The 57,671-nt window shown below is 41.4% G+C and carries 50 protein-coding genes and 18 tRNA genes (1 of these 68 only partly in view); 36 read left to right on the top strand and 32 right to left on the bottom strand.

Annotated elements, in window-relative coordinates; genetic code table 11:
- Nucleotides 1-57: 57 nt before the first annotated feature.
- On the top strand, nucleotides 58-1,569 hold the full coding sequence (locus L1266_RS12005; protein WP_166341503.1) for a tryptophan halogenase family protein: 1,512 nt from the start codon (nucleotides 58-60) through the stop codon (nucleotides 1,567-1,569).
- A gap of 37 nt (nucleotides 1,570-1,606) precedes the next feature.
- On the opposite strand, the gene L1266_RS12000 is transcribed toward L1266_RS12005, so the two are convergent.
- Nucleotides 1,607-2,317 carry a DUF6445 family protein gene (locus L1266_RS12000; RefSeq protein WP_235377593.1) on the bottom strand — a complete coding sequence of 237 codons (711 nt, stop codon included), beginning with the start codon at nucleotides 2,315-2,317 and terminating at the stop codon, nucleotides 1,607-1,609.
- A gap of 243 nt (nucleotides 2,318-2,560) precedes the next feature.
- Between L1266_RS12000 and L1266_RS11995 the strand changes: the two genes are divergently transcribed.
- Together L1266_RS11995 and L1266_RS11990 are read left to right on the top strand one after the other, a co-directional pair.
- On the top strand, nucleotides 2,561-3,265 hold the full coding sequence (locus L1266_RS11995; protein ID WP_054553727.1) for a SapC family protein: 705 nt from the start codon (nucleotides 2,561-2,563) through the stop codon (nucleotides 3,263-3,265).
- A 130-nt stretch (nucleotides 3,266-3,395) separates the two neighbouring features.
- Nucleotides 3,396-4,430 (top strand): isoaspartyl peptidase/L-asparaginase family protein, encoded by a 1,035-nt coding sequence (locus L1266_RS11990; protein ID WP_235377592.1) that lies wholly within the window; start codon nucleotides 3,396-3,398, stop codon nucleotides 4,428-4,430.
- 68 nt (nucleotides 4,431-4,498) lie between these two features.
- On the opposite strand, the gene queF is transcribed toward L1266_RS11990, so the two are convergent.
- The gene (gene queF, locus L1266_RS11985; protein WP_166341497.1) at nucleotides 4,499-5,344 is read right to left on the bottom strand and encodes an NADPH-dependent 7-cyano-7-deazaguanine reductase QueF; all 846 of its coding nucleotides are present in this window, start codon (nucleotides 5,342-5,344) and stop codon (nucleotides 4,499-4,501) included.
- A gap of 59 nt (nucleotides 5,345-5,403) precedes the next feature.
- On the opposite strand from queF, the gene syd reads away from it, so the two are divergent.
- Nucleotides 5,404-5,943 carry a SecY-interacting protein gene (gene syd, locus L1266_RS11980; RefSeq protein WP_166341495.1) on the top strand — a complete coding sequence of 180 codons (540 nt, stop codon included), beginning with the start codon at nucleotides 5,404-5,406 and terminating at the stop codon, nucleotides 5,941-5,943.
- Between the two features lie 61 nt (nucleotides 5,944-6,004).
- Here the strand turns inward: syd and L1266_RS11975 are convergent, their stop codons facing one another.
- The 3 genes from L1266_RS11975 to L1266_RS11965 all read right to left on the bottom strand — a co-directional run bounded on the left by L1266_RS11975 (nucleotide 6,005) and on the right by L1266_RS11965 (nucleotide 7,430).
- Complete coding sequence (locus L1266_RS11975; RefSeq protein WP_054553724.1) at nucleotides 6,005-6,778, bottom strand: Zn-ribbon-containing protein; 774 nt, start codon at nucleotides 6,776-6,778, stop codon at nucleotides 6,005-6,007.
- Complete coding sequence (locus L1266_RS11970; protein ID WP_055021916.1) at nucleotides 6,778-7,044, bottom strand: hypothetical protein; 267 nt, start codon at nucleotides 7,042-7,044, stop codon at nucleotides 6,778-6,780. Before L1266_RS11970 ends, L1266_RS11975 begins: the two co-directional genes overlap by 1 nt.
- Before the next feature lie 155 nt (nucleotides 7,045-7,199).
- Nucleotides 7,200-7,430, bottom strand: a complete 231-nt coding sequence (locus L1266_RS11965; protein WP_036969581.1) for a DUF2789 domain-containing protein — start codon at nucleotides 7,428-7,430, stop codon at nucleotides 7,200-7,202.
- Between the two features lie 147 nt (nucleotides 7,431-7,577).
- On the opposite strand from L1266_RS11965, the gene L1266_RS11960 reads away from it, so the two are divergent.
- Nucleotides 7,578-8,225, top strand: coding sequence for a GNAT family N-acetyltransferase (locus L1266_RS11960; protein ID WP_209327119.1), 648 nt, complete (start codon nucleotides 7,578-7,580; stop codon nucleotides 8,223-8,225).
- Between the two features lie 676 nt (nucleotides 8,226-8,901).
- Here the strand turns inward: L1266_RS11960 and L1266_RS11955 are convergent.
- Both L1266_RS11955 and L1266_RS11950 read right to left on the bottom strand, forming a co-directional pair.
- Nucleotides 8,902-9,201 carry a DUF3301 domain-containing protein gene (locus L1266_RS11955; protein ID WP_054553721.1) on the bottom strand — a complete coding sequence of 100 codons (300 nt, stop codon included), beginning with the start codon at nucleotides 9,199-9,201 and terminating at the stop codon, nucleotides 8,902-8,904.
- Complete coding sequence (locus L1266_RS11950; RefSeq protein ID WP_138617764.1) at nucleotides 9,202-10,230, bottom strand: DUF3549 family protein; 1,029 nt, start codon at nucleotides 10,228-10,230, stop codon at nucleotides 9,202-9,204.
- 106 nt (nucleotides 10,231-10,336) lie between these two features.
- Here L1266_RS11950 and L1266_RS11945 point away from each other — a divergent pair, with 106 nt between their 5' ends.
- From L1266_RS11945 to msrB, 11 genes are all read left to right on the top strand, one after another.
- On the top strand, nucleotides 10,337-10,651 hold the full coding sequence (locus tag L1266_RS11945; protein WP_235377591.1) for a YqcC family protein: 315 nt from the start codon (nucleotides 10,337-10,339) through the stop codon (nucleotides 10,649-10,651).
- Nucleotide 10,652: 1 nt separating this feature from the next.
- Nucleotides 10,653-11,426, top strand: a complete 774-nt coding sequence (gene truC, locus L1266_RS11940; RefSeq protein ID WP_063527466.1) for a tRNA pseudouridine(65) synthase TruC — start codon at nucleotides 10,653-10,655, stop codon at nucleotides 11,424-11,426.
- Nucleotides 11,413-11,859: a flavodoxin gene (locus L1266_RS11935; protein WP_235377590.1), complete on the top strand. Its 447-nt coding sequence runs from the start codon at nucleotides 11,413-11,415 to the stop codon at nucleotides 11,857-11,859. Before truC ends, L1266_RS11935 begins: the two co-directional genes overlap by 14 nt.
- Before the next feature lie 128 nt (nucleotides 11,860-11,987).
- Complete coding sequence (locus L1266_RS11930; RefSeq protein WP_235377589.1) at nucleotides 11,988-12,719, top strand: TrmH family RNA methyltransferase; 732 nt, start codon at nucleotides 11,988-11,990, stop codon at nucleotides 12,717-12,719.
- Nucleotides 12,720-12,779: 60 nt separating this feature from the next.
- A complete protein-coding gene (locus tag L1266_RS11925; protein WP_235377588.1) occupies nucleotides 12,780-16,178 on the top strand; it encodes a chromosome segregation SMC family protein in 3,399 nt (1,132 codons plus the stop codon).
- Between the two features lie 33 nt (nucleotides 16,179-16,211).
- Nucleotides 16,212-16,946, top strand: a complete 735-nt coding sequence (gene zipA / locus L1266_RS11920; protein WP_235377587.1) for a cell division protein ZipA — start codon at nucleotides 16,212-16,214, stop codon at nucleotides 16,944-16,946.
- Between the two features lie 82 nt (nucleotides 16,947-17,028).
- Nucleotides 17,029-19,050, top strand: coding sequence for an NAD-dependent DNA ligase LigA (ligA, locus tag L1266_RS11915; protein ID WP_235377586.1), 2,022 nt, complete (start codon nucleotides 17,029-17,031; stop codon nucleotides 19,048-19,050).
- Nucleotides 19,043-19,387, top strand: a complete 345-nt coding sequence (locus L1266_RS11910; protein ID WP_138599986.1) for a DUF3392 family protein — start codon at nucleotides 19,043-19,045, stop codon at nucleotides 19,385-19,387. Before ligA ends, L1266_RS11910 begins: the two co-directional genes overlap by 8 nt.
- Nucleotides 19,384-19,872 (top strand): DUF2919 domain-containing protein, encoded by a 489-nt coding sequence (locus tag L1266_RS11905; RefSeq protein WP_054553711.1) that lies wholly within the window; start codon nucleotides 19,384-19,386, stop codon nucleotides 19,870-19,872. Before L1266_RS11910 ends, L1266_RS11905 begins: the two co-directional genes overlap by 4 nt.
- Before the next feature lie 9 nt (nucleotides 19,873-19,881).
- The gene (locus tag L1266_RS11900; protein WP_138617750.1) at nucleotides 19,882-20,334 is read left to right on the top strand and encodes a hypothetical protein; all 453 of its coding nucleotides are present in this window, start codon (nucleotides 19,882-19,884) and stop codon (nucleotides 20,332-20,334) included.
- Between the two features lie 80 nt (nucleotides 20,335-20,414).
- Entirely contained in the window at nucleotides 20,415-20,858 is a 444-nt protein-coding gene (msrB, locus tag L1266_RS11895) for a peptide-methionine (R)-S-oxide reductase MsrB (protein WP_054553709.1), read from the top strand.
- A gap of 18 nt (nucleotides 20,859-20,876) precedes the next feature.
- Here the strand turns inward: msrB and L1266_RS11890 are convergent, their stop codons facing one another.
- From L1266_RS11890 to L1266_RS11845, 10 genes are all read right to left on the bottom strand, one after another.
- Nucleotides 20,877-22,826, bottom strand: a complete 1,950-nt coding sequence (locus tag L1266_RS11890) for an ATP-binding protein (protein ID WP_054553708.1) — start codon at nucleotides 22,824-22,826, stop codon at nucleotides 20,877-20,879.
- Nucleotides 22,823-24,184, bottom strand: coding sequence for an extracellular solute-binding protein (locus L1266_RS11885; RefSeq protein WP_138599981.1), 1,362 nt, complete (start codon nucleotides 24,182-24,184; stop codon nucleotides 22,823-22,825). Before L1266_RS11885 ends, L1266_RS11890 begins: the two co-directional genes overlap by 4 nt.
- A gap of 21 nt (nucleotides 24,185-24,205) precedes the next feature.
- A complete protein-coding gene (locus L1266_RS11880; RefSeq protein ID WP_166341475.1) occupies nucleotides 24,206-25,840 on the bottom strand; it encodes a response regulator in 1,635 nt (544 codons plus the stop codon).
- A gap of 594 nt (nucleotides 25,841-26,434) precedes the next feature.
- Nucleotides 26,435-26,510 (bottom strand) — tRNA-Val (locus L1266_RS11875).
- A 101-nt stretch (nucleotides 26,511-26,611) separates the two neighbouring features.
- Nucleotides 26,612-26,687: transfer RNA gene (locus L1266_RS11870), tRNA-Val, on the bottom strand.
- Between the two features lie 52 nt (nucleotides 26,688-26,739).
- Nucleotides 26,740-26,815, bottom strand: a tRNA-Val gene (locus tag L1266_RS11865).
- A 43-nt stretch (nucleotides 26,816-26,858) separates the two neighbouring features.
- Nucleotides 26,859-26,934, bottom strand: a tRNA-Val gene (locus L1266_RS11860).
- 37 nt (nucleotides 26,935-26,971) lie between these two features.
- Nucleotides 26,972-27,047, bottom strand: a tRNA-Val gene (locus L1266_RS11855).
- 26 nt (nucleotides 27,048-27,073) lie between these two features.
- A tRNA-Val gene (locus L1266_RS11850) sits at nucleotides 27,074-27,149 on the bottom strand.
- Nucleotides 27,150-27,184: 35 nt separating this feature from the next.
- A tRNA-Val gene (locus L1266_RS11845) sits at nucleotides 27,185-27,260 on the bottom strand.
- A gap of 643 nt (nucleotides 27,261-27,903) precedes the next feature.
- On the opposite strand from L1266_RS11845, the gene L1266_RS11840 reads away from it, so the two are divergent.
- The 13 genes from L1266_RS11840 (at nucleotide 27,904) to L1266_RS11780 (ending at nucleotide 36,318) form a co-directional block, all read left to right on the top strand.
- A tRNA-Ala gene (locus tag L1266_RS11840) sits at nucleotides 27,904-27,979 on the top strand.
- Between the two features lie 39 nt (nucleotides 27,980-28,018).
- Nucleotides 28,019-28,094, top strand: a tRNA-Glu gene (locus tag L1266_RS11835).
- Between the two features lie 130 nt (nucleotides 28,095-28,224).
- Nucleotides 28,225-28,300, top strand: a tRNA-Glu gene (locus L1266_RS11830).
- 169 nt (nucleotides 28,301-28,469) lie between these two features.
- Nucleotides 28,470-28,545, top strand: a tRNA-Glu gene (locus L1266_RS11825).
- 78 nt (nucleotides 28,546-28,623) lie between these two features.
- Nucleotides 28,624-28,699, top strand: a tRNA-Glu gene (locus L1266_RS11820).
- Nucleotides 28,700-28,868: 169 nt separating this feature from the next.
- Nucleotides 28,869-28,944, top strand: a tRNA-Glu gene (locus tag L1266_RS11815).
- Between the two features lie 169 nt (nucleotides 28,945-29,113).
- Nucleotides 29,114-29,189 (top strand) — tRNA-Glu (locus L1266_RS11810).
- Nucleotides 29,190-29,447: 258 nt separating this feature from the next.
- Nucleotides 29,448-29,523 (top strand) — tRNA-Glu (locus L1266_RS11805).
- A 307-nt stretch (nucleotides 29,524-29,830) separates the two neighbouring features.
- The gene (locus tag L1266_RS11800) at nucleotides 29,831-30,778 is read left to right on the top strand and encodes an HlyD family secretion protein (protein ID WP_235377585.1); all 948 of its coding nucleotides are present in this window, start codon (nucleotides 29,831-29,833) and stop codon (nucleotides 30,776-30,778) included.
- Nucleotides 30,775-31,701: an ABC transporter ATP-binding protein gene (locus tag L1266_RS11795; protein WP_062567026.1), complete on the top strand. Its 927-nt coding sequence runs from the start codon at nucleotides 30,775-30,777 to the stop codon at nucleotides 31,699-31,701. The genes L1266_RS11800 and L1266_RS11795 overlap by 4 nt, the downstream gene beginning before the upstream one ends.
- A gap of 2 nt (nucleotides 31,702-31,703) precedes the next feature.
- Nucleotides 31,704-32,852, top strand: a complete 1,149-nt coding sequence (locus L1266_RS11790; RefSeq protein ID WP_235377615.1) for an ABC transporter permease — start codon at nucleotides 31,704-31,706, stop codon at nucleotides 32,850-32,852.
- 101 nt (nucleotides 32,853-32,953) lie between these two features.
- On the top strand, nucleotides 32,954-34,084 hold the full coding sequence (locus L1266_RS11785; RefSeq protein ID WP_235377584.1) for a sugar ABC transporter substrate-binding protein: 1,131 nt from the start codon (nucleotides 32,954-32,956) through the stop codon (nucleotides 34,082-34,084).
- Nucleotides 34,081-36,318 (top strand): ATP-binding protein, encoded by a 2,238-nt coding sequence (locus L1266_RS11780; RefSeq protein ID WP_235377583.1) that lies wholly within the window; start codon nucleotides 34,081-34,083, stop codon nucleotides 36,316-36,318. The genes L1266_RS11785 and L1266_RS11780 overlap by 4 nt, the downstream gene beginning before the upstream one ends.
- Nucleotides 36,319-36,328: 10 nt before the next feature.
- On the opposite strand, the gene gloA is transcribed toward L1266_RS11780, so the two are convergent.
- Together gloA and L1266_RS11770 are read right to left on the bottom strand one after the other, a co-directional pair.
- The gene (gene gloA / locus L1266_RS11775) at nucleotides 36,329-36,727 is read right to left on the bottom strand and encodes a lactoylglutathione lyase (RefSeq protein WP_054553771.1); all 399 of its coding nucleotides are present in this window, start codon (nucleotides 36,725-36,727) and stop codon (nucleotides 36,329-36,331) included.
- A 226-nt stretch (nucleotides 36,728-36,953) separates the two neighbouring features.
- Nucleotides 36,954-38,861: an aminotransferase class V-fold PLP-dependent enzyme gene (locus L1266_RS11770; protein WP_235377582.1), complete on the bottom strand. Its 1,908-nt coding sequence runs from the start codon at nucleotides 38,859-38,861 to the stop codon at nucleotides 36,954-36,956.
- A gap of 252 nt (nucleotides 38,862-39,113) precedes the next feature.
- Here L1266_RS11770 and L1266_RS11765 point away from each other — a divergent pair, with 252 nt between their 5' ends.
- From L1266_RS11765 to L1266_RS11755, 3 genes are all read left to right on the top strand, one after another.
- Nucleotides 39,114-40,649 (top strand): S10 family peptidase, encoded by a 1,536-nt coding sequence (locus L1266_RS11765; RefSeq protein ID WP_235377581.1) that lies wholly within the window; start codon nucleotides 39,114-39,116, stop codon nucleotides 40,647-40,649.
- Between the two features lie 187 nt (nucleotides 40,650-40,836).
- Entirely contained in the window at nucleotides 40,837-41,061 is a 225-nt protein-coding gene (locus L1266_RS11760; protein WP_054553697.1) for a type II toxin-antitoxin system ParD family antitoxin, read from the top strand.
- A gap of 5 nt (nucleotides 41,062-41,066) precedes the next feature.
- On the top strand, nucleotides 41,067-41,363 hold the full coding sequence (locus L1266_RS11755) for a type II toxin-antitoxin system RelE/ParE family toxin (RefSeq protein WP_138602595.1): 297 nt from the start codon (nucleotides 41,067-41,069) through the stop codon (nucleotides 41,361-41,363).
- Nucleotides 41,364-41,386: 23 nt separating this feature from the next.
- Here the strand turns inward: L1266_RS11755 and nth are convergent, their stop codons facing one another.
- The 11 genes from nth to L1266_RS11700 form a co-directional block, all read right to left on the bottom strand.
- Nucleotides 41,387-42,019: an endonuclease III gene (nth, locus tag L1266_RS11750; protein ID WP_054553695.1), complete on the bottom strand. Its 633-nt coding sequence runs from the start codon at nucleotides 42,017-42,019 to the stop codon at nucleotides 41,387-41,389.
- 38 nt (nucleotides 42,020-42,057) lie between these two features.
- The gene (locus L1266_RS11745; RefSeq protein ID WP_063707035.1) at nucleotides 42,058-42,756 is read right to left on the bottom strand and encodes an electron transport complex subunit E; all 699 of its coding nucleotides are present in this window, start codon (nucleotides 42,754-42,756) and stop codon (nucleotides 42,058-42,060) included.
- Complete coding sequence (gene rsxG / locus L1266_RS11740) at nucleotides 42,756-43,391, bottom strand: electron transport complex subunit RsxG (RefSeq protein ID WP_235377580.1); 636 nt, start codon at nucleotides 43,389-43,391, stop codon at nucleotides 42,756-42,758. Before rsxG ends, L1266_RS11745 begins: the two co-directional genes overlap by 1 nt.
- Complete coding sequence (rsxD, locus tag L1266_RS11735) at nucleotides 43,391-44,446, bottom strand: electron transport complex subunit RsxD (protein WP_235377579.1); 1,056 nt, start codon at nucleotides 44,444-44,446, stop codon at nucleotides 43,391-43,393. The genes rsxG and rsxD overlap by 1 nt, the downstream gene beginning before the upstream one ends.
- Nucleotides 44,443-47,022, bottom strand: coding sequence for an electron transport complex subunit RsxC (gene rsxC, locus L1266_RS11730; protein ID WP_235377578.1), 2,580 nt, complete (start codon nucleotides 47,020-47,022; stop codon nucleotides 44,443-44,445). Before rsxC ends, rsxD begins: the two co-directional genes overlap by 4 nt.
- Before the next feature lie 8 nt (nucleotides 47,023-47,030).
- Nucleotides 47,031-47,585 (bottom strand): electron transport complex subunit RsxB, encoded by a 555-nt coding sequence (gene rsxB / locus L1266_RS11725; RefSeq protein ID WP_054563643.1) that lies wholly within the window; start codon nucleotides 47,583-47,585, stop codon nucleotides 47,031-47,033.
- 1 nt (nucleotide 47,586) lies between these two features.
- Nucleotides 47,587-48,168, bottom strand: a complete 582-nt coding sequence (gene rsxA, locus L1266_RS11720; protein WP_054553689.1) for an electron transport complex subunit RsxA — start codon at nucleotides 48,166-48,168, stop codon at nucleotides 47,587-47,589.
- Between the two features lie 438 nt (nucleotides 48,169-48,606).
- Nucleotides 48,607-50,550, bottom strand: coding sequence for an EAL domain-containing protein (locus L1266_RS11715; protein ID WP_054553688.1), 1,944 nt, complete (start codon nucleotides 50,548-50,550; stop codon nucleotides 48,607-48,609).
- 185 nt (nucleotides 50,551-50,735) lie between these two features.
- Nucleotides 50,736-50,812 (bottom strand) — tRNA-Asn (locus L1266_RS11710).
- 19 nt (nucleotides 50,813-50,831) lie between these two features.
- Nucleotides 50,832-50,908: transfer RNA gene (locus L1266_RS11705), tRNA-Asn, on the bottom strand.
- A 21-nt stretch (nucleotides 50,909-50,929) separates the two neighbouring features.
- Nucleotides 50,930-51,006 (bottom strand) — tRNA-Asn (locus tag L1266_RS11700).
- 1,064 nt (nucleotides 51,007-52,070) lie between these two features.
- Between L1266_RS11700 and L1266_RS11695 the strand changes: the two genes are divergently transcribed.
- From L1266_RS11695 to L1266_RS11680, 4 genes are read left to right on the top strand one after another with little or no spacing between them, the layout of a single operon-like run.
- Nucleotides 52,071-53,450 (top strand): MATE family efflux transporter, encoded by a 1,380-nt coding sequence (locus L1266_RS11695; RefSeq protein WP_054553687.1) that lies wholly within the window; start codon nucleotides 52,071-52,073, stop codon nucleotides 53,448-53,450.
- On the top strand, nucleotides 53,447-55,441 hold the full coding sequence (uvrB, locus tag L1266_RS11690) for an excinuclease ABC subunit UvrB (protein ID WP_054553686.1): 1,995 nt from the start codon (nucleotides 53,447-53,449) through the stop codon (nucleotides 55,439-55,441). Before L1266_RS11695 ends, uvrB begins: the two co-directional genes overlap by 4 nt.
- A gap of 5 nt (nucleotides 55,442-55,446) precedes the next feature.
- Nucleotides 55,447-56,376, top strand: a complete 930-nt coding sequence (locus L1266_RS11685) for a class I SAM-dependent methyltransferase (protein ID WP_235377614.1) — start codon at nucleotides 55,447-55,449, stop codon at nucleotides 56,374-56,376.
- Nucleotides 56,376-57,032 carry a tRNA (adenine(22)-N(1))-methyltransferase gene (locus L1266_RS11680; protein WP_194442823.1) on the top strand — a complete coding sequence of 219 codons (657 nt, stop codon included), beginning with the start codon at nucleotides 56,376-56,378 and terminating at the stop codon, nucleotides 57,030-57,032. The genes L1266_RS11685 and L1266_RS11680 overlap by 1 nt, the downstream gene beginning before the upstream one ends.
- 15 nt (nucleotides 57,033-57,047) lie before the next feature.
- Here the strand turns inward: L1266_RS11680 and L1266_RS11675 are convergent, their stop codons facing one another.
- Entirely contained in the window at nucleotides 57,048-57,290 is a 243-nt protein-coding gene (locus L1266_RS11675; protein ID WP_054553683.1) for a hypothetical protein, read from the bottom strand.
- A gap of 71 nt (nucleotides 57,291-57,361) precedes the next feature.
- Nucleotides 57,362-57,671 carry the end of a DMT family transporter gene (locus tag L1266_RS11670; protein WP_054553682.1) on the bottom strand. Its footprint extends 578 nt past the window's final position, so 310 of the gene's 888 nt are visible here — the last part of the coding sequence; its start codon lies off the right edge, out of view; it ends in the stop codon at nucleotides 57,362-57,364.

The raw sequence follows: 57,671 nt of genomic DNA, 5'->3' as shown, positions 1-57,671 counted from the left end.
TTAAGAAAGCCCAGCTCGCACTGGGCTTTTTTGTGAGTAAAAAGTGGGCGAGTGAAAATGATAAAAAAAATCGCAATTGTTGGTGGCGGAACAGCTGGTTGGTTAGCTGCAAACCATTTAGGCCATGCGCTTTTGCAAAGCGGTATTGAGATCACATTAATCGAGTCACCTAATATTGCCAGCATAGGTGTCGGTGAAGGTACTGTTCCTTCGATGCGCAACTCTTTGCAAAAGTTTGGTATCAGTGAAAGTGACTTTATCAATGAATGTGATGTTACTTTTAAGCAGTCAATCAAGTTTGTAAATTGGCTAGATAAACACAAACATGGTGCTAACTTTTACCATCATTTATTTGATCACCCACATATATTCGGTGAGGAGTTAACGCAGCAGTGGCTTGCTGAGGGTAACGGTAATGATTACGCAGACTTTGTTTCTAAGCAACATGCGTGTTGTGAAAATAACCTAGCACCGAAAACAATTTCGACACCGCAATATGCAGGTATCAATGGCTATGCCTATCATTTTGATGCTAAAAAGTTTGCTGCTTTCTTAGGAAGCCATGCCACGCAACATTTTGCTGTTAAACACCTGCTTGCAGAAATAAGGGATGTTAGCTTTGATGAGCAAGGTTTTATTACACATCTAATCGACTCAGAAGCTAACGCCTTAGAATTTGACTTTATTATTGATTGCTCCGGTTTTTCGGCTGCCTTTATTGGGCAAAAACTAGGGGTGGGCTTTGTTGATAAGTCAGCTAGTTTATTAACTGATACTGCAATCACATTGCAAGTACCGACACAAAGCGATGATGAAATACCACCTTATACTATTGCTACGGCACACCAAGCTGGTTGGATCTGGGATATTGCGCTCACAGAGCGAAGAGGAGTGGGGTTTGTTTATTCATCTAAGTATATGAGCGATGAGCAAGCAAACGCTAAATTGCATCATTATTTAGGTAATAAATTTGAGCACTTAACGCCACGAAAGATCCCGATGAAAGTAGGGCACAGAGAAAAAATGTGGCACAAAAACTGTGTGGCTATCGGGTTGTCGCAAGGCTTTGTTGAGCCTCTTGAAGCAACTGCCATCTTAATTGCAGACTTTTCTGCGGGGTTATTAGCTAAACGTTTTCCGCGTACCCGAGAGGACATTAACTTAGTTGCTGATGAATACAATCAGCAGGTGAATTATGTATGGCAACAAACGTTTGATTTTATAAAAATGCATTACTGTATTTCGGATAGAACTGATTCGGCTTTTTGGCGTGATAACAAAAAAACCGACCAGTTATCAGAAAAACTAAAAAATAACCTAGCACGCTGGCAGCGCTTTACACCGGTACGCGAAGACTTTGCCAGTAAGTTCGATTTGTTCGACTTAGAAAACTACTTATACGTACTGTTTGGTATGCATTATGTACCTGGCAAACAGCAATCTAAGCAGAGCGACAATCAACAAGTTGCTGAATTTAAACAGCAGCGCGTCAATCAGCTATTAAGCGAGCTACCTAAGCACAGAGAACTGTTAGATAAAATAAAGAAATTTGGCTTACAGAAGTACTAATTTTATTAACTGAGCTGGCTAATACGTATTAGCCAACTCAGTCGATTCTAAAAAATGAGGAGATAGATAAACGACTGTTATTTAAATCATTACAGTACTTTTTGTGATTTAAAAGAGCTGCGCTATGCAATAGGTTGCTCTTATAAATTACGAGCCTATTGATCTTCGCTTCAATATCCACCACTTTTTCAAAAAGCGCTGTTGTTTCATTTAAATAGCCTGGATGAGTTGCGCTGTGTTTTTCTGTATCAGCAATCATGTTATGTACGCTATTTTGGTTATCAGCCGTCACTTTAATAATGTTCTCAGGTAGGTATTTATATATGCCTGTGCCACCCCATTCTTTGTCTGACAAATAATGCACTGCTGCAAATGTTTTATCATCCGTTGAATCAATATGTGGCATACGCTGCAAGGTATTTAATTCATCCGCATTTTGAGTCACTAATGAAAGTTTACAGCGGTGAAGATATAAATTATTTTCGCCGCTAGTAATGATCCCTTGCTCTAAAAGTTCTTTAACTAGCTGCTCAAAAGCTCGGTAGTAGGGCGCAGGCATTTCATCTCGTTTGCCTGGGTAGAGTGTGCCATCGCTGCCAAAAGGCTGGAAGTAGGCTGTCTCTGAGGCAAATTGATAAACTGGCTCAAGGTTGTGCAAAAAGTCATCAACAATAATAACGGTTTCATTAATTTCACCAATAAATACTTGGCTTACTTTATAGTCTTTATTTAATCGATAGCCTTCCATTATTTGCCTCAGTCATTCCGTGTTTGTTGAATATACTAACAAAAATAGTGGCTTATGCGTGATAATATTTACTTGATCGCAGCTTGTTTTTTCATCACTTAAGGTTAATTAGCAACATGGGTAAATTTGTTAATTTATAATGTACAAACTGCCACAAAATTTTCACTTCCTTTTTGTTGCCAAAACCTATAGGCTTTGGGCACTAACAGCAAAAACATATTATAAAATTAACGGAGCAGTATCATGGCGGAGCAACAAGTACAGCCTTTACATAACGAAAAACATGCCAACACTAAAATTCAAAATGGCATCAACATTGAGTTCATGAAAACTCAGCATTTAGTACCTGTGGTTGCACACGAATTTGCACGTATCGCAAATGAATTCCCAATGGCATTTGTTAAAAACAACGAATCAGGTAAATTCCAAGCAGTTGCTTTATTTGGTCTAGAGCCAGGCGAAAACCTTTTCATTCAAGACGGCAAATGGACAGCAGCATTTGCGCCTATGTCTATGACTCGTTACCCACTTGGTCTTGTTAAGCATCCAGAAGCTGACCAATTTGGTATCGTAATCGACGAAGCAAGCCCACTTGTAAGCGAAGAAACAGGTAATGCACTTTTCGAAAACGGTGAAGAAACTGAATACCTTAAGCGTCGTAAAGAAGCACTTGTTTCTTTCATCGAGTTCTCTCAGGTAACTGAAGCATTCACTAAGTACCTTGCAGACAAAGAGCTACTAGTAGCTCAAACGCTAACTGTAGAAATCAAAGGTGAGAAAAAAGACATCAACGGTATCTACCTTGTTGACGAGAAAAAACTTAACTCACTAAGTGATGAAGAGTTCTTAGACCTTCGTAAGCGTGGCTATTTAGCACCAATCTACTCTTTCTTAACGTCTACTCACCAAGTAGCACGTTTAGCACGTTTAAAAGCAGCTCAAGCTTAATTTTAAACTGCTGAAAAAAAGCGCCATTAGGCGCTTTTTTTGTTTCTTTCGTCTGTTAAAGCTTGAAAACCAGCGACGAATTATTCACATTGGGCTTACAAACTAAAATAAAATAAATATAAGTGCCCCTATGTTAAAAACATTACTCACCTCAGCCATTGCCCTTAGCGCATTATCATTTAGTACTTTCAGCCATAGTAGTGATCAACCTTTCGCTATTGCTATTCATGGTGGTGCTGGAACAATTGAAAAAAGCCGCTTCACGCCAGAGCAAGAAAAAGCTTACCGTGCAAAACTAAAAGAAGCCGTTGAAACAGGCTATGCTGTGCTCGAAAAAGGCGGTGAGAGCCTAGATGCCATTACTGCGGCAATTAATGTGCTTGAGAACTCGCCGTATTTCAACGCTGGTCGCGGTGCTGTATATACTTATGACGGTGCACATGAGCTTGACGCATCGATTATGGATGGTCGTACACGCCAAGCAGGAGCTGTTGCTGGGGTTAAACACATTGAAAACCCAATTAACTTGGCGCGCTTAGTGATGGAAAAATCAGTGCATGTTATGCTCAGCGGCCAAGGTGCTGAAGAGTTTGCAAAAACTCAAGGTATGCCGCTGGTTGAAAACAATCTTTTCGATACTGAAAATCGCTACAAAGCGTTATTAGAAGCAAAAGAAAAGCTCGATAAACAAAAAGTAACTAGCAAAGACTACCAAGCTGCACACAAAGCCCTGCCAGTTAATTACAAAATGGGCACTGTCGGTGCAGTTGCACTTGATAAAAACGGTAATATCGCAGCAGGTACCTCTACAGGTGGCATGACAGCAAAACGTTTTGGCCGTGTGGGCGATTCACCAGTGATTGGTGCGGGGACCTTTGCTGAAAACGAATCATGTGCAGTATCTGCGACAGGCCATGGCGAGTACTTTATTCGCTACAATGTGGCAGCTGATATTTGTGCTCGCGTAAAATACCAAGGTAAAACCATTGTGGAAGCGGGGAACGAAGTGATCCACGATGTATTAATGCCTATAGGTGGCACAGGCGGTGTGATCATCATTGATGCTAAAGGTAACATCAGCTTGCCGTTTAACACCGCAGGTATGTACCGTGCGAGTAAATCAAATACATCACCAACGTATGTGGGTATTTTTAAAGACGAGTAATTATCTGTAACGAATCTTCAGACAATAAAAAACCGAGTTCACAACTCGGTTTTTTATTGTCACCAAAGTTATTGGCGATTAATTTTTACCTTGAAGGGTGTTTCATCTTGATTCGTTGAGCGATAAGGGTTGATATCTAAACCACCACGGCGTGTATAACGGGCATACACTTCTAACTCTTCGAGGTTTAACTGCTGCATTAAATCGCAGTAAATACGCTCTACACATTGCTCATGAAATTCGTTATGAGTTCTAAATGAAATTAAATATTTTAATAAGGCTTCATGGCAAATCGCTTGGCCTTTATAACGAATAATCACACTCGCCCAATCAGGCTGTGAGGTGATCAAACAGTTCGATTTTAGTAAGTGACTGTGTAGGGTTTCTGAGACAATCTCATCACCATTATGGCGAAGTGAGCTTGCATCAATATCATAGCTGGTGATTTCGATATCCAGATCATCAATACATTCGCCCGGTAACGATGAAAATGGCAAACAATTGAAATCATCTGCTTGGTATAAAGTAACGACTACCGGTGCATTAACTGCATCTGACAAGTCTTTGCTAAGCGCTTGATGTACGCCATCTAGCGTCTCAAAACGTGTTTGATTAAAGCTATTTAGGTACAGTTTGAATGACTTAGACTCAATGATATGGCTGCTCTGACAAGGAAATACAAACGTTGCCACAGCGACCATTGGCTTACCCTTGCTATTTAGCCACGATAATTCATAGCCAGTCCAAATATCTTGCCCTTTAAACGGTAAGTTATCTTCGCTAACACCTAATGCATCACGGTTTAATTTACGGGCAATAGGAAACAGTAAACTGGGTGTGTAGGTATCTACATACTCTGTGCTTTTACCAAGAACACTGTTTTTTAGTTCGGGTGAGTTGCTGTAATCTGTCATCTTTACACTTTTGTAGTTACAATGGCGGCATTATACCTAAAGCCAATGAGTTTCGCAGTATGTCTGTTTCTACAAAACTAGATAAGTTACATCAAGCATTTAGTGAAAAATGCCTCGAACGCACAGGAAAGCTTCCTGTTATTGAACATGATACAGCATGGCCAAGTCCATGTGAGCAGGGCGAAGTAGATGAGCAGGGGCTTATTCAGTGGTGTGCAACCCCACAACAACCTGCTGGCAGTTTAGAAGACTTAGCCAAGGCACTAGAGTTATCGTTTCCTGAAGATTTAAGCCCATTGTTTGGTCATGTCTATGCGGGTAATTTGTTATTGAGTATTGATGATCATCACATTGAACTGCTACAAGCATGGAATGAAGATGATTTTAGCCGCTTACAGCAAAATATTACCGGTCACGTGTTAATGAAGCGCAAGCTAAAGCAGCCAGAAACCGTATTTATTGGTCTTACAGAGCAAGATGATCTACTGATCACTGTATTAGTCGAAAGCGGTGAGGTTTGCTTAGAGTATGTGGGTAAAAAACCACATCATGTGCTAGCGAATAGCATCAGTGAGTTTTTAGACAAAGTAACGGTGTAAATTCAATAAGTAAAAAGGGGCGGTTGCCCCTTTTGTGTATCTGGTTATTACCTTTATTAGGTTATTGAAAGTCCCACGAGATATTCGAAACAATGCCACAGGGCTCGCAACGAAAATCAAATAAGCCAAACCATGGCTCTGGTAATTTCCACTCGCCATCGCAGCTTGGGCAGCGACGTTTAAGCTCTGACTCTTTGTCAACGCCGCCTACACGGTATAAATAGTAATAAACCGGCTTCTTGGTTAGAAAACTAATACGTTTCGTGATATCACGACCACGGCGGTATAAGTCACTCTTGATGCTAGTTAGCTCTTCAAGCGCAGGAAATTCACAACGGGTTGCACCATTGATCTGAATTTGATCGCACGCTTGCCAGTCTTCTTGCCATTTAATGAGTGTTTTGTAATCGCCATTGGCAATTGCTGGAATGCGAAATAACGGTACAGGCAAAAAGTCATCACCACAATAAAGCGGGCTACAGGTGTGCACGTACGTGGTATACAAAATATAGCATGACGGATCATGACACATGTCTGCGCCATTTGAGTGAATGTCTTGGCCGACCACTTTAACTTTTGGTGCCAGTAAGCCTGCAGTGTTTAATTGCTCAATGCTATGTTTTACAAACGGGCTATGGTTGAGCGGATGCATCGCATCTTCGGTTGGGCACATTACACGAGTAATGAAAAATCCATCTTTTAAAACCGTTGGAAATTCATCACCAATAATTTGGCCGTTAAAACGAAGCGCATTCACTAGGCGGTTTATCGCCTGTTCAGCAAGCTCTAGGGTAGTATCTTGGTAGCAATCAAAAGTCAGATCGACAACAAACATTATTTTTTCTCAAGCAGTGCTAATAATCTATCTAATTTTGCTTCAATACGATCCAATTGACTTTCTTTTGGTGTACTCAGTTGTTCATTTGACGGGTTATTGATGAAATTATTAATTGAATCCGGATTGTTTTTATATTGGCTAACCGCAGCGATGATCACAGGCATCGGCATTGGTTGGGCTAGCTTACTTTTAGTTAAGGCAACTGTCGGGGTTTTACCTTCATCAAGAAGGGTTTTAATTGCATCAAATACAACGGCATTCATTTTTGTATAAACTCTTTTATAAAGACTAAAAAGCACCGCAGTATATGGGCTGCAGTGCGCGCGTATGGTAGCAATAATAGATGTGGAGTGAAATTACTTTCCTAATTTACGAGCTAAAAGAATGTTATTTAAGCTCGTAAATTAGGTCGCAGGCGTTACTGGCGTAACCTTGCGTCTAATTCATCAATCACCTCGCTCCAAGCACCATCTTCTGCAAGTGATTCTGCTAAAAAGTGTTGCTGAGCTTCATCCCAAAAAGGCGCTTCCTGCAATAGGGTTGTATCAGACAGTTGATGGGATGCTATAAAAGCATCTATTTCACTTTCTTTGCTCGGTAAACCAAGTTGTGCAAATAGGGTCGAAATATCATGTTTTGTCGTATCCATAGTTCTGCTCCTTGTGTATGGCGATAATTATTACTGCTTGAACTTAATGATGATGAACCGCAGTTTAACTTACGCTGAATTTGTCTTTAATCACCGTTGGGTATATACCTTATAGTCTAGTACGAAAATAATAAAACAAATAAAAGGATGAGTATTTTGACAGTTGCTGAACCCGAAACCTTAAGTGTGCAATACCTGAGTGCTGAAGATATCAGCACTGCCGCAAGCCTTATTTATCAAGCCTATCATGATGATCCCGTTCTTCAGAACGTGTTAGGTTTTCAACCAGATAACCCAAGTAAATATGAAACTAAATTACGTGCTTTAGTGCGTGAAGAGCTAGCAAGTTTCTGGCAAGAAAAACAGCCTCTTATAGGCCTTTACTCACAAAGTAGGTTAAAAGCCATTGCCTGTGTATTTGATTCGGCAAGTGAATTACAAGCTGAGCGATACTGGCATTGGCGCTTAAAACTGATGCTCAGTGCAGGTTACTTGCAAACCAATCAGCTTATAGAAAAAGAGCGTACTATTCGCGAAGCGCTTTCAAGCAAAGGCCATTATCTGTTTTTAGCCTTTATAGCCGTTGACCCACATTTTCAGGGGCAAGGTTTAGGCAGATATCTGCTACGAGGGCTTGATGATTTAGTTGAGTCAAGCAATCAAGCAAGTGGTTTAGCAGTATTTGTTACCCGCTCTGAACAGCGTGAATTCTTTAGCTCTGAAGGGTTTGAGGTGTTCAAAGCATTAAGCTTTAACCAAGTTGAAGGTGACTTGATGTTCAAAGCTGCAAATTAAGCAAAGGACGTTTTGGAAATAGCAATGTGCGATAAGTCTCACATTGCTGTGCGTTTTATCAGTTTAATGCCTTTAAATTTGTACCCATAATTGCTTATTGTAATGATTTTAAAGGATTTATTATTTTTGTCATTTTTGTGACTTAGAAAAAATTACTTTTTATGCCTACCAAGATACCCGCATTTCTCTAAACTTAATCATGTCAAGAAGACGCAGGTTCAATGAATGAACTGATGCCAAGGATTAGGATTATGGCAACAAAGCAAGATGCTTAGCAGGAAGCAAAGGGACAAGAGCTAGGGAAGCAAGGAAGAACGAGGACACTGCCAGGATGCAGTACAATCGCGGAGCGATTGAAAAGGACTGACCAAAGGATGATTTTAGCAGGAAGCTAAAGGAGCGTTTGGAAAACGAAGTGGATAGCCATTGACGGCAAGAGGACGGCACTAGGATGTGTTAAATGTTACATGAGGTAGCATGGTGGGTGTATCGGATGTATACCCGTTCAGGGGAAAGATAAAAAGGCAGCTTCGGCATAAGTAAGGATACTTAATCATGGAAGTAGCAAGATTGGGGCGTGGCTAATAGCTACGCCTTAGTTCTTTCTGGAGATTACACTTCTCGCACTTGCAATTATTCTTGTATAACTCGCAACTCGCAACTCGCAACTCGCAACTTAAATCTTATGTGGCGGTATTACGACACTTTTAAGTAATTCATTTTCCATGATCAAAACGCCTTGATACACGTTTTGTCCATCACTTGAAAACTCAAAAATAAATTCGCTTTTGATACCTGGTTTGCCGCTTTTTAAAATACCAAGTCGGCGTTTATTGCAAGCAACACTCATCAATTGCACATTTAATTGCTCAATTTGTCTTTGTGCATGAAGATTAGCTGCTTCGGCTACTTTTCTGTTTAACCAAAAAAAGTAGATGATGCTGCCAATGATGATGAGTGTCCACAAGCCTGCCATTTACGAGAATAACCTTCCAATTGCGCGAGCGAGAGTTTCGCTACGATTTTCTTTTCTTAATAAACCTAGTAGGTGAGGGCGAATACTAGGAATTGCAACTAAATCGGTGAAAATACTCACAAACAGTTGTTCAATTTCAGTGTGGTGTGCACAGCAATCCATAAACACATGTAAGCGTTCTGGGTCTTCAAGCGTGCTAAAACAACGCCCTGCAATTGTTAATAGGACATCTGACTGGGTGTTCATATCAGAGCGTAATACAGCATCTACAAGTTGCGCAGTTAAACCTTGTGCTGGTGTTTTTGATAAGCTTCTGAGGGCTGCTACAAGGGCGATGTCGTCTTTTTGCTCTATCGCCTTTAAACCATAGGCTAACAATTGCTCTGCAAACACGGGTTCGATTGCAACATGTTCAAGCATTGCACTTAGCGGCTGTAATACTTCGACTGGTAATTGCCCCCAAGCGGCTTGTAGATTTGCTAAATTGTTGTCGTTATCTAAACGCATCGCAAAGTCTGCAATACCTTGTACTGCAACACTTTGCCAATTATCAAATCCTAGTTTGCCTGAAAAATACAGCTGCGCATATTCGTAATACTGTGAAGCACTTTGTTTAAGCAAACATTTAACCTGTGCATTAAATGCCGCTAACTTGTTGGCGTTTGGCGTAAATACATACGGGTTGTTGTCTAATTTGCCTTCGGCATTTTCACCGGTAATTTCTGTACCAAGCGCTTCAATTACCATGTTTGCGAAATGATCGCGGCTTGCGCTTACAAGACGGCTTTGCTCATCTAGTGGGAATTTTAAAAACCATACATAAGGTTCTTTAGACGCTTTTACATCCCAAAATTGAATAGCAAGCCAAGCATGACCTGCAAGCGGGTATGGGTAAGGGATTTTTGTTTCTTCAATGGCAAGAAATTGTTTTTTGTCTAATTTCGTGATGTGTCTGCCAATATCGAAGGCACGCCAAGTGGTACCTGCTGCATCCAGAAGTTGCCCTAAGGTGGCGATCTGCTCAGTCATAAAATCTCAATTACCGTAATTAATCTATATCAGCCGCGAATTATACGCCATACCATGGCGCCTTGGAACAGGGTATACTAAGCACAAAGGTATTAAGAGTTTTACAATGCATCAACAGACTTTGGCGCTGCTGCGCGAATTAGAATCCACATTACAACGCCATTCACTTTGGCAAACAACACCGATTGACCCAAGTGCACTTAACTCAAGTGTGCCGTTTTGTCATGACACTATGGCTTTTGAGCAATGGCTGCAATTTGTTTTTCTTGAAAAAATGCATGCTTTAATCACACATGCTCAGCCTTTACCCCGTAATTTTGCAATTGCACCTATGGCTGAAATGATGTTGGCACAACACAACGGCGGTAATGATGTGATTAACGTTTTACAAAAACTCGATCAACTTTTGAGTGATGACTAAGATGCAAGAGAGTGTTAAGCCACAATTTGATGAGTTAACGATTCTGTACCGCGATGAAAATTACATTGCGATTGATAAACCATCCGGTTTATTGGTTCACCGTTCGTTTTTAGACAAACACGAAACCCAATTTGCGATGCAAATGCTGCGTGACCAAATTGGTCAACACGTGTTTCCTGTACATCGTTTAGATAGACCAACCTCAGGCGTATTATTGTTTGCGTTAAGTTCAGAGGCAGCCCGTGATATGAATCAGTTATTTATTGATGGGCAAATTGAAAAGCGTTATTTAGCTCTAGTAAGAGGCTTTTTAAACGAATCAATCTTCTTAGATAAACCTTTAAAAGAAGAGCTTGATAAAATCGCCGACAAGTTTGCTGATCAAAATAAAGCACCGCAAGAAGCACAAACGCAATTTCATTGCTTGCACCAAGCAAGCTTACCTATTCCAATTGGTAAGTACCCAACAGTTCGTTACTCGCTGGTGGAATGTTTTCCAAAAACTGGCCGCAAACATCAAATTCGTCGTCATTTAAAACATTTATCATTACCAATTATTGGTGATGTAAATCATGGTGATAATCAGCATAATCAATTTTTTAGAGAGCATTTTCAGCTTCGTCGTTTAATGTTATTTGCCTCTGAATTAAAGTTTGTGCACCCTTATAGCAAGCAACCAATAACAATTAGAGCGCCATTAGGCGATGCAATGTTAACGATTTGCCAGCAACTTGGCTGGCCAACAGAAGAAAAGGATTATTATGGCAACCATTAGTATTTTTGTCGGCAGTGTTTACGGCGGTGCTGAGCGTTTAAGCGAACAAGTTATTGAAGTCATTGAAAAGTCTGAGCACCAAGCGCAATTAGTTGAAAATGGCACGGTTGATGACATGCTGGCTGCGTCACATATTTTAGTGATCACTTCAACGACGGGTCAGGGCGATATTCCTGATAACTTAATCGCTTTATATAGCCAATTAAATGATCAATTCCCACTGTTAACAGGCAAGCAATACGGCATTATTGCTATGGGTGACCGCAGCTATGGCGATACGTTCTGTGGTGCAGGTCGCAGTTTTGATGTGCTGTTTCGTGATTTACAGGCAAAACCTGTCGGTCATCGTTTAGAAATTGATGCCTGTGAAGATTTTGAGCCTTGGCCTGTAACTGAGCCATGGTTAAATGAGTGGCTGACGAAAATTAGTTAATGCCTCTTATTGGCAAGTGTCTCTTAAAAGTGCTGATTGAATAAGCAATTGGCACTTTCCCCTTGGTTTTTCGAGTACAGAATCTGTGACCTTGGTGATATACTAATGAATCATTTTATGAGGCTGTTATGATTTCAAAAAACCAACTGAAACTAATTCGTGCATTAGGTCAAAAGAAATACCGTAAGCAATATAACCAGTACCTTGTTCAAGGCGAAAAAAATGTACTTGAATTACTTAACAGTGGTTTAAGCATTGCTCATATTTTTGCGACTCCTGCATTTATTGCTGCGCATCAAACAGCGCTTGCAGCCCATAAAGTCATTGAAGCAGATGAAGACAGCCTAACTAAAGCCAGTACACTTGTTAGTAACAACGCCGCAATTGCTGTTGTTGATATGCCAAGTCAGCAAGCATTACCCACATCAGGACTTATTTTAGCCCTTGATGGCGTGTCGGATCCGGGGAATTTGGGCACGATTATTCGTGTTGCTGATTGGTATGGTATTAAGCATATTGTTACCAGCACAGACAGTGCGGATGCTTATAATCCGAAAACTATTAGCGCAACCATGGGTTCATTTGCTCGCGTGTGTGTCTCACAAACTGATTTAACCAGTTACTTACCAAGCCTAAAGCTCCCTGTGTATGGTGCATTTTTAGAAGGTGAGAACATCCACAAAACTGCTCTTAAGCAAGATGCCGTATTACTCATGGGCAGTGAATCTCATGGTATACGTACTGATTGCGAAAGCGTAGTTACTGATAAAATAACCATTCCGGCTTATGGCCAAGCAGAATCGCTTAATGTTGCGATGGCAACGGGTATTATTTTAGATAATTTTAAGCGCCACGCTTAACCTTTTACCCTAAAATGGGTTAAATTGAAGAATAACAATAAAAATCGGTAAAACAATTAGATGCGCTTAAGCACCATAAAATTAGCGGGTTTCAAATCGTTTGTTGAACCCACTAAGATCCCATTCCCTGATCAGATGACGTGTGTTGTCGGCCCGAACGGCTGTGGCAAATCAAATGTCATTGATGCAGTGCGTTGGGTGCTAGGTGAAAGCTCAGCTAAAAACTTACGTGGCGATGCCATGACCGATGTTATTTTTAACGGCTCAACTAATCGAAAGCCAATTTCACAAGCCTCTGTTGAGTTGGTGTTTGATAACACCAGTGGTCATTTACCGAATACCTTTGCTGATCGAAACCAAGTGGCGATCAAACGCTTAGTGACTCGAGATGGCCAGTCAATTTATTTTCTAAATGGCAGCAAATGCCGTAAGCGTGATATTACCGACATCTTTTTAGGCACAGGTCTTGGCCCGCGCAGTTATGCGATTATTGAGCAGGGCATGATATCGCGTTTAATAGAGAGCAAACCGGCTGATTTACGTGTTTTTTTAGAAGAAGCAGCGGGGGTTTCAAAATACAAAGAGCGTCGTCGTGAAACGCAAACCCGCATTAAAAGTACCCGCGAAAACCTTGAACGTTTGCTTGATGTAAGGCAAGAGTTGCAAACACAGCTCGATAAGCTTGCAGTGCAATCAGTCGATGCAAAAAAATACCGAGAGCTAAAAGCCACTGAGCGCACTTTAAAAGGGCAAATTGCGGTTTTAAAGTGGCAGAAGTTACACCAACAACAAATCGATAAAGCTGAGCAAATCAATAAACTTAAAGAGCAAATTCAGTTCTTTAGAGAAGCGCACTCTGGCCACGATGATGTTTTAGCAAGTCTTGAAAATCAGGTGCAACTTGAGCAGCAAAAACTGCAAGACGCCCAGCAGGCTCAGCATCAAACTCATACAGAGTTAACCCGCAAAGAACAGCAACAGATAAGTTTAAAGCAGCAACAGCAAACACTTAGCCAAAACCTTATCAAACAGCAACAACTGCAGTTACAAAATAAAGAGCTGCAAGAAGAGCAACACGCCTCAGCCGCCATTTTACAAGAGCAGCTACAAGAAGCGATTGAGCAAAGTTTACTGTGCGCTGAGCAAGTTGCAGAGGTTGAAGAGCAAGTTGCTCTACAGCAGCAACAAACGCAAAGCGCCAATGAGCAATATCAAAGTACCTTACAGAAAAGCCAAGCTCATAGCAGTGATATTAATGTTGCAAAGAATCAACAGGCTCACTTTGCCCAGACTGTTGCGCAACTTGAGTCTCAGCAGACACAACTTGCCGCTGAAATTAGTGAACTCGAAGCGACCCCAGTTGCAGCGCAAATTGCAGAGCAACAACAGCATATTCAAACACTGACGAAGGAGCTTGCGCAGCAACAAAGTGCGCTAAATAAGCTCACTCAAAACCTAGAACAAGCGGATAAAGAACAACAGCACTTAGAGCAGGATTTAAAGCGGGTTCAGCAGCACAGCAATGAAAATAGAGCCAGCATAGCTGCGCTTAATTCTGTGCTATCAGAGCAAACCGATAGCAAAAGTGTCTCTCTATTGGCGCAGTTAAAGGTGGCTTCTGGCTTTGAGCCACTAATTGAACAAGCCCTACTTGGCCTTGAGCATCTAAAGGTCAGTCAACATAAAGAGCCTAACAGTGTTTGGCCTGCATCTGATGATGAGTTACCAAAAGAGTCATTAGCTAATTATATCGAATCGGGTGCTTACCCTGACTTATTAGCCCGCTTTGCATTTCAACCTTGTTTTGATGACGCTATTTTGGCGGATCCATATTGGCTGGCTGTGATTGATGAAGAAGGCTGTATGCATGGTCGTAACTTTCATACCGATGCCAATAAAGACGCCGACAATTCTTTGCTTTTAAAGCATGCTCAGCTTAGTGATGCACAGCAGTTAGATGAAGAGCTCAACGAGCAATTAGAAACTAAGCAGCAATTGCTAAATGAGCACCTAGCTCACAAAAAAACACTTATCGCCGATAAAGAGCAATACAGAGAGCGAATTCACCAAGCGGCTCAGCAGATTGCATCGGCCAGCACTCGACGCGATATGCTATTAGAGCAGCAAACCCAGTGGCAAAACCAGCTTGTTAAGTTGCAACAGCGTCAAACCTTACTGGCTGAGCAAAAGCAAAATGCTGACGAACAGCAACAAACGCAGCAGTGTTTACTTGAGCAATTGTTAGAGCAGCAATTAGAACTTGAAACTGAGTTAGAGCAAGCAAAACACCAACAAGCAGAGGCAAATAACCGCTATCGCCAAGTGGCTTCTATGCTTGAGCAATATAAAACGCAAGCCCATCAAGCTAATTTGACTGAACAAAAAGCTCGCAGTGAGTGTCAACTTAGCGAAACCAAACTTCAGCATGCAAATGCCGCCCAAAGTGCTGCCAGTGAAGCTGTATTAGAGCTCAACGAGCAACTAGAAGAGCTAGTGATCCCGCTTGAAGAAGTAGCAGAGCAGATTATGCTATTGCTTGAAAAGCATCAACAAAGTGACGTTGAGCTGAAAAACTTGCAAGCGGCCTTGAGTCAAGCTAAAAAGGAGCTTGCTGATAAGCAAACAGCACTGAAATCATCGCAATCTGAGTTGGTGACGTTACAAGAGCAGTTGCAAGCACTGGCGCTGGATGAGCAAAGTTTAATTGTGAAGGCGCAAGCTGCGTTAGAGCCACTTGAAGAACTGGAACAAAATTTAAAAACAGTACTTGAAGAACTGCCTGACAATGCAAATTTAAATAGCATGCAAACGAGGCTTACAAAAACCACGCAAGCATTAAATGAACTTGGCGCGGTGAACTTAGCGGCAATAGATGAGTTTGAGCAAGCTAAACAGCGCAGCGATTATTTAAATCAGCAGCTTGATGACTTAACACAAGCATTAAATACCCTTGAAGGGGCGATTCAAAAAATCGACCGAGAAACAAAAAACCGTTTTAAGGCGACCTTTGAACAAGTAAATACTGATTTTGGGGAGTTATTCCCAAAAGTGTTTGGTGGCGGTAGTGCTTACCTTGAATTGACCAGTGATGACCTACTTGAAAGTGGGGTGAGCATCATGGCTAGACCACCGGGCAAGAAAAATTCGACAATTCACCTGCTTAGTGGTGGAGAAAAAGCGCTGACCGCATTATCATTGGTGTTTTCAATATTCAGGCTCAATCCAGCTCCATTCTGTATGCTAGATGAAGTGGATGCGCCATTGGATGATGCGAACGTGGGTCGTTTTTGCCGTTTGGTAGAAGAGATGTCACAATCAGTACAATTTATTTATATCAGTCATAACAAGATTGCTATGGAAATGGCAGGCAGATTGACCGGTGTAACTATGGCGGAACCAGGTGTATCACGTATGGTCGCTGTAGATATAGAACAAGCTGTGCAAATGGCACATGCATAAAATTTAGGCATATCAAATAATAAAGGTGAGGGGATGGCCGAAGAATTAAGATGGGCTTTAATCGTAATCAGTGTATTTGTCATTGGTGGTTTATTAATTCACGGCTTATGGTCGGTGCGTAAAAAGGACAGCCCAGATACGCCTTCAGTTGAGCGGGTTGAACCGAACGAAACAACCAGCGAGGTTCAAGAGCCTGCAACTGCAAAACCGCAAGAACGTGATGAGCCAGAGTTTGGTGATTTAAGCTTATCAGCAGAAAGTCACGACGAACCAGCTGTTTCAGAACAGGTTACTGAAGAGGCAGAAGCAGAAACTCCGCAACCAGAACCTGAAGAAGAGCCTGGTGATGCGCAAGCACCAACCGATTTCATTATTGTGCATTTACAAATGCCAGAAGGTTTAACAATGGATGGCAGCCAATTATTGCCAGCTGTTAATATGTTAGGCTTTAAGTATTCTGAAGAAGGTTTCTTTAACCGTCACTTAGACCCAGCTGGCACAGGCCCGGTGTTATTCCGTTTAGTGAATATGTACAACCCAGGCACGTTCGATATTGATAATATGGAACAGTTTAGTACGGCAGGTGTTAGCTTATTTATGACCTTACCATGTGATGGCGATGGTCTAAGTGCATTCAATATGTTGCACAGCGCAGCTAAAAAGCTAGCCGATGAATTTGGTGCAACGATTTTAGATAGCAACCGTGAAGAAATGACGGTTGAAAGCGTTCGTGAGTATGTTGAGAAAGTTCGTAGCTTTTCAGCATAATCGCACACACAGAGTATAAGTATTAGGCCACTTGGCGTTAAGTCGTCGAAGTGGCTTTTTTATGTAGATTTTTGAGGTTTTCATGTCCAGCCCTATCTTTGAGCAAATTAGCCAACTTCGTGCCCAGTTAGAAGAGCATAACCATAATTATTATGTGCTGGATGCACCGAGCATTCCTGATGCTGAATATGACCGTTTAATGCGCGAATTAAGCGCCCTTGAGCAAGCTAATCCTGAGTTTCAAAGCCCAGACTCACCAAGCCAAAAAGTCGGTGGCGCAGCACTTGATAAGTTTGAGCAAGTCACTCACCAAGTGCCAATGCTGTCACTTGATAATGCCTTTTCAGAAGAAGAGTTTGCTGCATTTAACCGCCGTATCAAAGAGCGTTTAATGGATAACAAGGAGCTGACTTTTTGTTGTGAGCCAAAGCTTGATGGTTTAGCGGTATCAATTATTTACCGTGATGGGGTTTTAGTTCAAGCAGCTACCCGTGGCGATGGCATGGTAGGTGAAAACATCACTCAAAACGTGAAAACAATTCGTAATGTGCCGCTTAAGTTACGTGGCGATGACTTTCCAGCAGAGCTTGAAGTGCGCGGTGAAGTATTTATGGACAGCGCTGGTTTTGCCAAACTAAACAGTGAAGCCGAAAAACGTGGCGACAAAGTCTTTGTTAACCCGCGTAATGCTGCGGCTGGTAGCTTACGACAGCTTGATTCTAAAGTAACAGCAAAACGTCCACTGATGTTTTATGCCTACAGCACTGGGCTTGTTGCCGATGGGCAGTTACCAGAAGATCACTATCAACAACTGGCTAAACTGACCGATTGGGGTTTACCACTTTGCCCAGAAACAAAACTGGTTGAAGGCCAGCAAGCTGCACTTGATTATTACCAAGATATATTGACGCGTCGAAGTAGCCTTGCCTATGAAATTGACGGTGTGGTAATAAAAGTTAACGACAAAAAACACCAAGAGCGTTTAGGCTTTGTGGCACGTGCGCCGCGCTGGGCAATTGCTTTTAAATTCCCTGCGCAAGAAGAAATCACCCAATTACTTGATGTTGAGTTTCAGGTAGGGCGCACTGGCGCAATTACCCCTGTAGCACGATTAGAGCCGGTATTTGTGGGGGGCGTAACGGTATCTAACGCAACGCTGCATAATGGTGATGAAATTGCCCGTTTAGGCGTTAAAATTGGCGATACTGTGATTATTCGCCGTGCGGGTGATGTTATTCCACAAATTACCCAAGTTGTCCTTGAGCGTCGCCCTGACGATGCGAAAGACATTGAATTTCCTGCTACCTGCCCAATTTGTGACTCACATGTGGAGCGCATTGAAGGTGAAGCGGTTGCCCGTTGTACTGGTGGTTTAGTGTGCCAAGCGCAGCGTAAGCAAGCAATTAAACATTTTGCGTCACGTAAAGCCCTTGATGTTGATGGTTTAGGCGACAAAATTGTTGATCAACTCGTTGACCGTGAACTGATCAAAACACCTGCTGATTTATTTATTCTAAAACAAGGGCATTTTGAATCCCTAGAGCGAATGGGTCCTAAGTCTGCTAAGAACTTAGTTAATGCACTACAAGATGCTAAGCAAACAACCTTACCTAAATTCCTATACTCGTTAGGTATTCGCGAAGTGGGTGAAGCAACCGCGCAAAACTTAGCAAACCACTTTTTAACGCTAGAAAAAATTACTCAAGCAAGCGTTGATGCGTTAACTGAAGTAAGTGACGTGGGTGAGATCGTTGCCAAGCATGTACGTGGCTTCTTTAGCGAAGAACACAATATGGCAGTTGTAAATGCGTTAGTTGAGCAAGGTATTCACTGGCCAGAATTAACCGCGCCAAGTGCCGATGCGCAGCCATTAGCAGGCTTAACTTACGTGCTGACTGGCACATTAAGCGAGCTTAACCGTAATGATGCAAAAGCGCGTTTACAAGCGTTAGGTGCAAAAGTATCGGGTAGTGTATCTGCTAAAACAGATGCGCTGATTGCAGGTGAAAAAGCGGGCTCAAAATTAACCAAAGCACAAGACTTAGGCATTGATGTGTTAACTGAGGCTGACCTTATTGCGCTTTTAAGTGAGCACAATGGATAGTCTCTTGCAGGCACTGTCGTCAGTTGCTTTAACAATCGGCAGCTGGCTGCAACCACACCTTTACAATATTTCATTACTGCTGGTGGTGTGCTTTTTATCCTTGTATGCAAACGACATTATTAAAGTGACTAAGCGCTTTGTCGCGCGTCGTCACTTTATTATACGCGTGCTTTGCTTTGTGCTAGTCACTGGGTTTGGGATGGGCTTACTTGTGGTGTTTGTAACTCCATTTTTAAGTAAGTTGCTAATGCTACTCGGTGTTAAATGGCTGGCTCTTACACTTACAGCCGCGTTTTTTGTACTTGGCATCATTGCCGATAAGAAGAACCAAATATGAATCGCTACGGGCCAGAATACTGGGATAAACATGGCGCTTATCGAACCCCAGTAGCGTTTCATTTAACGTTGTTAGTGTTGTTACGCAGTTACTTTATATGGATTATGGCGGCGCTCAGCCGTCGCCCTGATTTAGATATCATGTCGCTGTTTTTTAAGTCGAAAAGCGATTTCTTTACAGCCATTGCTATAGCAGCAATCGCCTTATTACCGGCGGTGATCTTTTGTTTACGCCGACCTCAAGAAAATGCTGAAAGTGCAAAACGTCTCGCGTCTATATGGCGCTTTATGCGCTGGCCATTAATTTTGTGTGCCATCACAGATTTAAGTTGGTTAACCTATCAGGCTGCGCACAGTCATTATCAGTTTTCGTTTTTTTTAGCCTGTCAAATGGTACTGGTGTTATGGGTACTGTTATATTTATTAAAAAGCAGATATCTGTCGGTCTTTTTTAATGATTGGCCAGATCCAATTGAAAAAAAGTAGGGCTGCAATATGTTGGCAATTAATAAGCTTTTAGCAAAAATTTCACTCACTATCGCGCTGGTATTAATTGCTTTATGGGTATTTACGCCACTTTGGCACAGTGCTGCATTTTCGTTGTTTGTGATGTTATGGGGCTTTATTACGTTATCAAGCTTATATCGAGTGACTCCGTTATTTGTAGCGCGTAACCCCATTACTGATTTACTAAAGCGTGATGTAAATCAGCTAGCGCTGATAAGTCTGGCTGGTTTATTCGATTTTAAACGCAAAGCTGAGTTTGTTTTAATTGGCCAAATTAAGCAGATTGAAATCGGCGAAGGTATAATCCATGTAACGGATGTCAACGACCAGCAAATAACTGCAGTATTGAGTGTTGCTAGCAGCCAAATTAATAGCCATTTAGCACAGCTACTTTCTGAGCGTGAACGTGCACAAATAGATATCCGGCTGCAAACACATTAATCACTAGACGCATGCTGCTTGCCCTTAGTAGGGCTTGTGATGTACTGTGCAACTGTTGTATTCAACCCTGAGGGAGCACTATGTTAACTTGGCAAGATATTTTAGAGTTTGCCCATAACGGCAACCCAACACCTCCACGTCGAGTCGAAAAATCGCCATCTGAATGGCAAGCTGAGCTCGAACAAGATGCATTCTATGTTACCCGCTTAAAAGGCACCGAACGTCCTCACAGCTCTGATTCATGTACGATATTTGAACCTGGTCAATATGCGTGTGTATGTTGTGACAACTTACTATTTGACGGTGATGAAAAGTTCGATAGTGGCACCGGCTGGCCGTCATTTACTCAGCCAAGCAGTGTTGAAAGCATTGCCTATATCGCGGACTCTAGCCATGGTATGCAGCGTATTGAAGCAGTTTGTAATGTTTGCGATGCACATTTAGGACATGTATTCCCCGATGGCCCGCCGCCAAGTGGTTTACGCTATTGCATGAATGCCATAGCGATGAAAAAACGCGACTAATGCGTGTTTAACCCATACTTAATCTAGGTACTGGGCAATGATGAAAATAAGGTGCTCACGGTGAATTGGCTTACTAATTATGTAGTCTGTCAAAATACTGGATTGCGCCTTATCGTCTTTTAATACCGATGCTGTCACCGCAATGATTGGAATATGCTTAAAGCGATCATCACTACGAATTAGCTGACTTGCTTCTAATCCACCCATCACTGGCATCTTTAGATCCATAATGATCAGATCAGGTTGGTTCTCTTCTACCTTTTTCAAGGCCTCTTCACCGTTTATTGCTGTATCTATTGTAAAGCTCCAGCGTGATAGAAATGACTCCAAGTACTCTCGGTTGTATGGAATATCATCAACTATCAATATACGAGCTGGGTTAAAATGATAGCTAGAAATAGCAGGGTAATTTCGATGTTTAACCTCTGTTTTTGATTCGGCAAATTCTATATTTGGTAGCAATACAATAAACTCGCTACCTTTATCTTTTTCACTAATTACAGATAGTTCACCACCCATCAATTTTATAAAGCGATGAGATATAGCTAAACCGAGTCCAGTGCCACCAAATTCAGAACTGCGTTGCCCTTGAACTTGCTCAAAATCATTAAAAATCAGCGCTTGTTGATCGGTTGGGATCCCCTTGCCAGTATCTTTGACATGAATTTTTATATTAATGTGGCCATCATTTTCACGTTCTTCAAAGTCAAAGTGAACTTTAACGCTACCATGTGAGGTAAATTTAATCGCATTACTGATCAAGTTTGTCAGTACCTGTCGAACTTTATTGCTATCAAGTAAAACAGGGGTTTTAAATTCAGGGTGTGAAGTGATCTGTAAATCTAGATCCTTTTGAGCGCTCAGCTGCAAAAACATCATACTTAGTTCATGGCACATCGTCGGAATTTCGACCCTTTCCATGTCCAGCTGCATTTTTCCTGCATCAATTTTAGATAAATCAAGAATATCATTGAGGACGTTTAGCAGAGAGCTGCCAGAGATCGAAATGGCTTCTAAATAGCGGCGTTTATTTTTATCAGTTTCACTGTCTTGGAGTAATTGGCTGAAGCCTAATACTGCATTAAGCGGTGTTCTTAGCTCATGTGACATATTCGCTAAGAACCTGCTCTTAGCTTGGTTTGACTGCTCGGCTTGCTCTTTGGCATCCAAGTATTCTTGAGTTCGTTTTGCAACGGTTTCTTCTAATTGACTATGTTGCTCATGCATGCTGTTTATTTGTTGTCTTACGGCAGCACGCATCATTTTAAAACCACTGGCAAGAGTGCCAATTTCATCTCGACTTTTAATATTTATTGGGCAATTTAGATCGCCAGTGGTAACTGCATGCGAAAACTCAACTAATTGCTCAATAGGCTGTAAAATAATTCGGCGTATAATGATATAAGCAATGAGTAATGCAGTAAGTAAGTAAATTGCGAACAGTGATACAGCATTGCTGATAATTGATTTAGTTTTTAATGTTAAATCAATATCTGAAAAACTAACAATAACATAGCCAATATTTTCATCTTGGGCGTTATTGATTGGAACTGCTACAGCATATTGTTGATCTAAAGTGATGATAGAATTTTGTTTTGGATTGAGCTGCTTTATTATCGTTTGATTTGTTTCTAAGGTATCGACTTTGCTGTAATCAGGGTGAGCGGCAATAAAGTTATTCTGATCGATAAAGTAGATTGTCTTTAAATCATCAAATGTATTATTTGCCAGAATACCTTTAAGAGTGATGCCTTGAATTTTTAAAACCCAACTACCTACTGTATTGTCTTTTGTAAGGGTCTTTATCTCTGAGAGCATAGGTGAAACGATGGCATTAGCTTTTTCACTCATATTCAGCAAGGTTTGCTCTTTTAACTCAATAACATGTAAAGTTGTACTTACCCCTAAAATCAACGTAATAGTAAACCCAATAATGAGTAGGATTTTATGAGCAATACTGACTCTCATTGTTTATTTTCACTCCTTGTCTGTAATGCCCGCATATTAACATTAATTTTTGCATCAGTAGCTTTTATTGATTGCTTTATGTCTGCTCCATAAAAAATTTGACTAAATGTTTGCGATATAAGCTCACCGACAACTGGAAACTCAACCATCCCAGCTTGCAAACGGTCAGGAGTAGCATGCTCAAATACCCATAACATGGCTTTATTAAAGCCTGGTTTGTTTACGAGAGTAAATAGTTTCTCGTGCCACACCTTTTGTCTTGGCGGTGAGCCGCCTGTACTTAATAATGCCGCTGTTTGCTCACTGGTTGCCCACTGAATAAATAACCACGCTGCTTTTTTTTGATTTGATTGGTTATTAATTGCGAATGCCCAAGACCAAGGAGATGTTTCACGGGCGACTGGACCGGCTGGTAACGGCGCGGCTTCCCATTTATTCCAAATATCTGATTCTTCAGCGGTATCTATTTCATTATAAAAATGAGAGGCTAAAAACGCCGAAGCAAGTTGACCTTCTTTAAATAGTCGACGAATTTCATAAAAGTGCAGCAAGCGACTGTTATCAGGATTGCCGAATCCCGTTACAAGGTCTCGGTATGCTTGCAGACTTTGTGCTGTTTGAGGGCTATCAAAAACAGACTGACCTTGCGCGTCAATTACTTCAGCACCATAAGCACGCATAATGGGTAACACTGTCCAAGTGTTTAATCCTGCACCTGGCAGAGTTCGGGAGGCAAATGCGTGCATGCCATTTAAAGATGGGGTGCGGTCAATTGCCTTTTGAAGCTTAATTTTAGTCTCTTGTAGTTGCTCGTACGTGTCGGGTACCGCTAAGTTAAAGTGCTCGAACAGATCTTTACGATAAAAATAAATCGGTGCAGAAAAATCAAATGGTAACGAGTATAAAGCGCCATTGATTTTACAAAGAGCCAAGCTACGTTCGCTAATATCTTCTAACTGATACCAAGCTTTGTCTGTGAGTTTTGGGTTATCAATATAGGGTTGTAGGGGATCTATCCAGCCTCGACTTTGTGCTTCACCCAAAAAGGTTATACCCATTGGCAGTACATCATAGAGGCCTGTATGCATACTTAAATCTTGGTGGCGACGAACACGCATTTGAGATTGTTCTAAGGCATGAAAACCTACAGATATCCCTGTTAACTCTTCAAATAGAGGGATATATGGTTTTAGGGCCAAAAATGCAGGCTGCTCATCTGCTAATATGTTGATATGTGTACCAGACTCACTTTGCCAGTTTATTTTGGCTTGCTGCCAATATTGCAACATTGCAGAAGCTGAACAAATAGGGCTTGTAATTATGAAAGATGCAATAAGGAGATGCTTTATTAATTTCAAAAAGATGCTCCACGAAGAGGGTTATTCAGAAAGCTTGATATTTAACTTGGCAGCTTGTGCTTTTATTTTATCAAACCTCATAGCTTGTTCATCTTCTAAAGACTGAGACGCTAAGAGGGTGTAGCACTTTCTTGCAAGCATTAAGTTGAAAGACTGCCCTTGACTGTTTGTGTCAAATAAACACTGTAGCAGATTTAACGCAATACTGGCATTTTTAGGCATAATTCTAAATGCTTGTGTGAATGCCTCAAGCGCAGTATTGAGCTGGCCTTTATTAAACTGCGTTACAGCGTGGTTATTGAGCTCTTTCGGGCCAAGCTTAATATCACGTCGCTCAGTTTGCTGTTGTTGAATATAACGTAAATACACCGGATCGCTTACTGACGGGTGGCGTTCACAGTGAGTTATTATTTGGTTAAACAGCATCTGTGCTTTGTGGTGAAAACCAAGCTCATGAAACGCTTTCGCTTTATCGAGCGCTCCATCTACAGAACGAATCTGAGTGTCACTTTCATCAAGTTGATTGATAAGTGCTTTAGCTTTTTGATGTTCATCTTTTAAATAATGTAAACGTGCGTTAAGAACATCAATTTGTGTTTGATTATTACTATTCGGAAATTGTTTTTTTAAATCACTCAAATATTGATTTGTTTGTCTTGAAATGCGATTAACTTGATCGGTTTGATCCGTCGTTAAGGCAAAATCAATCCCTGCACGAGCCGCATTTAGGTACACATCAGGGTTGTCGTGAATTGAGTGTTTAGCATAACTAGCTATATCTTTTTGGGTTAAATAATTTTTCTCGTAGTCATGATTAAGTAATGAAACATGGCTAAGCGTTTTTTGCCTCTCGATATTGCGAGGTGCAATTTCAACAGCTTGGCTGAAAAAAAGCTGTGCATCATCAAATTTATTGAGCTTTATCTCTAACTTTCCGAGTAAATCCAGAGCTACTAAGCGTGTTTCACTCCTTTGTAGCATAGTCCTCAACATTCTATGAGCGAGAGTATGCTCATTATTTGCAATTAAAGCTTCCACTAAACCAACTTTTGCCCATGTAAATTTTTGAATATCGAGCACAGATTTGAAAAATGCTTTGGCTTGTTCATTTCTGTTTAAACGAAGTAGGGCGTCGCCTTTTAATCTCAATAAAATCGCACTGTAACTATTCGATTTGTTTTGTAGTAATTGATCAATGCTCTTTATAGCTTTTGAGTCGTTTTCATCATCAATCAACTGGTATATATTTTTTAGATGATGCTTTCGCAATAAAACTTTTTCAATTCTATTTTTTAAGTCGTAAATAGTAAAAGGTTTAACAAGAAAGTCATCCGGCTGCAGCTCTAAAACACTATGAACCAAAGAACCACTGGTTTCTGCAGATATAAATATAAAACCTGTGGAGTTTTTAATTAGGCGTTTAACTTTAAGTTCTTCATAAAGCTGATAGCCATCCTGGTGTTTACTTAGATTAAAAGAACAAACAATGAGATCAAACTGTTCTATTTGACACTGTTCTTTGGCAGCAATAGCGTGTTCTGCAAATCGCAACTGACGAAACCCCAATCCCTCTAGAGACTGCTTCATATAGCTTTGAGCAAGTGCTTGCTCTTCGACTATTAATATTTTGGCTTTCGAAAAAATCTTTGCGGGCATTAGACTTGCGACCGAGTATTGTTAACAGTGACTATAATAAACAGTCTAGCTGCTGACAAGGCAAATTACAGCTTTTGCAACGATTTAAAGTTTAGCTTTGGGCTATATCAATAAAGTGAGAAGTGATGAGTAATAGACTTTAGAAGTTAGATATTAGAAGTGATTGTTATATGTGGTGGGTCGTACTGGACTTGAATCATCGAGCCTGTGTTTTGTGAAGAGTGGCGATGCTTTTGAAAATTAGAGAGAAAATAAAGAAGATTTAAAGAAAGTATTTATGAGTGTTTATATGTGGTGGGTCGTACTGGACTTGAATCATCGAGCCTGTGTTTTGTAAAGAGAGGAGATGCTTTTGAAAACTAGATATAAAATAAGGAGGTTTTATATGTGGTGGGTCGTACTGGAGTTGAACCATCGAGCCTGTGTTTTATAAAGAATGGCGATGCTTTTTTAATTTAGATATAAAACAAGGAAGTATTTAATGAAGTATTTATATGTAGTGGGTCGTACTGGACTTGAACCATCGAGCCTGTGATTTGTAAAGAGTGGCGATGCTTTTGGAAAATTAGAGATAAAATAAGAAGGTTTTATATGTGGTGGGTCGTACTGGACTTGAACCAGTGACCCTCGCCTTGTAAGGGCGATGCTCTCCCAACTGAGCTAACGACCCACATATAAATTTTTTTAAGATTAAATGGTTGGTCTTACTGAACTTAACCACCGAGCCTTTTCGTTGTAAAGAGTTGCGATGCTCTTTGCTCCAAAAAGTAATGGTGGGTCGTACTGGACTTGAACCAGTGACCCTCGCCTTGTAAGGGCGATGCTCTCCCAACTGAGCTAACGACCCATATAATCTTTTTCTTCGCTACCATTTTTAACTTTTTGCTTTAAAAAGTAAATGGTGGGTCGTACTGGACTTGAACCAGTGACCCTCGCCTTGTAAGGGCGATGCTCTCCCAACTGAGCTAACGACCCGCGAAGAATAATCTAAATGAAAACACCATCAAAGTTTATTTAATGGTGGGTCGTACTGGACTTGAACCAGTGACCCTCGCCTTGTAAGGGCGATGCTCTCCCAACTGAGCTAACGACCCATTTAGATTTTTGTAATATGAACACCACTTTAAAAAATGGTGGGTCGTACTGGACTTGAACCAGTGACCCTCGCCTTGTAAGGGCGATGCTCTCCCAACTGAGCTAACGACCCATATTACATACAGCAAATTTTCTTAATGGTGGGTCGTACTGGACTTGAACCAGTGACCCTCGCCTTGTAAGGGCGATGCTCTCCCAACTGAGCTAACGACCCATTAAGAATTTAGATATGAACACCATTAGGAATAATGGTGGGTCGTACTGGACTTGAACCAGTGACCCTCGCCTTGTAAGGGCGATGCTCTCCCAACTGAGCTAACGACCCATATCTAAAACAACTCATTGCTGCGTTGTTGTGGGGCGCTATTATAGATAGAGTTGTAAATGTGTCAACACTTGAATGAGTAAAAATGTGTTAGATGCAGCTTTTATAAACAATGACATGGCATTTAAGCATTTTTTGGCGAACAAATATGCAATTTGTATTCATAAGCTTATATTCAGAGCTTGATCTATAGCTCTATGACCTAGGTAAATCATTCTAAAATGAAATGAATACAGCAAATCTTTAAAACGGTTTTTCATATCAATAAATTTGCATCAGTTAATTGCACTCTACTTAGCACTATTAAAAACAAAGCAGGGTAGGGTGAAGTCGTTTTATTTAAAGCTTTAGGTAATGAATTTTATTTTGCATATAAATGTATACCTTTTTAAGGGAGTAAATTAAAAAAGCAAAGAGCCTTTGATAACAAACCAGCAATGAAATTAGCCCAAAATAACTAATTTGATAGCACTTTGTATAAAATACCTCCGCAACGGATTGATATTTAGTCAGCTTGTTGAAATTTAAATCATTTAAATAAACTTAGATAAAAAACTGTTGACTTTATTTGGGGGGCTGCATAGAATGCGCCCCGCACTCAGCGATACACAACCAACATTAATTGGTGGTGTGTATGCAAGTCGGGGCTATAGCTCAGCTGGGAGAGCGCTTCGCTGGCAGCGAAGAGGTCTGCGGTTCGATCCCGCATAGCTCCACCAGATTTGCATAGTGTTTGTCCTAGGGTTGCAGTTTTCTGCGTCCCCATCGTCTAGAGGCCTAGGACACCGCCCTTTCACGGCGGTAACAGGGGTTCGAATCCCCTTGGGGACGCCACTTACTTAAAGTAAGTGAGCAATTGCCAAAAGAATAAATGTGTTGGTCTCGAGTACTTACATGTTATTTTAGTAACCTTAACTCCGATATGAGTCAAACTATCATTTAATGTCCTAGTGACACATTTTGTGTCCCCATCGTCTAGAGGCCTAGGACACCGCCCTTTCACGGCGGTAACAGGGGTTCGAATCCCCTTGGGGACGCCACTTATTCAAGTAGGTTATGTGTAGTGGGGCGGTGAACACCGCGCAATCTATGCACGACGTTATCAAGAGTACGAATCTCTTGGGGACGCCACTTACTTTAAGTGTTGTGTTATTAAAAGCTCGTCTGAATCGAGTCTAACTATTCAGTTGTCCTAGTGACACATCATGTGTCCCCATCGTCTAGAGGCCTAGGACACCGCCCTTTCACGGCGGTAACAGGGGTTCGAATCCCCTTGGGGACGCCACTTACTAAAAGTGCTGTGTTATTAAAAGCTCGTCTGAATCGAGTCTAACTATTCAGTTGTCCTAGTGACACATTATGTGTCCCCATCGTCTAGAGGCCTAGGACACCGCCCTTTCACGGCGGTAACAGGGGTTCGAATCCCCTTGGGGACGCCACTTATTCAAGTAGGTTATGTGTAGTGGGGCGGTGAACACCGCGCAATCTATGCACGACGTTATCAAGAGTACGAATCTCTTGGGGACGCCACTTACTTTAAGTGTTGTGTTATTAAAAGCTCGTCTGAATCGAGTCTAACTATTCAGTTGTCCTAGTGACACATTTTGTGTCCCCATCGTCTAGAGGCCTAGGACACCGCCCTTTCACGGCGGTAACAGGGGTTCGAATCCCCTTGGGGACGCCACTTATCTAAGTTGGTTAAGTGTAGTGGGGCGGTGAACACCGCGCAATCTATGCACGACGTTATCAAGAGTACGAATCTCTTGGGGACGCCACTTTCTAAAAGTGCTGTGTTATTAAAAACTCGTCTGAATCGAGTCTAACTATTCAGTTGTCCTAGTGACACACACTGTGTCCCCATCGTCTAGAGGCCTAGGACACCGCCCTTTCACGGCGGTAACAGGGGTTCGAATCCCCTTGGGGACGCCACTTATCTAAGTTGGTTAAGTGTAGTGGGGCGGTGAACACCGCGCAATCTATGCACGACGTTATCAAGAGTACGAATCTCTTGGGGACGCCACTTACTTTAAGTGCTGTGTTATTAAAAGCTCGTCTGAATCGAGTCTAACTATTCAGTTGTCCTAGTGACACAGAAACTTTCTGTTTAAGCTAAGGCCATTCGCCTCGCAGGCTCGGTCTCATCTTACGCAGAAATAGCAAATCAGTGATTTGCAAACCAATTTCTGCGTCCCCATCGTCTAGAGGCCTAGGACACCGCCCTTTCACGGCGGTAACAGGGGTTCGAATCCCCTTGGGGACGCCACTTATTCAAGTAGGTTATGTGTAGTGGGGCGGTGAACACCGCGCAATCTATGCACAACGTTATCAAGAGTACGAATCTCTTGGGGACGCCACTTACTTTAAGTATGTAATGTGTTGGAAAGACTATCTTTTAAATATCATTTCAAATATAACTAAGATTTTTCAATTTAAGATTCCTTATTCCCCATATATCTTTACGATAGACTCCATATATTTCTAAAACTTTAATTCCTATAGATCACTTTTACAGATCATTTTAATACTTTATAGTATCTAGCAACTCATCAGCTAACCATAAGGAAATTAAAATGTTAGCTAAACGTGTTGTACTCATACTAATTTCTTTAGTCATTACTGCTTGCTCAGACTCAAATGAGGGAGTAGCGCTAGGAACGCTTGAGCGTGAGCGTGTGATCCATCCTGCAACGACTAACGAAATACTGATCGATTTACCCGTTTCAGCAGGCCAGTTGGTCGAAAAAGGGCAGGTGATTGCAAAGTTTGATGCCGAACTACAACAAGCGATTGTTGCTAAAGCACAAGCTCAACTAGCTCAAACCACTGCATTTCTTGAAAAAACCTTGAATGGTGCTCGCCCCGAAGAAGTTGCTGCCGCATCTGCCAAAGTAGCAGCTGCCAATGCTGCATATACGCAAAGCGAAGCTAATTTTCGCCGTGCAAAAACCTTAGTTAAAGATAAACTCGCAAGCCAAGAAACCTTAGACAGTGCAACCGCTGCACGCGATGAGACTTTCGCTAATTTAGAATCAGCAAAGCAGAACTTAAATGAATTAACAAATGGTTCTCGCGTTGAAGATATTAATAGTGCGAAAGCGCAAGTTCAGGCGGCAGAAGCAGAACTAAAAGTACAGCAAAAATACCTCTCAGATCTGACAATTAAAGCGATGCGTGCTGGCAGGGTCGATAATTTACCTTGGCACGTAGGTGAGCGAGTTACCAAAGGCAGCCCAGTCGTTATCGTTCAAGCAAACAGCGCACCTTATGCGCGCGTATATATCCCTGAACCATATCGTGCCAAGCTCAATCAGGGCATGACACTTACGGTTCGTGTCGATGGCATAGATAAAGATATAAAGGGTGAACTGACCTGGGTTGCCACAGAGCCTGCGTTCACGCCTTTTTATGCCCTTAATCAGGAAGAACGTGCGCGATTAATGTATCTTGCTGAGGTAACACTACCTGCAAGTGAAAATAATTTACCGACAGGCGTACCTGCTCAAGTGATTATGCCATGACTGAATCGGTGATCCATGCCAAAGGTTTGGTAAAACAATTTGGAGATTTAAAAGCGATTGATAACCTTGATCTAGACGTTGAGCAAGGGCAAATTTATGGCTTTTTGGGCCCTAATGGCTGCGGCAAAACGACTGCAATCCGTATGCTTACAGGGTTATTGAAGCCAACCTCTGGTGATATCAATGTGCTTGGCTTGAGTCTGCCAAAAGATGCTGAAAAGCTCAGAACACAACTCGGTTATATGACGCAAAAGTTTTCACTTTATAGTGACTTGACCGTACTTGAAAACCTAAAGTTCATGGCGGCGCTTTACCCGTTTAAAAAGCAGCAAAAACAACAAAGAATTGACGAATTGCTCCATACCTATGGCCTTGATCAAAGAGTCGATCAAATGGCCGGAAGTATGAGTGGGGGCCAACGGCAGCGCTTAGCATTAGCTGCTGCAGTGATTAATAAACCGAAAATTTTATTTCTTGATGAACCAACATCGGCAGTCGATCCACAAAATCGCCGTGACTTTTGGGAAACACTGTTTGATTTAAGTAATGCCGGTACCACGATATTAGTCACCACTCATTACATGGATGAAGCTGAGCGTTGTCATCGTTTAGCCATTTTAGAATCTGGTATTAAACGCGCGGATGGCTCTCCAAAGCAATTAATGACAGACATGCACGCTCATGTTGTAGAAATCGCAGGGGCGCAAACCAGAGAATTAAAAAAACAACTCGCAACAATCGACCATGTTATCTCAGCCACTCAATTAGGTGCACAGCTGCGAGTATTAGTAAAAAAAGATGTTCAAGACCCCGTTGAGTTCATAAAACAGCAATCATTTTGTCAGGATACGTGGCAAGTAAATAGTGTGCGTCCAAGCCTCGAAGACGTGTTTGTCACCTGCACAGGGCAGGGCCGACAATGAGTATTGTGACTTCATTAAGCCGCATAAAAGCAATTGTAAGCAAAGAATTATTACAATTACGTCGCGATAGAATGACCTTTGCGATGGTGGTGATGATCCCCCTTATCCAACTGACTCTATTTGGTTACGCTATTAACACCAACGTTAAAGATATCCCTGTTGCAGTGGTCGATCATAGTCAAACTGCGCTCAGTCGCATTTTAGTACAAACAGTATCGGCGACAAATGTGGTTAAAGTGACAGATTATTACGACAGTATAGAGCAGGCACAAACAGCAATCGCGAGCGCAAAAGTGCGGGCTGTGCTGTTTATACCCCACGATGTGGCAAACCGACTTGCCCAGCACCCAACAGTGGGTTTTGGTTTGCCTGATGGCAGTAATGAGTCGTTAGTCAGGCCAATTGCGCATTGGTTAGTTGACGGCTCAGATACAATGGTCGCGTCGAGCATAAAATCGCTGCGCAATATGCCGCTTGCAGAGCTTCTCGATAAGCCTGCGAATAGAACGTATCCGACCTTTGAGACGACCTTATTTTATAACCCAGAGCAACGCTCTGCAGTGAATATTGTGCCAGGTTTAGCTGCTGTTATTTTAACCATGACGATGATTATGTTTACCTCTGCAGCCATTGTTAAAGAGCAAGAGCGAGGTAATATGGAGCTCTTAATCACCTTACCGTTAAGCTCACTTGAATTAATGATTGGTAAAGTGGTGCCTTATATCTTCATTGGTTTTATTCAGTTATTTATTATACTAGGTATGGGTAAGCTCTTGTTTCATATTCCTTTTGGAGGTGGTTTAGTCGCATTGGTTGTCGCAACCTTTGCGTTTATATGTGCCAGTTTAGTGCTTGGCTTAGTGCTTTCAACTATCGCTAAAAATCAGCTTCAAGCAATGCAAATGACAATTTTCATTCTGTTACCCTCGATATTATTATCAGGTTTTGTATTTCCTTATGAAGGCATGCCAAAGGCAGCGCAATGGCTTGCTGAGTGCTTACCCGCAACGCATTACCTAAGGTTAATACGTGGAATTGTGCTAAAAGATGTCAATCTAATAAGCATGAGCAGTGATTTACTTTGGCTGTTAGCCTTTACAATTTTGGGCTTGGCTGTGGCTGCATTTAGGTTTAAGAAAACCCTTGATTAGGCTAGGCAATTTAAGACATATGTGCTTAACTAAAGTGTAATTTTAATTCTTTTTGAGTAGATGTAAGCGTGTGGCGAGTATTTTGGGTGGCGGTGCTACTAGTGACGTTTGATTGCTATGCAGCAACGATAAACCTAGCCCATACCATGAAGCATGAGCACTTTAATGAGCTGTTAAGCATACTTGCTGAACAAAGTGGCTTGACGGTTAACTCTGTATTAGTTGACCAAAAGGCGCTAAAAGTCAGGCTGGTGCAAAATACCAGTACCAGCACCTCTACAGACGTTGTTATTGTACCTGCTGATCATTTAGGCCTTGATAAATATGCCAACTACAGCGTTATCCCAGACTCACTCATAGCTGATACCACAGACAAGCGAACCTTAGAAACAGCAAAGCTAAACAACAAGCTCTTAGGTATACCTATCATTCAAGGCAATCACCTGTTACTTTTTTATAATAAGCAGTTTGTTAAAGAGCCAATAGAAAATTGGCAGGATATATACCGAATTCAATCATCATTGCCTGAAAAAGTGAAACTCGTTACATGGAGTTTTATGGAAATGTATTGGTTTATCCCGTTCTTATCGGCTTTTAATGGCGACCTAATTGTAGATAACCATGTTCAGCTTAATACACCAGCAATGCAATCGGCTCTCAAATTTGTTTGGGATTTAAATAAACAAAATCTGGTTGATAGACAGTGCGATTACACTTGCTCAAATAATGCATTTAAAGCGCAGCAAGCTGCCTTCACCATCGATGGAGCTTGGGCATTAAAAACGTATGAGCAAGCGCTTGGTGATAATTTAGCTGTGCAGCAATTGCCGAAACTTAATGGTGAGTATATGCAGCCTTATTACTCTACCTTTGTGTTGGCATTTCCAAATGATGGCTTAAATGGCGTTAATAAAGACAATTTTATCAAATTTGCTAAATTGGTTCAAGCAGAAAAATTTCAAACAATGATTTGGCAAAAGCTTCAAGATATCCCCGTTAATACTGAGGTGTTAAATAGTTTAAAATCACAACAAGGCACAGAGTTAGCAACCTTAATTGAAGCGATGCAATTTACAAAACCTATGCCTTCAACCGCATCGATGATCATCGTATGGGAAGTATTAAATAAAGGATTTATTCGCTATGGCAGTGGTGCCTTAACTGCTGAGCAAGCGGGGCTTTTTATGCAAGGGTTGGCAGAGCGTTCGATTGCCAATGAAGGGGATGAATGAGTAGTCCACGCTTTAGCCGCGCCTTATTTATCAGTGTATTACTACTGGTCATTATTCCCCTGCTGATCCTTGTAGGTTTGATGATTGGGCGTTTCTATTTAAGCTCAATTGACCAAGCAAATACGAGTTTACAATGGCAAGCTAGAAATAATGCGGCCAGCCTTGAACAACTCTTATTTAAGCTTGAGAAAAACAGCCAATTACTAAGTAGCACTAAGGCGATAACTGAGCTGCCAAATAAAGTGGTGTACTCACAGTTCGCGCTTGTGCAGCTACAAGAATTTGTTGCCCAAAATCCACAAATTAATGCATCAATTGTTATTGATAATCAAGGGTTTATAGTTGAAGGGTATCCGATCACTTCTTTAAATTTGAACTATAAACTCACTAAAAGCATTCTCGACAGTGCTCAAACATCAACAGAGCAAAACACAATTCAAATTATCGATAACCCACAAGTCACTGAGCTACTCGCACCTTTGCAGGCAAAACAAAGTGCTTTACTGGCAATTACATCTAAGTTGTTACATGAGCAAGATTCTCTCAGTGAGCCAATAATTAAAACGGGCGTGTTAGTGTCTTTTGTGCCTTTATCAGAGGCGTTAAAGTGGCTTGCAATACATAATGAACAACCGGTTTATCAAGCGGGTAAGCAGGTACAAATTACAGCACAAGGTAACATTTTATATAGCGTGGGCGATGCTGGCGATAACGGCAAATTAATGGGGCAGGCCTCAATCAGTAATGTTTATTTTAAAGGTAAGCCAACCAGTTTACAGTTCCAAATTAATGAAGCAAAAACCACATACACCAGCGCTGTAAAGCAAACGGCCATATTGGCAGGATTGTTAATTGTCGGACTCTCTATTATTTCATTTATCTTAGTGCGTTGGTTGACGGCACGGCTCCATAACCCGCTAAATCGCATTACTACTCTTAGCCGAGAATATGCATTGGGTAATTACAAACAAGATACCGACGATTTTCATTATCAAGAGTTTAAAGATATTGCAGATTCGCTCAGCAGCATGGCTGATACCATTGATATACAAATTACTTCATTGCAATTAGAAAAACTTCGCGCTGAGCGCTCTGAGCAAGTTAAAAGCCAATTCTTAGCCAATATGAGCCATGAGATACGCACTCCGATGAATGGTATTGTGGGCTTTTTGCAGCTACTCAATAAAAGCACGCTAACACGAGAGCAAGCAGAGTTTGTAAGGCAAATTAATAACTGTAGTGATGTGTTATTAACCGTGATTAACGATATTCTCGACTTTTCAAAAATAGAGGCCAATAAAATCGAGCTCGAGTCGCGACAATGTGATTTAGTCGCGCTTTGCCATGACCTAATCTTACTATTTAAACCGAGTTGTGATGCAAAAGGGGTTGGCTGCCGGCTTGAGGTCTCCTCATTACAATCGCTGAATGTAGAATGTGATGAAATACGTGTTAAACAAGTGCTGATTAACTTGCTCTCTAACGCCGTTAAGTTTACCAATCAAGGAGAGATCATTCTTTCGCTTACTCTGCAAAGCCAAGATGAACACCAGACAGCCGTCGTGTTATCAGTAAAAGATACAGGCATAGGTATCGCTGAAGACAAAATAACAGCCCTGTTTAATCCCTTTGTCCAAGCGCAAAGTAGCACCACTCGTGAATATGGAGGGACCGGTCTTGGGCTTGCCATCAGTAAGGGGATGATTGATTTGATGGGTGGCACAATTGCTATCGACAGTGAGTTTGGCAAAGGTACCGAGTTTACCATTAATGTTAATTTCAAATCACTAAACCCACAGGACGCTAGCGCAAAATTACACCAATCAGATGAAGACACTCAGTTCGATTTTAAAGCCGTCGACAAGCCAATATTAATTGCCGAAGATAACCCGATTAATCAAATTGTTATCACTAAGTATTTAACTCAATTAGGTCTAAATTATGAATTGGCAGAAAATGGACAAATTGCCTGTGAGAAAACCCTAACACAAAACTACGCATTGATTTTAATGGATATTCAAATGCCGGTGATGGATGGATTAACTGCCAGCGAAAACTTACTTGCAAGGCCAGATTTTGAAACACCGATTATTGCAGTCAGTGCTAATGCGATGAAAGACGACATCGAAACAAGCGCAAAAATTGGTATCAGTGACCATATCGCAAAGCCAATTAATTTTGCTGAACTTGAAAAAGCACTCGCAAAGTGGCTATCTCAGCAATCGCTGAAATAGCCGGTATGAATCAAAAAGTGTTGTTATCTTTTTTCTGAATTAACTCAATTGCATAACCATCTGGGTCTTTAACAAATGCAATTTCAGTTGTGCCGCCTTTTACAGGACCCGGCTCACGACTCACATTACCGCCTGCAGCTTTAATGTCTTCGCAGGCTTTATAAATATCATCAAACTCGATAGCAATATGACCGTATGCATTACCCAAATCATAGCTGTCTGTATCCCAGTTATAAGTAAGCTCAAGCACGGTCGAATCTTTTTCGTCACCATAACCGACAAAAGCAAGGGTGTAGCGGTACTCTTCGTTGTCTGCACGGCGCAGCTCTTTCATACCTAATACCTGCGTATAAAATTCAATTGATTTATCTAAATCAGCAACGCGAAGCATTGTGTGTAATAAGCGCATTTTAAGCATCCTCTTTTTTGTCTTTAAATTCGCACAATTTCAATAACGCAGCATGGTACAACGCTGCGCATTAAAATTATTAAAAATGGATTATAAATTATTTCGATTGCATGCACAGTAGCATTGAGACAAAGCGCAAAGTGTTTGATATGAAAAGGGTAATGTTATGCAGCAATGAATAGAGGTTGCTGCATAACAATGAGGTTTTTGCGGTATAAGCGAAAGCTTAGCTTTTCACTTTACCTTTAAGTACATAAATTTCGCCATCAAAGCTCCCTTGAATTGTCAGACCTTGTCCCGCCAACTCCTTAAGATATTCGATATGTTCAGTAGTGATATGTTGCCCCGGCACTAACAGAGGGATACCAGGAGGATAAGGTGTCACTAATCCGGCACAAATTCGGTTGTTACTTTTGCTAATTGGTACAGATTCACGTTCGCCATAGAATGCATCACTAGGAATACAGGCTAAGTCAATAGCGGGTAGATTCTCTGGTAGGCGTGTGCGTCTCATTGAAGTGGCAAGTTTTACTTTACCGCTATCGAGTTTCTTCAGCGCATTGTAAAGACGAATGATCTTTGAGCGTGTACCACCAAGAGTCAATAAAACTAAAATGGTGCTGTGTGTGTATTTTTCGATTTCAAGGCCAATTTCATCTAATAGGAATTTATGAATATCCTTTAATGAATAAGGTAACTCACTAATATCGATAAGGATCTTCAGCGGATCGTGACCCATGTTATCGCCACTAAAATGTGGGAATATATCCATGAAATCTTGCTTATCGAGCACTTTAATATGTTTCAATGAAGCCATTTGCTGCTTAAACTCTGCAACATGATTCAGCAGGGCATTCAGTAATTTATAACCTTCCATTTCTAATTGCTTCTGGCATACATCCAGCGAGGCAATGAGCTGATATTTTGGCGAGGTACTGGCGTAAATACTGTAGATCTCACGGAAGAAATCGGCATCGAAATCAGGATCGTTCACATGAATATAAGACGCCTGAGAGAACGCTGAAACCACTTTATGTGCTGAATGGGTCACATAGTCTGCGCCAGCATTTATCGCTGAGTAGTGGCGTAAACTTGGGTGGAAAAGCGAGTAAGCAAACCACGCTTCGTCGATAAACACTTTAATACCGTGCTGATGTGCAAATTCAACCACTTGTTTTAAATCGCTAAGTAGACCATCGTATGTACAGCCGGTTAAAACCAGTAATTTAGCATCGCTATTTTGTTCAATCGCTTGCTTAATGTCAGCCAGTGAAGGGGGCGCGAAGATACCATATTTAGGATTTAAAATACTCGATAAATAAATAGGTAAACTAGCCGATTGCAAAATGCCGTAATGTACTGATTTATGGCAGTTTCGGTCGATGATCACCTTATCGCCTTTACGTAGTAAAGTTTGCAAAATAATCTTATTTGAAGTGGATGACCCATTGGTAACAAAGTAGGTATGTTTTACTTCAAATGTCGCCGCCGCTGATTCTTGAGAGCGGCCTATGGTGTTGGTGCTGTCTGATAATGAACCAAGCGAGTCGACAGAAACCGACAGGTCGCCAACAAATACGTTACGGCCATAAAACTGATAAAAGTCTTTAATATACGGAGAATTTCTAAAGCTAGCACCGCCACTGTGACCAGGTGTGTGCCATGAATCGTTCGATTCACCCACATAACGACGGTAGGCGGTCCAAAATGGCGTTTCTGAACGATCATCAAAGTCATTGATCATATAGCCCAAGATTGCTTCGGGGTCTGAAATGACCTCATCTTTAAAAAAGAAAGATTCAATTTCTTCTGACTCGTTAACTATCTCCAAGCCTTTCGTATCGTCACCAATAACATAAACAGGCAGTTCTAGGCGTATGCCTTTTAATTGCTCGATAAAACGGCTATAGGTGCGCTCGCCATTGTTCAGTACATCCCAACTAAGTACTACAGCTTGAATATCGCCATCTTCCTCTACATATTTCAACGCCTGCTTGAGCTCTATGCACTCGATAATGTCGATATCAACATCACTTCGTTCAAAATTAGGGATTGTTTTTTCTAGGTTCGTTGAAAGCTCTTTTAAGGTGGCAGGAACTTGTTCAATTAACAAGATACGAAGTAAAGGTAACATAGCAACTCATATAAAAAATTTCACATTACTCAACAGCATAACGAAAGGATGAAAGCTTGTGAAATGATTACGCTGATATTTTTGTTCCGATACTGATTATACTTTTTTCGTGTTAATCGCAGATAGTTGAAATTACATGTTCTTACTGTAAAAGTAATGCTTAAGTAAAAGGTTAATTGAGCACTCAGCGATAAAAGCACTCAAGCCAGATACAGATAAAAATAAAGATAAACATGCTAGGGAGAATAAAACATGGCGTATGTTGCCAATTTCAAAACTGTAGTCATCTCTACATTGTTTGCGTTTTGTACGAGCGCAGTTAATGCAGATGAAGTCTCAGATTCAAACAATAAAAAGTCGATACCCGAAGCCACTAAATTTGTGACCCAGCATAAAGGCACCTTTAATGGTACAAAGCTGAAATACGAAGCTGTAGCCGGTGAAACTTATTTGTTAAACAAAAACGAAGAGCCTAAAGCTGCTATCTTTTCGTTTGATTACCTAGCTGCAGATGACAACAAGAACAGACCCGTAACATTTATCTGGAATGGTGGCCCGGGCTCATCGTCTAATTGGTTACATATGGGCGCTTATGGTCCGAAACGAGTCGTGGTACCAAGCGATGCAACGGCTCCTGGATTGGCTCCTTACGAATTAAAAGATGCGCCTGAGACGATACTTGATGTGACTGATATGGTGTTTGTGGACCCTGTTGGTACAGGTTACTCGCGCGCCTTAGGTGACACTGACAGCAAAGCCTTTTGGGGCTTGAATCAGGATGCATCTGCTATTGCTGATTTTATTGCCCAGTGGCTAACAAAAGAAAACCGCTGGAATGCGCCAATATTTTTATTGGGAGAGAGCTATGGTACAACTCGAGCAGCAGCGGTTTCTAAAGTACTGATGGATAAACACCTGATTAATGTAAATGGCATTATTTTTGTGTCACAAGCTTTAGACTATCAAGGTTCAAGCCCTTATGTTGATGACAACATCATTTCTTATATCACTTACATACCCACACTTGCTGCAACCGCTTGGTATCATAAAAAAGTAGACACATCTGGAGATTTTGAAGCGTTTATTGATGCGAGCCGACAATTTGCAGTTGATAAATTACTACCAGCCTTATTTAAGGGGAATGCCCTTAGTAAAGCTGACCGAAAGCAAATTGTTGACGGCCTTCACCGTTATACTGGCCTTAGCAAACAATATATTGAGCAGGTTGATTTACGCATTAATGCCTTTAGATTCGCTAAAGAGTTATTGCGTGATGAGGGCGTCGCAGTAGGCTTTCTTGATGGACGTTATAAGCTTGATGAACGAGACGATTTAACAGCAGCTCCTAAGCAAGATGCGTCAAAAGTGATAGGGCCGGCTTATAAAGCGGCATTGATGAAATACATGCGTACAGATTTAAACGTACAGTGGAAAAGAAAATACTTAAACCCTGGCGATCCTGAGTTATCAGATAACTGGCGCTGGCGCACAGCTCCTGATGGACAAGGCTGGGAGCCAAGATACGTCAATACAGCGCCAGATTTATCTTATGTGCTTCGCAGCAATCCACAAGTGAAAGTGATGGTCGCCTCTGGTTATTACGATATTGTCACGCCATTTTTTGATGCTGAATACACCTTAAATAGGCACGGTATATACGCTGATAAAATTGACTATCACTATTATCACGGCGGTCACATGATGTATGTTCACGAACCAGCAAGAGTGGCGCTATTAAGAGATACGCGAGAATTTATTAAAAAGCAGGTGAGCCAAAACCCACGATAATGACTAGGAACATTGTGCCAAACCCTGTGTTTGGCACAATGCGCAAAGGGTGTGATAGAAAAGGTTAAGAACGTTACACATATAGTGCCTATCAAGGATTAACCATTGGTGCATATCGACCATATTTGTTGCCAATGTTTGCCAATATCTGCCATAATCAAAGACTGTAAATATATAGGAATTAACTATGGCAACTTTAAATATCTCTATTCCAGATGAAATGCGCTCATGGATTGATGCCCAAGTTGAGTCAGGTCGATTCTCAAATGCAAGTGATTATATCCGCGATTTGATCCGCCATAATCAGAGTGAAAAAGATGCTATTAGAATGGCATTAGTAGAGGGTGAGCTAAGTGGTGAGAGTGAGTTAACGGTTTTAGATATTATATCCAAATCCAAAAACAAAACTTAAAGCGAATGGCTAAATATATTCTCTCTAATAAAGCTCAGTATGACTTGGAGCGTATTTTTCAGTACACCGAAATTGAATTCGGTGTTTCTCAAGCAGAAAACTATTTAATTGGAATTCATGAAACGCTAATGGCTTTGTCTACTGAGCCGAGCCTTGCTCAAGATGTTAGCGATATCAAGCCAGGATATTCTCGGTATATATTTAGAAAGCACTACATCTTTTTTAAAAAAAGAGCCAACGATATTTTCATTGTGAGAATTCTGCATCAACAAATGAAGGTTCAACTACATCTAACAAGCTAATGCAGGTCAGCAATAATACTTAATTACTCTGTCTTCTCTTTAAATTCACACAAATCTTCGATAATACAGCTGCCGCATTTAGGTTTACGAGCAGTACACACATAGCGGCCATGCAGAATTAACCAGTGGTGTACATCGACCTTAAATTCTTTAGGTACCACTTTTTCTAGTTTTTGTTCTACAGCCACCACATCTTTACCCATAGCAAACTTAGTGCGGTTTGAAACGCGGAAAATGTGAGTGTCTACAGCAATTGTTGGCCAGCCAAAGGCACAGTTTAAAACAACATTCGCGGTCTTTCTGCCAACCCCCGGTAATGCTTCGAGCGCTTCACGATTCTCTGGGACTTCTGAGTTATGTTTATTGACCAGAATCTCACACATTTTATAGACATTATTGGCTTTCGAATTAAACAAACCAATGGTCTTGATGTAATCACGAAGGCCTTCAAGGCCTAAATCAAGAATCGCTTGAGGCGTGTTAGCAACAGGGAATAGCTTACGGGTTGCTTTATTAACACCCACATCTGTAGCTTGTGCTGATAAGGTAACCGCAACTAATAACTCAAACGGGCTTGAGTATTCAAGCTCTGTTTCTGGGTGCGGGTTTTGCTCACGTAGACGAGATAAGATCTCATAGCGTTTTTCTTTATTCATGGTGGCGTAAAGCACGCAGTGACGGTGCGTGCTCTCCTTTAAGTTAAACTTGTTACTCGGGCTCTTGGGCCTTTTTCTACTTCTGGAGTAACAATTTGCTTAGATTTTATTTGTGTATCAATGACATTTTTTGCAGCAATCAGTAAACCAAGTCCTAAAAAGGCACCCGGTGGTAAAATTGCTAATAAAAATTGGTTATCAAAACTAAATACTTCAATTCGAAGTGCAGCAGCCCATGGCCCTAATAATAAATCAGCACCATCAAACAGCGTACCTTGACCAATAAGTTCACGCATTGCCCCTAGCACCACTAAAACTAACATAAAGCCAAGTCCCATCATCAGTCCGTCAAAGGCTGAAAGTGGCACGGTATTTTTAGAGGCGAATGCTTCTGCGCGACCGATAATGGCACAGTTGGTAACAATCAGTGGAATAAAAATCCCCAGTGATTGATAAAGCCCAAATGTATAGGCATTCATCATTAGCTGCACGATGGTTACAAAGCCTGCGATGATCATCACAAAAACAGGAATACGAATATCTTTAGGCACCCAGTTACGCACAATTGAAACAGTGACGTTAGAACCAACCAGTACCAATAAAGTTGCTAAACCAAGGCCTAATGCATTGGTGATCGTAGAAGTAACAGCAAGTAGCGGGCATAAGCCTAATAACTGCACAAGGGCAGGGTTATTAGCCCACATACCATCTTTAAATAAGGTTTTAACTTGGCTCATTACTTGGCTCCTTGACAGGTGTTTGGCGCAGCAAACAGATTATCAAATTCAGCTTGGGCAAACAGCACAGCTTGTTTAACTGAGCCGACAACGGCACGCGGTGTAATGGTTGCGCCAGTAAATTGATCAAATTGGCCACCATCTTTTTTAACAGCCCAGCGGCTATCATCTTCACTCAGTACATTTTGGCCTTTGAAAAGGGTGATCCAGTCTGATTTTTTGACCTCAACTTTATCGCCAAGGCCCGGTGTTTCTTCGTGCTTAGTTACACGAACACCCGCTATTTCACCATTGGCAAAAACCGCCGTTAATAAGTTGATATCGCCGCTATAACCACTTGGTGTTACATGGCGCATTACTAAAGCATACGGCTTATTATCTTTGTAGGCGCGGTAGATTATTTGCTCAGGACGTGGACCTAAGCGCTCATCGGTGATTACAACACAATCTTTGTATAGTTGATTGTCGTAATGATGGGCATCAAGTACTTGTTGAAGTTGCTCTGCAAGTTGTTGCTTTTCTTGCTCTTCAATACGCTCAGCAGTCAGGCTATGAGTAAGGGCTACAGTGCCTGTGGTAATAAGTGCAAATGCAGTAAGAATAGTGCCGTTTTTAGTCATTGAGGAAAGGATCATTATTTCACCCCATGGCCGTAAGTACGTGGTTGCGTGTAGTAATCAATTAAAGGCACCGCCATATTTAACAGCAATACACTAAATGCCACTGCATCAGGGTAACCACCGAAAGTACGAATTAAGTATACAAGTAGACCAATTAACGCGCCGTAAATTAAACGACCTCTATTCGTTGTTGATGCAGAAACAGGATCGGTAGCAATAAAGAATGCCCCTAACATGGTCGCACCACTGAATAAGTGAAATACCACGCCCGGCTCTGTGCCCGGGGCTGCAATATAACCAATACCACTGCACACGGCTAATGAGGCTAAAAAGCTAACAGGGATATGCCAATTAATGATTTTAGCTTTTAATAAATAAAGACCACCTACTAAAAAGCCGAAGTTAACCCAGCCCCAACCAAGACCAAACCAGTCATTAAAAAGAGGCTTACTCATACTCTCAGCCACCGTTAGGTGATGGGCGACATCTGTTTTAACGGTATCAAGTGGTGTTGCCATGGTTGTGCCATCAATCGCTACACGTAACTGATCGACACTAAATCCAGCGCTGGTAAAACCATTGAAAATAACAGACAGCTGTTGTGAGAAGCTGATCGGAGATGCAAGTAAATCACTCACAGGTAACCAGCTGGTCATTTGCACCGGAAACGATACAAGTAGTAATACATAAGCTGCCATAGCAGGGTTAAATAAATTAAAGCCAAGGCCACCATAAAGCTGCTTTACAATAACAATGGCAAAGAGACAGCCAATTACGATAATCCACCAAGGTGCTAAAGGCGGAATACTCAACGCCAGTAATAGGCCTGTTAACCACGCACTGCCATCACTGAGTGTTGGCCAAACTTTGCGTTTTCGAAGCAGTAATACAGCAGCTTCACAGGCACTAACAGTAATCAGCGCGAGAACAAGCTGAATTAACACAGCGCTACCAAAGAAGAAAACTTGCGCGATTAAGCCTGGAATACACGCAGCAATCACTGTCATCATTAATCGCCTTAATGATTTATGGCTATGATTATGCGGCGAACTCGCCATGGTTAGTTTCATGACTTATCGTTTCCTTCTTGTTGTAACTTTTTCGCTTTAGCTCTTGCAATGGCACGAGCGACCGCTGCTTTTTTCTTATCTTCGCTAGACTCAGTTTCATCAGATTGCGGCTTGGCCTCTGCCTCAGCACTTGAATCATTTTTTTGCTGTGAAGAATCGTCACTCTGTGCTTGCTCTTTAGCGGCTTTTTTCGCTTTGGCGCGAGCGATAGCGGCAGCAACGGCTGCTTTTTTCTTATCTTCGTTAGACTCAGGAGCGTCAGCCTGCGGCTTGGCATCAGTCTCATCATTTAAATCATTTATTTGCTCTGAAGAATTGTCACTCTGTGCTTGCTCTTTAGCGGCTTTTTTGGCTTTAGCACGGGCGATAGCGGCAGCAACGGCGGCTTTTTTCTTATCTTCGCTAGATTCAGGAGCATCAGACTGCGGCTTAGCATCTGCCTCATCATTTGAATCATTTATTTGCTCTGAAGAATCGACACTCTGTGCTTGCTCTTTAGCGGCTTTTTTCGCTTTAGCACGGGCGATAGCGGCTGCAACAGCGGCTTTTTTGTCATCAACTGGTGCGCTATCTTCTTCAGCTTCAGTTTGATTCTCAGCAGCTTGTGCTGCTTTTTTCGCTTTAGCACGGGCGATAGCAGCGGCAACAGCTGCTTTTTTGTCATCAACTGGTGCGCTATCTTCTTCAGCTTCAGTTTGATTTTCAGCAGCTTGCGCGGCTTTTTTCGCTTTAGCACGAGCGATAGCAGCTGCAACAGCAGCTTTTTTGTCATCTTTTGGCGCAGCGTCAGTTTCAGCAGAAGCGTTTTCTTTTGTAGCTTGTGCGGCTTTTTTCGTTTTAGCGCGGGCAATAGCGGCAGCAACAGCAGACTTTTTATCGTCTTTATCGACGCCTTCTTCACCTTGCTCTAGTGCTTTTTGCTCTTTGTATTTACGTGCTTGTTCTTTACGTGCTGCACGTTCTTTAGCCACTTCAGAGTTATCAGGCTCAATCTCTGCACCTTGCTTTTTCGCTTTCGCACGGGCAATAGCTGCAGCGACAGCTGACTTACTGTCTTTATCATCAGATTTAGCTTTAACTCGGGCGAGTGCATCAGCCACTTTTTGTTTTTCGCCATCTGACTTAGCAGCCGGCTTGCGTTTGTGGCGGTTTTGACGCTCTTCTTGTTCGCGCTCTAAGCGCTCTTTACGTGCTTCAAAACGCTCTTTTGCTCGCTCTGCTTTGATTTGCTCTGCTTGCTGCTCTTTGATTTCAGCTTTAGCAACACGATAGTACTGCACCAAGGGTATTTCGCTTGGGCAAACATAAGCACAGGCGCCACATTCAATACAATCAAATAAATTGTGCTCGTTGAGTTTGTCGTATTCTTTAGACTTGGCAAACCATTGCAATTGCTGAGGTAACAATGATGCAGGGCAGGCGTCAGCACAGGCACTACAACGAATACAGGCTTTTTCATCACCCGGCTCAGCAAGTTCTTGGTGATCTGGCGCTAAAATACAGTTTGTCGTTTTAACGACACCAATACGCACGGTTGGCAGGGTAAAGCCCATCATTGGACCGCCCATAACCACACGTTGCTGTGGAACCGGAGAAAAGCCTTGGCAGTCTAATAAATGTTTAATTTCAGTGCCTAGTAAAGCCCACACATTACCTTGTTTATGAATGGTGTTACCGGTTACCGTTACTACACGCTCTATAAGAGGCTTACCTTCATGTACGGCTTGATTTACCGCAAACAAAGTACCGACATTTTGCACCAACATACCAATATCGGCAGGAATACTACCACTTGGGACTTCTTTGCCCGTTAGCAGTTTAATTAGCTGTTTTTCACCGCCAGAAGGGTAAACCGTTGGCACTGTTTGCACTATGATGCTGTCGTTATGCTGTGCTGCGAGTTTCATGGCAGCAATAGCATCGGGCTTATTATCTTCAATACCAATAATTGTCAGCTGTGGACTTAACAGCTGCTGCATTAATTCAATACCGGCAATTATACCATCGGCATGTTCGCGCATTAGCATGTCATCAGCGGTGATATAAGGTTCACACTCAACGGCATTAACAATTAAAAACTCGATGGCTTTACGGGTATCTGCTTTTACATAGGTTGGGAAACCTGCGCCGCCCATACCTGCGATACCACTTTGATGAATAATATCAACAAGCTCATCATGGGAAAGAGTTTTGGCATCAGTTACAGGATTAAGCTCGCACCAGTTATCTTCACCATCAGGTTCAATAATAACGCTAAGTTCAGGCAACGCCGACGGGTGAGCAGAGGGCATTGGGCAAATATCGCTGATCAACCCTGATGTTGGCGCGTGCACAGGCACAGACCAATTCCCGCTTGGTTTAGTTAATGCTTGGCCTTTTAAAACCTGCTGGCCTTTTTCAACAATAAGTTTGCCGTTAGCACCAATGTGTTGTTTTAGAGATACAACGAGCTTGTCTGGTAGTGGCAGTCTTGCAATGGCTTGTGTTGTTGATTGCAGCTTTTGACCCGGTGGGTGAATGCCCCCAGGTATAGACCACACTTTGCCTTGTTTAATTTGATCTATTAACTTTTCCATCTGTGCTCCTAATCTACCTGAGTCACAGGGATTGCGTTTAATTGCCATTTCCAGGTTTGTTTAGTTTCTTTTACAGGCAGCATATCAATACAGTCTACAGGGCATGGTTCAACACATAAGTCACAACCGGTACATTCATCAATTAATACAGTGTGCATTTGGCGGGTTGCGCCAACGATGGCATCAACAGGGCAGGCTTGAATACATTTGGTACAGCCAATACATTCATCTTCACGAATATAGGCAACGGTTTTAACAGGATCTGCCTGCTCACCGCCTGCCAGCGGTTTTGCTTCTACACCCATTAAATCAGCGAGTTTTTTTACCGTGGCTTCGCCGCCTGGTGGGCACTTATTGATTTCGTCACCATTGGCAATTGCTTCTGCATAGGGACGACAGCCAGGGTAGCCACATTGGCCACACTGTGTTTGCGGTAAAATGGTATCAATTTGGTCAACAATAGGGTTGCTCTCAACGCGAAAACGAACGGCGGCAAAACCTAAAATTAAACCAAATATTAGCGCTAATGAACCTAACGCTATCAAAGCATAAAACAAGGTCATATTAAAACTTCACTAATCCTGTAAAACCCATAAAGGCCATCGACATAAGGCCTGCGGTGATCATCGCAATTGAAGCACCCTTAAAAGGAGCAGGGACATCCGCCGCAGCTAAACGCTCACGTAATGCGGCAAACAGTATTAACACCATAGAGAAACCCACTGCGGCACCAAAGCCATACACGGCCGATTGTAAGAATGAGTGGTCTTCTTTGATATTAAGTAGGGCAACACCTAAAACAGCACAGTTAGTGGTAATAAGCGGTAAGAAAATCCCTAATAAGCGATAAAGTGTCGGGCTGGTTTTTCTCACCACCATTTCGGTAAATTGCACGACAACAGCGATAACCAAAATAAAGCTCATGGTACGCAAAAATTCGATATCCAGCGGGATCAAAATATAATGATTCACCAGATAACTGGTCACGGAGGCAAGTGTAAGTACAAAGGTTGTGGCTAAAGACATACCAATCGCGGTATCTAACTTACCCGATACACCCATAAACGGGCATAAACCTAAGAATTGAACTAAAACGAAGTTGTTGACTAGCACAGTGCCAATCAATAACAAGACATACTCTGTCATGCGTGCCTCACGAGAATAAAAACGGCTCTATTATCCTTTTTTATGGGGGCCGACACAACACATGAGGGACGAATAGCTAAAATTAACAAAGCTGTTTACGATTAAAGTGTTAAAGCAAAGTTAATATACCCAATCCACCTCAAGATGCGAGTTTCAGTTGGAATTAAAAGCGATTTAGGCAAGGCATTGATTGCAAATAATAGTGGTTCTATTGTTAAAATCAATAACGCAGTATAAATCGCTTTTAAACCAACCCTTTGGGCGTTTCACAGGCACTTACTCTCATCGTTGTTACTTCTTAAAAGGGACTGCCATTCTTGCAAAGTAACGCCTTGATATTAAGCACCTGTGAAACGCTGAATTCTGCATCTTGAGGTGGCTTGGGTATAGCTGGAATAGGCCCAAAAATAGTAAGGTTTTTTGGGCCTTAAAGAGGGGTTAGATATCTTTAGGCTTTTCGATGTAATAGCCTTGCACACCATCTAAACACAGTGTTTCGATGATGTGTTTTTCTTCTTGGCTTTCGACGCCTTCAGCAAATACACTCACACCAATACGGTGAGCTAGATCCACCATTAAACGCATAAAGTATTGGTTGTTTTTATCTTCTTCAAGGCCGCGGGTGTAGCTTGCGTCCATTTTGATAAAGTCTGGTTTTAAGTCTCTAAAGAATTTAAATGACGTTAAACCCACACCAAAACGCTCTACGGTAATACGTGCACCCACGCGGTGTACCATATCGATAAAGCGTTTACTTGCTTTAATGTTTTGTTGTAATCCAAACTCGCTGACTTCAAATATAAGCTTAGAGGCGATATTGCTGTCTTTAAGTAATCGGCGCTCTAACCAGATCACAAATTGATCATTGTGAGCGCTTGATGCAGTAACATTAATACCAAAGAATTTCTCAGAGAAATTACGCGTTTTAACCTTCTCTAAAGTGGTATCGATAATTAAACGGTCAATTTCCATTGCCATTTCTAGCTTTTCTGCCATTGCAAGAAAAGAGGCCGTTGGCAGCATTTGGTTTTCTGCAGTTTTGAAACGAACTTGGATCTCAGCATAGGCTTTAACACTTTTACCTATTGGCATAATGTTCTGCATAACCAAGTGCACACGTTTCGATTCGATCACTTCGGTAATGACTTTACGCCAGTTTTGGTTACCAAAACCTGCGCTGGCGTTATTAACTAAATCAGTTTCACGCTGTACATGCCATGCATTTGCTTGTTTTGATTGCGCCATGCTCATTGCATTATCAACAATTGATAATAACTCACCAAGCGGCTTACCTTTTTCGTAGCCAACTATACCTGTGTTAGCAACTGAGCTTAATTCTTGGTTTTGCTGATACTGAGTAAAACGCGATTGTAAGTTATCGCCAAAGCGTTCAGCTTCTTTAAGTGGGGTATTAGGCAGTACCACAGCAAAATCAGAACTGTTTAAACGAAAAACCTGACTGCCTGTATAGGTGCCGCTAATATGTTTAATAATATCGGCCACACCTTTTACGTATTCATCACCTTTTTGGTAACCACGTGTTTGGTTTATTGTTTGTAGCTCACTACAACGCACCATAGCAAGTGAACCAAAGGTGCTTTTTTCTGCATTCTCAATATTTTTTTCGTAATACTCTACAAACATATTACGATTGCCAAGGTTAGTGACTACATCTTTATAGGCTTCTTTTTTAATACTTAGCGCATTATTTTGAATATCATCGTGTTTAGTTTGTAAAAAGTGTGACAGACGATTGAACGAAGGAATTAAATCTTTGCTTAGCTTCTTTAATCTTGAAGTGTCCATAGCTTGTTCAATATCGTCGCTTACTTGATTCTGATTTATGTATATATCGACAATATCAGCAACTGTTGTGCTTATTTTTCTGTTTAAGCGACGGAACATACTGTTCATATAAATAATTGGTAATAATGCAATCAATCCAGATATCAAAATGACAATAAACATCGCTTGTTGCAGCAGAGTTGCTAGGTTATGAGCATTGATCGTAAATTCAATTTTTATGTCAGATGTCTGGTTCACTGCAAATTGAGGCCGGATAGAGTTAAATGAATTATTAACTAATTCAGCAAACAAGGGGAGGGGCTGACTAGACTCTATCATTGTAACAACTTTGCCAGTTTGATCGCGGATTACAAATTTAGAAAAAGTACTGCCATCAGAAAGTGCTTGCCTAAGTTTCTCTGGTGCCAGCTGTTCAATAGTTTGTGAGTTTATATAGGCATTAACTACACGCTGTGCTTTTTGCTGGGCATCACTTACTGCACTGTCAAAACTAATTGCAATAAAATATCCGCCTAATAATGCGAATAGTAGCCAAGAAATAAGTTGTACGAATATGAGTTTTTTAAAACCAGCCATGTTTCTTATCTTTTAAAAGCCTAAAAGGAAGGAATCAATTCCTTGATTGATAGGTTTAATAATAGTGAATTCTATTTTATATCAAAGCATATAAATAACTTACACTAGAGTAGTGTATAAGCGCTGGAAAGTCTAATACAATCGGTGAGGCAAAAAAGAGATAAAATTTAATATATTCGTAGAGTTGGCTCCCCCTCCCCGACTCGAACGGGGGACCTGCGGATTAACAGTCCGTCGCTCTAACCAACTGAGCTAAGGGGGAACAATCATATTCATAAACTTGGCTCCCCCTCCCCGACTCGAACGGGGGACCTGCGGATTAACAGTCCGTCGCTCTAACCAACTGAGCTAAGGGGGAATCGTTTATGATTGAAAAACTTGGCTCCCCCTCCCCGACTCGAACGGGGGACCTGCGGATTAACAGTCCGTCGCTCTAACCAACTGAGCTAAGGGGGAAGCGTCATGCCTTTCAACGGGGCGAAATATTAATGACAGCATTGCAAAGTGTCAACATAAAAACTTCATAAATTCAAAAAAGAAGCTTATTCGATGTTTTTATGTTCGATCTGAGCAAAATGTAGCTGAAAAGCGCAGCGTTTTTTGTTTTTTAGAAGACTAGCTATGTCGAAAAGATGACTTTTTTGCATTTTTTTTGAGCAGTAGTACCAAATTGAAAATATAAAAAACCATTCTTTGCTCAGATATTCTCTATTAAAGTGAGGAAATCATCACTTATGCAATAATTTCTTGTGATTGAGAAAATCAAACCTAAGAGTTTTTATTAGGCCATCCTTAGGTGTTATTTTTTTCTTGTATTTTTTTACTACAGATGGCGAATATTCCATCTTTTTTTATGAAGCACATCGACATCATTGTTTGTCGAGGATGACTAAATTTATTTTTAGGTATACATATCAGTTAGTTACTGAATAGTGTGTTGTCGTGTTTTATGTTTCATGCTGGCTTTCCATTAAGGGGAGAGCATTTTTTACACATTCTTTTCTAGAAGCTTACAAAAGGGTCAAAACGGGATACTTCACTATTATTCGTTTTATCAGTTTCAAGCTAGTCTTCAAAGCCTTTATATTTGCGGCTTCTAGAGAGTTATCCACGGTTTCTGTGGATAACTCTGTTTATTAAACTTTAAGAACAGCTATAGTACTAGGATTTTAGGGCGCTCCAGCAATTTCAAGTGTTTAATTAAGTTTTTTTAATTCATTTTAAATCAATGTGTTAGTGTTTTTATCTGAAGCGATGCTGAATTGATAAGTAAATTTATTCGTGACGATGAAATGATGCTATTTATTGTGTAAAAAAACAGCGAATAGTGCCATTTAATTGTAATAAAGCTATTAAATTTGTTTTTATATTGTTTTTTATAAGGGTTAGTGGTTATTTTTATGTCAAAGCGTCAAAAGTTATAGTTTTGTACATCGATTTTGATTCTGTGAATAAAGCATAGCTTGCAAGTGAAGGATGCTTTAAACTTATAGGCTCATATAAAGAGGCCAAGAATTCTTATGAGCGTGAAACCGCAGAGCAAAACTAAACCTGATCTTTTAAACTCCCCAATTCTGCCGACCTTAAAAAAAATGACCATTCCTATGATTTTCGGAATGATCACTCTTATGATGTTTAATTTAGTCGATACCTTCTTCATCAGTTTGTTAGGCACCGAGCCATTAGCCGCAGTAAGTTTTACTTTTCCAGTTACCTTTACTGTAATTAGTTTAGCAATCGGATTAGGGATAGGTACCTCCGCAGTTATTGCTAAAGCACTCGGAAGTGATAATTTAGATGAAGCTCGTTTTGATGCCAGTATGTCATTACTGGTGTCGGTTGTAATGGTGTTTTGCCTTTCTGCCTTAGGTTATTTGTATATTGAGCCTATCTTTAAATTATTAGGGGCAGGTGAGCAAGTCTTGCCACTTATTCATGACTACATGAGCGTGTGGTTCATCGGCAGTGTATTTTTAATTACCCCTATGGTTGGCAATTCAGTGCTTAGAGCCAGCGGCGACACCAAAACGCCAAGTATTGTTATGGGTGGAGCGGGGCTGATAAATGCTATTTTAGATCCGGTACTAATTTTTGGTTTTGGGCCAATTCCAGCTTTAGGTATACAAGGGGCTGCTATTGCGAGTGTTATTGCTTGGGCTGTTGCAGTAATTATTATTTTATATATTCTGGCAATTAAGAACGGTTTGTTGAGCCTGCATGCTGGTCAGCAAACAGCAGTTAGTTCAGTGCGTAAAATTCTTAAAATAGGTTTACCGGCGGCAGGCGCAAATATGTTGACGCCAATAGCGATGGCGGTCATGACGGCATTAGTAGCTAAGCATGGCCCTGAGGCGGTTGCAGCGTTTGGTGTAGGCAGTCGCATTGAATCTATCGCAAGCCTTGTGGTGCTTGCTTTATCAATGACCTTACCACCATTTGTAAGTCAAAACTTTGGGGCAGGTAAGTTTGAACGTGTTAAAGAAGCTTACTCAAAAACCTTGAAATTCGTGATGATTTGGCAGTTCGCTATTTATATTTTACTGCTGTTAACCTCTGGCTTTATCGCGGATGTATTTGGTAAAGAGCAAGCGGTGATGGATGTGATTAAGTTATTCATTTATATCTTACCACTGAGTTATGGCCTGCAGGGGGTGATTATTTTATCTAACTCTTCATTTAATGCCTTGCATAAACCAATGAATGCCCTGATTTTAAGTGTGGTACGTCTGTTTGTTTTTTATGTACCTTTTGCTTATATAGGCAGCGAAATTGCAGGTTTAACTGGTTTATTTATTGGTGCCGCGATTGGTAACTTATTTACTGCAATGGTTGCCTATAAATGGTTTATCAAAGAAGTTGATGGGTTAAGTGAGTCATATATGAAGGAGTGTCATTCATGAGCGACCATTTCCAACTAGTTTCTAAGTTTCAGCCAAGTGGTGACCAACCAACGGCCATTGCACAGTTAAAAGATGGCCTAGAGGCTGGGCTTGCACATCAAACATTATTAGGGGCTACAGGAACGGGTAAAACCTTCACCATGGCCAATATCATTAATGATTTGAATCGGCCAACCATTATTATGGCACACAACAAAACACTCGCTGCACAGCTTTACGGTGAAATGAAAGAGTTTTTCCCTCATAATGCGGTTGAGTATTTTGTATCTTATTATGATTATTACCAGCCAGAAGCCTACGTTGTTGCCAGCGATACCTTTATTGAAAAAGACGCGTCTATTAATGAGCACATTGAACAAATGCGTTTAAGTGCCACCAAAGCGCTGCTTGAACGACGTGATACCATTATTGTGGCTTCGGTGTCTGCTATTTATGGTTTGGGCGACCCTGACTCATACATGAAGATGATGCTTTTACTAAAAGTAGGTGAAACCGTCGATCAGCGCGATATGCTGCGTCGGCTTGCTGAATTGCAATATACACGCAATGATATTGAATTTAGCCGCGGTACTTATCGCGTACGTGGCGAAGTGGTCGATATATTTCCTGCTGAATCGGATACTTACGCTGTGCGTGTGGAGATGTTTGACGATGAAATTGAGCGCTTAAGTATTTTTGACCCGCTTACAGGAGCAGTTGAAAAGCATATTGTACGTGCGACTATTTATCCAAAAACCCACTATGTAACACCCCGTGAAAAAATTCTTGATGCCATTGATAAAATTAAAGATGAGCTTAAAGACCGCCGAGCTCAGTTACTCAGTGCCAACAAACTTGTGGAAGAGCAACGTATTGCTCAGCGCACCCAGTACGATATTGAAATGATGACCGAGCTTGGTTATTGCTCTGGCATCGAAAACTATTCGCGATACTTATCTGGCAGAACACCGGGCGATCCACCGCCGACATTATTAGATTACTTACCTGATGATGCGTTGATGATTATTGATGAATCACACGTTACTGTGTCGCAAATTGGTGCTATGTATAAAGGCGATAGAAGCCGTAAAGAAAATCTTGTTGAGTATGGCTTTCGCTTGCCATCAGCGTTAGATAACCGCCCATTACGCTTTGAAGAATTTGAAGCCATTGCGCCGCAAACTATTTATGTGTCGGCAACCCCTGGTGACTTTGAGCTTGAGCGCTCATCAGGGGAGGTTGCAGAGCAGGTCATTCGTCCAACCGGGCTTATTGACCCAGAAATTGAAGTACGCCCTGTGGGCACCCAGGTTGATGATTTGCTATCAGAAATATATAAACGAGTTGAAGTGAACGAACGGGTACTTGTGACCACGTTAACTAAGCGTATGGCAGAAGATTTAACTGACTATCTCAACGACCATGACGTAAAAGTGCGCTATTTGCACTCAGACATCGACACTGTTGAACGGGTTGAAATTATCCGTGATTTACGTGCTGGCGTATTTGATGTGTTAGTGGGCATTAACTTATTGCGAGAAGGTCTCGACATGCCAGAAGTTTCACTGGTGGCGATACTTGATGCCGATAAAGAAGGTTTCTTACGTTCGACTCGTTCACTTATTCAAACCATAGGGCGTGCTGCGCGTCACTTAAATGGTAAAGCAATTCTGTATGGCGACCGCATCACTAATTCAATGCGACAAGCCATTGATGAAACAGACCGCCGCCGTGAAAAACAACAAGCTTATAACCTTGAACATGGTATTGAGCCACAAGCACTGGTTAAAAGTATTACCGACATTATGGATGTGGGCGAAGAAGCAAGCCCGAAAGACAACCTTAAGTTAGTGCGTAAAGAGTCTAAACAAGTGCTCAGCGCGAAAGATATTGCCAGCCAAATCAAAGCTCTTGAAGCGAAAATGCATGCTTATGCTAGCGATCTTGAGTTTGAAAAAGCGGCGTCTGTGCGTGATGAAATTCACGAATTACAACAACAGTTAATTAACTAAAGATGATGACAAACGATTTTTCTGCCATTTTAAATGCTTTAGCAGAGGCGCCACTTGCTGCTAATGAATTATGTCGTGTATTCCATGGCCGTGGTCACTCAGTCGCTGAGCTGAGCCACATAAACTTAGACTTTTATCCGCCAGCACTCTTTTTAGTTTCATATCAAGAAATAGATGAACAAGTACTTGCGCAATTAACTGATGCCCTGTGGCAATGGGCGCAAGAGAATGCGCCAGCGCTTGTCGGTGCATTGGTTTACCAACAACGTAGCGGCATTAACACCCGCAACGCGCTTATGCATGGTGAATTACCCGAAGAGCACCATGTTAGTGAAAATGGTATTAAGTTTAAAGTCGATTTATTGAGTCGCCAAAATACTGGGATTTTCCCTGATATGCGCCGTGGCCGGGAGTTTGTTCAAGCTAATAGTAAAAATGCAAAAGTGCTCAACTTATTTTCATACACGTGTGGCTTCTCTGTTGCAGCAATGCAGGGGGGGGCAGACCAAGTTATTAATATGGACATGAATAAAGGGGTGCTGCGAACAGGTAAACAAAATCATCAGCTAAATGGTTTTGATCAAGGTGTGAGTTATTTCCCGCACGATATTCTAAAATCATTCGGTAAGCTTAAAAAATCAGCACCGTATGAATTGATCATCGTAGACCCGCCGAGTTTTCAAAAAGGCAGTTTTATATTGACCAAGGATTATCAAAAAATCCTACGTCGTTTACCTGAGCTGCTAAATGAAAACACCCAGTTGTTACTGTGTGCAAATAGCCCTGAGCTATCTGAGCAGGCGTTTAAAGATCTCATTAGCGATCATACCCAAGGGGCAATTAGTTTTGTTGAGCGACTAGCTCCTACTGATGGCTTTATTGAGGTTGACAGTGATCGCAGCTTAAAAGCGTTAGTCTATAAAACAGCAAACTAATGGCACTGAGTAAACGACTTTCAGCCATTGTTGATGTGGTTGATTCTGGGTATGACGAAATCTGGGATTGTTGCTGCGATCACGGTTTGTTAGGGATTGAGCTATTACAGCAAAATAAAGCCCAGCTTATACATTTCGTTGATATTGTGCCTGAGCTGATGCAGGTACTAAGTGATAAACTCGAACGTTTTGCCACAAGTGAGCAACGCGGCCGTTGGCAGGTACATTGCCAAGATGTGGCAATGATTTCACCAGATCCTAAAAAGCGTCACCTTGTTATTATTGCGGGGGTGGGAGGTGAGTTGTTAGTGCGATTTTTAGCGCGGATTGTTAGTCAACAGCCAAATACGCATATCGACTTTATTGTTTGCCCTGTACATCACAGTTATCAAGTTCGCAGCTATTTGCAGACACTGCCATTGGGGCTCGTATCTGAGCAGTTGGTGTGTGAAAACAAACGATTTTATGAAGTTATTGCCATGAGTGCGTCTGCTTCGCAGTCGATCACTCGAGTTGGCCAGCAAATGTGGCAGCTAACAAGTAAAGAGCACCAAGCTTATCTAAAGCAGTTATGTGCTCATTACCAACGTATGTTAAATCAAGACGCCGATTACTATCAGCCTGTGCTTGAACAATACAGTGCATTATTAACTTAATAAGAGCTAACTTAATTAGAGTTTATTAATTTCTTGTTTTACGCTGTAGCTTGAATCAGTAACAATGGCTTCGAGCGTTTGCACACGCTCTTTTAGCTCTACAAGCTCTTTTGTTACTGCAGCGACATGTTCGTTCGCTTCTTTGCTGTCTTTTAATGTTCGAGATTTAAACTCTAAATGTTTTTTATACATATCATAAATCACACCTGAACCCACAGAAATCAAGACAATCAATACCACCATGGTTGTCCCTGACATAGCACTCTCCTTATTATTTAAAAATTATGTATAGATTATAGCCTGATTTTTTAATTGCAAAGGTGATTCTGTTACAAGGTGTTTCGTTTTAAAAATGGCTTGATACGAATAAAGCCGGTGACCAGCATGGTACCCGCGATAACACACAATGCGCCAACCAAGGTATTAGGTCCAATTTGCTCATCTAAAATTAAATTGCCCCAAACAATGCCAAATAATGGAATTAAAAAGGTAACAGTCAACGCAGAGGTTGGGCCAATGTCATCAATCAAACGGAAAAACAGGATATATGCCACCGCAGTACATAGCACACCGAGTGCCACCACACCAAGCATCACCTCATTACTTGGAATTTCTCTGGCAGGAATAACAAAAATAAGT

The organism is Pseudoalteromonas sp. Cn5-37, assembly GCF_021532495.1.
In the GTDB taxonomy this organism is placed as follows: Bacteria; Pseudomonadota; Gammaproteobacteria; order Enterobacterales; family Alteromonadaceae; genus Pseudoalteromonas; species Pseudoalteromonas simplex.
Note: the sequence above shows the minus strand (reverse complement) of the source record. Positions and strands in the feature narration are given on the sequence as shown.

What these genes read in the sequence shown, in the direction of transcription:
- L1266_RS12005 (WP_166341503.1), top strand. Translation starts at nt 58, where the DNA reads ATGATAAAAAAAATCGCAATTGTTGGTGGCGGAACAGCTGGTTGGTTA.
- L1266_RS12000 (WP_235377593.1), bottom strand. Translation starts at nt 2,317, where the DNA reads ATGGAAGGCTATCGATTAAATAAAGACTATAAAGTAAGCCAAGTATTT.
- L1266_RS11995 (WP_054553727.1), top strand. Translation starts at nt 2,561, where the DNA reads ATGGCGGAGCAACAAGTACAGCCTTTACATAACGAAAAACATGCCAAC.
- L1266_RS11990 (WP_235377592.1), top strand. Translation starts at nt 3,396, where the DNA reads ATGTTAAAAACATTACTCACCTCAGCCATTGCCCTTAGCGCATTATCA.
- queF (WP_166341497.1), bottom strand. Translation starts at nt 5,344, where the DNA reads ATGACAGATTACAGCAACTCACCCGAACTAAAAAACAGTGTTCTTGGT.
- syd (WP_166341495.1), top strand. Translation starts at nt 5,404, where the DNA reads ATGTCTGTTTCTACAAAACTAGATAAGTTACATCAAGCATTTAGTGAA.
- L1266_RS11975 (WP_054553724.1), bottom strand. Translation starts at nt 6,778, where the DNA reads ATGTTTGTTGTCGATCTGACTTTTGATTGCTACCAAGATACTACCCTA.
- L1266_RS11970 (WP_055021916.1), bottom strand. Translation starts at nt 7,044, where the DNA reads ATGAATGCCGTTGTATTTGATGCAATTAAAACCCTTCTTGATGAAGGT.
- L1266_RS11965 (WP_036969581.1), bottom strand. Translation starts at nt 7,430, where the DNA reads ATGGATACGACAAAACATGATATTTCGACCCTATTTGCACAACTTGGT.
- L1266_RS11960 (WP_209327119.1), top strand. Translation starts at nt 7,578, where the DNA reads ATGAGTATTTTGACAGTTGCTGAACCCGAAACCTTAAGTGTGCAATAC.
- L1266_RS11955 (WP_054553721.1), bottom strand. Translation starts at nt 9,201, where the DNA reads ATGGCAGGCTTGTGGACACTCATCATCATTGGCAGCATCATCTACTTT.
- L1266_RS11950 (WP_138617764.1), bottom strand. Translation starts at nt 10,230, where the DNA reads ATGACTGAGCAGATCGCCACCTTAGGGCAACTTCTGGATGCAGCAGGT.
- L1266_RS11945 (WP_235377591.1), top strand. Translation starts at nt 10,337, where the DNA reads ATGCATCAACAGACTTTGGCGCTGCTGCGCGAATTAGAATCCACATTA.
- truC (WP_063527466.1), top strand. Translation starts at nt 10,653, where the DNA reads ATGCAAGAGAGTGTTAAGCCACAATTTGATGAGTTAACGATTCTGTAC.
- L1266_RS11935 (WP_235377590.1), top strand. Translation starts at nt 11,413, where the DNA reads ATGGCAACCATTAGTATTTTTGTCGGCAGTGTTTACGGCGGTGCTGAG.
- L1266_RS11930 (WP_235377589.1), top strand. Translation starts at nt 11,988, where the DNA reads ATGATTTCAAAAAACCAACTGAAACTAATTCGTGCATTAGGTCAAAAG.
- L1266_RS11925 (WP_235377588.1), top strand. Translation starts at nt 12,780, where the DNA reads ATGCGCTTAAGCACCATAAAATTAGCGGGTTTCAAATCGTTTGTTGAA.
- zipA (WP_235377587.1), top strand. Translation starts at nt 16,212, where the DNA reads ATGGCCGAAGAATTAAGATGGGCTTTAATCGTAATCAGTGTATTTGTC.
- ligA (WP_235377586.1), top strand. Translation starts at nt 17,029, where the DNA reads ATGTCCAGCCCTATCTTTGAGCAAATTAGCCAACTTCGTGCCCAGTTA.
- L1266_RS11910 (WP_138599986.1), top strand. Translation starts at nt 19,043, where the DNA reads ATGGATAGTCTCTTGCAGGCACTGTCGTCAGTTGCTTTAACAATCGGC.
- L1266_RS11905 (WP_054553711.1), top strand. Translation starts at nt 19,384, where the DNA reads ATGAATCGCTACGGGCCAGAATACTGGGATAAACATGGCGCTTATCGA.
- L1266_RS11900 (WP_138617750.1), top strand. Translation starts at nt 19,882, where the DNA reads ATGTTGGCAATTAATAAGCTTTTAGCAAAAATTTCACTCACTATCGCG.
- msrB (WP_054553709.1), top strand. Translation starts at nt 20,415, where the DNA reads ATGTTAACTTGGCAAGATATTTTAGAGTTTGCCCATAACGGCAACCCA.
- L1266_RS11890 (WP_054553708.1), bottom strand. Translation starts at nt 22,826, where the DNA reads ATGAGAGTCAGTATTGCTCATAAAATCCTACTCATTATTGGGTTTACT.
- L1266_RS11880 (WP_166341475.1), bottom strand. Translation starts at nt 25,840, where the DNA reads ATGCCCGCAAAGATTTTTTCGAAAGCCAAAATATTAATAGTCGAAGAG.
- L1266_RS11800 (WP_235377585.1), top strand. Translation starts at nt 29,831, where the DNA reads ATGTTAGCTAAACGTGTTGTACTCATACTAATTTCTTTAGTCATTACT.
- L1266_RS11795 (WP_062567026.1), top strand. Translation starts at nt 30,775, where the DNA reads ATGACTGAATCGGTGATCCATGCCAAAGGTTTGGTAAAACAATTTGGA.
- L1266_RS11780 (WP_235377583.1), top strand. Translation starts at nt 34,081, where the DNA reads ATGAGTAGTCCACGCTTTAGCCGCGCCTTATTTATCAGTGTATTACTA.
- gloA (WP_054553771.1), bottom strand. Translation starts at nt 36,727, where the DNA reads ATGCGCTTATTACACACAATGCTTCGCGTTGCTGATTTAGATAAATCA.
- L1266_RS11770 (WP_235377582.1), bottom strand. Translation starts at nt 38,861, where the DNA reads ATGTTACCTTTACTTCGTATCTTGTTAATTGAACAAGTTCCTGCCACC.
- L1266_RS11765 (WP_235377581.1), top strand. Translation starts at nt 39,114, where the DNA reads ATGGCGTATGTTGCCAATTTCAAAACTGTAGTCATCTCTACATTGTTT.
- L1266_RS11760 (WP_054553697.1), top strand. Translation starts at nt 40,837, where the DNA reads ATGGCAACTTTAAATATCTCTATTCCAGATGAAATGCGCTCATGGATT.
- L1266_RS11755 (WP_138602595.1), top strand. Translation starts at nt 41,067, where the DNA reads ATGGCTAAATATATTCTCTCTAATAAAGCTCAGTATGACTTGGAGCGT.
- nth (WP_054553695.1), bottom strand. Translation starts at nt 42,019, where the DNA reads ATGAATAAAGAAAAACGCTATGAGATCTTATCTCGTCTACGTGAGCAA.
- L1266_RS11745 (WP_063707035.1), bottom strand. Translation starts at nt 42,756, where the DNA reads ATGAGCCAAGTTAAAACCTTATTTAAAGATGGTATGTGGGCTAATAAC.
- rsxG (WP_235377580.1), bottom strand. Translation starts at nt 43,391, where the DNA reads ATGATCCTTTCCTCAATGACTAAAAACGGCACTATTCTTACTGCATTT.
- rsxD (WP_235377579.1), bottom strand. Translation starts at nt 44,446, where the DNA reads ATGAAACTAACCATGGCGAGTTCGCCGCATAATCATAGCCATAAATCA.
- rsxC (WP_235377578.1), bottom strand. Translation starts at nt 47,022, where the DNA reads ATGGAAAAGTTAATAGATCAAATTAAACAAGGCAAAGTGTGGTCTATA.
- rsxB (WP_054563643.1), bottom strand. Translation starts at nt 47,585, where the DNA reads ATGACCTTGTTTTATGCTTTGATAGCGTTAGGTTCATTAGCGCTAATA.
- rsxA (WP_054553689.1), bottom strand. Translation starts at nt 48,168, where the DNA reads ATGACAGAGTATGTCTTGTTATTGATTGGCACTGTGCTAGTCAACAAC.
- L1266_RS11715 (WP_054553688.1), bottom strand. Translation starts at nt 50,550, where the DNA reads ATGGCTGGTTTTAAAAAACTCATATTCGTACAACTTATTTCTTGGCTA.
- L1266_RS11695 (WP_054553687.1), top strand. Translation starts at nt 52,071, where the DNA reads ATGAGCGTGAAACCGCAGAGCAAAACTAAACCTGATCTTTTAAACTCC.
- uvrB (WP_054553686.1), top strand. Translation starts at nt 53,447, where the DNA reads ATGAGCGACCATTTCCAACTAGTTTCTAAGTTTCAGCCAAGTGGTGAC.
- L1266_RS11685 (WP_235377614.1), top strand. Translation starts at nt 55,447, where the DNA reads ATGACAAACGATTTTTCTGCCATTTTAAATGCTTTAGCAGAGGCGCCA.
- L1266_RS11680 (WP_194442823.1), top strand. Translation starts at nt 56,376, where the DNA reads ATGGCACTGAGTAAACGACTTTCAGCCATTGTTGATGTGGTTGATTCT.
- L1266_RS11675 (WP_054553683.1), bottom strand. Translation starts at nt 57,290, where the DNA reads ATGTCAGGGACAACCATGGTGGTATTGATTGTCTTGATTTCTGTGGGT.